The sequence below is a fragment of the Gordonia sp. VNK1 genome (assembly GCF_040049135.1).
Taxonomy (GTDB): domain Bacteria; phylum Actinomycetota; class Actinomycetes; order Mycobacteriales; family Mycobacteriaceae; genus Gordonia; species Gordonia oleivorans.
This window is the reverse complement of sequence record NZ_JBDZDJ010000009.1, coordinates 173015-219539: the sequence shown is the minus strand read 5'-3', so window position 1 is coordinate 219539 and position 46525 is coordinate 173015. Positions and strand designations below refer to the sequence as shown.

Here is a 46525-nt window from a genome sequence, read left to right as displayed (position 1 = left end):
GGCGTGCGGGCCGCACAACCGGATGGTCGGCCCCAACCCCGGCCAGTACACCACCGGCATCTACGAAGACGGACCGCTCGCCGGACGCTGCTGGTGGCAACTCAACGCCGCACCCGGCATGCCGGAAAACCCGAAGATCGTCAACGACCACCCCGACATCACCGCACTCTACGAGCAGAAACTCGACCAGATCCGCGACCAGATCCACCGCGACCACAACGACGCTGATAGTGGTTCCGGCGCAACCGAACCCGCAGACACCGAAGCGGGCGATGCCGACGTGGTCGATGTCGAAGGCGTAAACGCTGACGCTGACGCGGAGGGCGAACTCGAGTCGGTGGATACCGGCATCGATGAACCGGCCGATCCCGACGCCGAAGACACCGCGTCGTCGTTCGTGGATGCCGAAATCTCGTCCGATCGTGGTGTTTCGACTGCCGATCAGGCTCCGACCGCCGACTCCTCGAGCATCGACAGCGTCGACCAGGACAACGACCACGATGCCGACATCTGCGATCAGCCCAAACCAGCCGTCGACGAATACGATTCGGGCGCAGCCCAATCCGATCCGGTCGAACCGCGACCACCCGACGGGCCTGCCGCGACTGGCGACGAGCACCGCGACGAACCTGGTGTCACCGGCACCGGGGAGCTCGAGGACGCCTACGACTCGCCCGACGTCGAGGTCACCGCTGATCCCGACGATCCCGGCACCGCCGGCACGCTGCATGGTGCCTCGAGTACCCGTATCCGCATCCGCGGCACGGTCACCGAAGGACAGGCACGTCAGCACCTCATCCGTATGGGCCGCGTCGAGCCCGAGGTCGAGCGACCCGAGATGGATGCCGCCGGCATGCACCCCAGCAACCGAGGCGCACGTGTCCTCGGCGCCATGCTCCAGGACGTTCTCGACACCTCCTGAAGCAGCCCACGCACCGGAGCGCCTGGGCCGTACTGCCGCAGAAACTGTTGTGGCGGTGGGGAGTTCCAGCCTTGCCTTGCGAGGTCTCGACTCGCGGCTCGCCCTGGGGGCTCGCCACGGCTCGACCGGCGAGATGGGCGGCTCGACCGGCGAGATGGGCGGCTCGACCGGCGAGATGGGCGGCTCGACCGGCGAAATCAGGGACAGCTCGGCCGGCGGATCGGTCCGTCGCTACTGGTGCTGACCCAACTGTTGGGTGATCTGCTGGTTGATCTGCATCAGGCCCGGCTGCGACAGGCCGGGGAGGTGGCCCTGGATGGTGCGGACGATCGACATGTCGTTCATCACCTTCTCGCTGGACTGGATGAGAACCGTTCCGGCGCCGGTGAAGTCGAACTGACGCTCCTCACCGGAGTTGATGCCCATCCGGTGTCCGGCCGCGGCGATGAAGGAGTTCACCCAGGCCTGGTCGTAGTGGTGGCTGGGGGCCGGGCAGTCCGACCAGCCGACCAGGGCCTCCGGGTCCACACGCACCGGCGGCTCCACGAACATCACCGGGCCGTTGGAGGACGCGAGGAACTTACCCGTGCCAATCAGGGTGAGGAATCCCGGGACGATCGACTGCTGCAGTGACAGATTCGGTTCGAAGGCAAGCAGACTCGCGGCCCGGATGGTGAGGTTGCCGTCCTCGAGGTCATAGGAGTTGATGTTGTAGCCGCGATCGCCGATGACCAGTTTGCCGTTGCCCTCGACCACGACGTAGTCACCGAGGTGCAGCGGAGCCGAGAACTGCTGCGCCACCATGTGCAGCAACTGCCCCTGCAGACCGTGCTGCAGCGACGTGAAGTTCATCTGGCCGTAGTAGGCGATCATCGCGCCCTTCGACATGAACCACGGCTTGTTGAGTTCGATGACGTAGGAGTATTCGTTGTCCGGGACGTTGTCGTCGGCGGGCAGCGTCATCGGATTCCAGACGGTGTTGAGCTGACTCACAACTTCTCCTCGGATGCCTGAACGAATACGACGCCGTGCCCGGCGCACTCCAATTGCATTCCCTCACCGCCGGTTCGGCCCATGTTGCGCCAACTGACGGTGGACCGCAGCGTGGTGTTGACCTGCCCGGCAGACGCCACGAAGGCCTGCGGGTCGACGGTCACCACCGGACGATCGGGCGCCACCGGAAGCTCGAACACCCCACCGTGGCCCAGGACCACGACCTGCCCGGGACCCGACAACTGCGTGGTGAACATGCCCTGACCGGTCACCGCACCGGCCGCCGCCGACCGCAGCGATCCGAGTAGACCCCCGCCTCCGCCGCCACCGCCGCCGCCCTGCGACGCGACGGACACCACCGACGCCTGCAGATTCGAGGTGTAGGCCAGTGTCCGGGACGCCTCGACCCGGATCGTCCCGCCGACCTGCCCGACGTCGATGATCTGCACCTCGATACCGCGGAACCCGTAGTGCACCACTCCCTGGCCCTGGGCGATCATCGTCGACTCGTGCTCGCCCGCCATCATCCGGCCGGCCATGCCGGCCATCCCCGACATGCCGAACCCGCCGCCGGCTCCGGCGAGCTGATGCGGTTGGAAGAACACGTTCCCGGTGTAGAAGAGCATCGCGCCCTTGCGCGCCACGATCGGCCCGCTCTGGCTGATGTCGACCGAGACGACCTTGCTGTTGACCTTGGTGAACATGACCCTCCCCTACCGTTCCGCCGGCTGGATCGAGACGACGCCGGAGCCGTCGTAACGCAACGAGAACGCCTCGCCGCCACCCTGCCCCAGGGCGCTGCGCCAGCTGACGTCGGTGACGAAGGACTGACTCAACGCGCCCTTCGCGCACACGAAGGCGTCGGGGTCGACGACGAGCGGGAACTGCGGGCTCACCTCCAGGTGGATGAGCGGACCGCCCTGCGAGAGCAACGCGACCTGACCGTGCCCGGTGACGGTGGTGGTGAACAAGCCCTGCCCCGACGTCGCACCGCGCACACCGGCGAAGGTCACGTTGGTCTGCAGATTCCCGTTCATCACCATCAACTGCTGCGACTCCACCTGCAGGGTCTCCCCGGCCAGTTCGATGATGGTGGTCTCGGCCGCGTTGTGGGCGAAGTACACCACCCCGGTGCCGGACGCCTCCATCAACGACAAGCCCTCACCGGTCGCGCGTTGCTTGATCCCAGCGAGCAGACCGTCGCCGCCACCGAAACCGGCGGACTTGAAGTTGATCTGCCCTTCGTAGGCCACCATCGATCCGGACAATGCCCGGACCGCGGTGTTGTTCAAACGGGCCTCCACGACCCGTTTCGAACGTTGCACAAGTTGCATTCGCGAGCCCTCCTCGGAAGTCGCCGCCCACAGCACGGCGCGTCTGGGAAAGAAGTTAGTCGATAGCATCGACTACGTGCCCAGGAAGTTTGCGCGGAGATGGTTCGGGGGCAGCTCACGCGTGAATGCCGATCTCGGCGAGTACACAACCCGAATGACATCGGCGTTCCTCGCGTCCGAGCAGACCCTCTCGGAGATCGATTCGCCCGTGCGTATCGCGGCCGAACTCGACCCGCGATCGCGGATCCTCGACGAGTGGACGCAATTGCGCGAGTACTACGGCCAGGTGACCGCCGAGTACCTCCGGCTGTCCACGGCGGCCACGGCTTCGGATACCCAGAATCATCCCCGGCCCCGTCTCGACGAGCTCACACGCTGCACCGATGCTCTCGGCGCGGTGAACACCCAGATGGGGGAGTTCGGCCGCGTCCACGCCACCGAACTCGATCGCGCACGGCACACCGCCACCGAACTGCGGGTCCTCGATCAACGCGCCCGGGAGTCCGCCACGCAGGCCGCGAGGTCGCTGGAGGCCGCGCCGCCACACCTGCTCGGCTTGCGCGTGGTGACCACCGCCGCCGACTCCCTGCGGTCGGCGATCGCGGCGTTCGAACGGGCCCAGAGCATCCGCGACCGTCGTGCCGCCGGGACCGCGTTGGTGACCGCCGGCCAGCGGGTGCAGGCCGCGCTGATGGACGCGCCCGGCTTCTCCGAGCGGGCCACTCGGGTCATCCGGTCGGTGGATACCCGGCGCAGCGGCATCCGGACCCGTAGCGAGAAGATCCCCGATCTGCTGTCCGCGTTGCGTCGCGAGTTCAGCGCCGAGTGTTCGACGGACCTGCAGAACTCCGATGTGGTGATCCGTACCCACCTCGAGGCGGCCGACGCACACCTCGCCGACGCCCGCACTCACCTCACCAGCGCGCCTGACCAGTCGATTGCCGATGCCGAGGCGGCCCGTGACGACCTCGATTCCGCCGAAGGTGCCGTCGACGCCGTCGGCGACCGCCTGACCCTGCTGCGTGAGGTCCGATCCGATCCGACCGCGGTGGAACGGCAGGTGCGTTTCCGGCTACGTGACGCCCAACACTTCGCCGTCGACAAGTCCCTGGTTGACGAATGGGGCTCGGTGCTCGATGCTCAGGCCGACCGGATCTCGAGGGCGCGGGGGGCGCTGGAGCGTGTTCACCCCGATTACTGGTCCTACCTGACGCAGTTGCGTGCTGTGGAGCAACGGGTGGCCGAGATCGTCGACCGCATGAGAGGACAGGTGGCGGCACGATGACCGCGGCAGCACCCGAGGACGTGAACGCGTCCGCAGGCCCGTCGAAACCCGATGGGCCCGCACACTTCCATCACCTCACCGCCGAGGTCCACGACCACCTGTTCATGCACCGGCCCGAACCGCTGTCGGATACATGGTCCACCCGCCGGCTCGCGGTCGCGCTGGGAGCGACACTCTATGTACCCGCGACGCGACCCGACCTGGCCGAGGTGATCACCCGCCGATACGCCGGTGGCGTGTTGTCGATGGTGATCGACCTCGAAGATGCCGTTGCCGACCATCAGGAATCGGAGGCGATCGCCTCCGCGGTCCGCGCACTCCATGATCTCGAGGGCACCGCGGCGGGCGCGATGATGCTGTTCGTCCGTGTCCGGACCGCCGCTCAGATCGGCACCCTCACCGCCTTGCTCGGATCGTCGGAGGTGTTGTCGGGCTTCGTCATTCCGAAGTTCGGTGCCGACGACGCCGAGGCCGCGCTCCGAGCGGTCCACGATGCCGGCGTCACGTTGGGCCGACACCTGTGGGCGATGCCGGTGCTCGAGTCCGCCGCACTCGTCCACCGCGAAACCCGCGACGACGAATTGGCGGCGATCGCAACGGCTCTCGATGCACACCGGGACGACGTGCTGGCCGTCCGGATCGGCGCCACCGACATGTGCGGGCTCTTCGGTATCCGTCGCGACCGTGACCTCACCATCTACGATGTCCGCGTTGCCGCCGACGCCATCGCCGGGATCGTCAACATCCTCGGCCGCAGCGACCCCTCGGGTCACATCATCACCGGACCGGTGTGGGAGTACTTCGCCGATCACGAACGCCGATTCGCTCCGACGTTGCGGCACACACCCTTCCGTGATCACGACGCGGTGTGGTTCCGTCAGCAGTTGGTCAGCCGCGACATCGACGGTCTGCTGCGCGAGATCGCCCTGGACCGGGCCAACGGCATGCACGGCAAGACCGTCATCCATCCGGCGCACGTCGCGCCGGTGCACGCCCTGAGCTCGGTGACCCACGAGGAGTACCACGATGCCCTCGACATCCTGGCCGCCGACACCGGTGGCGCACAGGCGTCGTCGTACCGGAACAAGATGAACGAGCTGAAACCGCACCGTCATTGGGCCACCCGGGTGATGGACCGCGCCGCCGCCTTCGGCGTCACCAACTCCGGGATCAGCTTCGTCGATCTCCTGACCGCCCTGGACGCCGCGTGAACACCACCACCACCCCGGCCGGCGCCGTCTCGTGGGTCGGTGAGCAGTTCGGCGTCGAGGTACACGGACACAGCACAGCCCAGAGTCCGTGGGCCATCGATGATCTGATCATCGTCGGCCTGCGGCGTAATCGTCGGCGTGCACATCTGCTGGTGTCGACGGTGCTCGGCAAACACATCCCGACCCCACCGAGGGCGGTTCGGGCCGCGGCCGACGACCTCGGCGACGCCGTGATCGCCGCGGTCGGCGCCGACGCGGCGTCACATGCCACCGTGCTCGGCTTCGCCGAAACCGCAACGGGTTTGGGCCACTGTGTGGCCGCACGGATCTCGGCACGGGCCTACATTCATTCCACCCGGCGGCAGGCCACCGGGGTGCCGTCGTGGGGCACCTTCGAGGAGGGCCACTCGCATGCCACCACGCACCTGCTGCAGCCCGCCGACACCGAGTTGTTGACCACCGATACGGACGCGCCGATGATTCTCGTGGACGACGAGATCTCCACCGGAACCACGGCACTGCGCGCCATCACCGCGCTGCACGACCGCGCACCGCGCACGCACTACGTGGTGGCGTCGCTGGTCGACATGTGCACCGACGCCCATCGCGCCACGATCGCCGCGGCGGCCACCGAGATGGGGGTTCGGATAGATCAGGTCTCGCTCGCCCAGGCACGAATCCTGCTGCCGGACAGCATCGTCGACGAGGTGTGGGCTCTCGAACCGGGCGCGTTGAATCCCGTCGGCGACCACCGTGGCCAGGTGACGACACTGCACCTACCGTGGCCCGATGGCCTTCCCGACGGCGGGCGGCACGGATTCCTGCGCTCCGACGCGGCGACGTTCGACGCGGCGATTTCAGTTGCCGCCGAACGGATTCGCGAGGTGATCGATCCGTCCGGCGACGTCGTCGTGGTCGGGCACGAGGAACTCATGTATCTGCCGCTGTGCCTCGCGGAGGCGCTGGAGGACTCCGGTGTGTCGGCGCGGTACCAGACCACCACCCGCTCTCCCGCCTATGTGCGTGATGTCGACGGCTACCCGCTGCGCCGCGGATTCACTTTCACCGCACCGGAATCCGACCCGGGGACGCCACGGTTCGTCTACAACCTGGTCTCGCCGTTCACCGCGTCCGAGTCGGAGGTGCTGCCGCAGGTGGTGCTGGTCATCGACGCGCCCGCCGACACCGACCTGCTCCGCGAACCGGGTGGCGTCGTCGATGTGCTCACCGCCGCCGGTCACGACGTGATCGTCGCCGTCGTCCCCACCGGCGGTCCGAGAGAATGACCGCACTCACCCCGCCACCCCTCACCCCACCGCTGAACGGCCCGGGCTTCGGTTCCTACGCTCCCGACGAGGTGACGTGGTTGCTCAAGGACCTCTCCCACGTCGCCCTCGAGGGGGATCTCGCCGAGCGGGAACGCCGAATCCAGAGCGGCGCAGCCCATTACGCCGAGTCGCTGCCCGTCGAGTATCAGCCGGGCGCGCAGTACCAGGACCTGTTTCACGAGGCGTTGCGCGGGTCGGCGGACCGGCTGGCCGAGGCGGTCGGCGTGGTCAGTGAGCTGGTTGTCGCCGAACGCGATCGGGTCCCGACACTGGTGTCGTTGGCGCGGGCGGGCACGCCGATCGGCATCCTGATGCGGCGCTGGATCGCTCACACCTACGGCGTCGACGTCCCGCACTACACGATCTCGATCGTTCGGGGCCGCGGAATCGACACCGTCGCACTCGATCACATCACCGGGCGGCATCGGCCGGAGTCGGTGGTGTTCGTCGACGGCTGGACCGGCAAGGGTGCGATCCAGCGGGAACTCACCGAAGCTCTCACCGCGTACGCCGCCGCGGGCGGCGCGCGACTGCACGACGAGTTGGCGGTGTTGGCCGACCCCGGTTCGTGCACCACCACCTTCGGCACCCGGGACGACTTCCTCATCGCGTCGGCCTGCCTCAACTCCACGGTGTCCGGGCTGGTGTCCCGCACGGTGCTCAACGCCGATCACATCGGCCCCGGCGAGTTCCACGGCGCCAAGTTCTACTCGCATCTGGCGGAGTTCGACGTGTCGAATCTGTTCCTGGACACCGTGTCCGAAAGATTCACCGCCGTCGCGCCCCGCGTCCGGGACACGCTGGCGGCGATCCGCGACGGCGATCGCACACCGCAGTGGTCCGGATGGAAGTCGATGGAACGCCTCCGCGACGAGTACGGCGTCTCGTCGGTGAACTTCGTCAAACCCGGTGTGGGAGAGACCACCCGGGTGCTGCTGCGCCGCGTTCCGTGGATGGTGCTGGTACGGGAGGCCGACCTCGACGAACATGCCCACATCCGCGTCCTGGCCGCCGAACGCGGGGTGCCGGTGGAGGTACGTGGTGATCTCGCCTATTCCTGTGTCGGGCTGATCAAGGAGGATGCGTGAACGGCCTGATCGCCACCGATCTCGACCGGACCCTCATCTTCTCGCGTCACGCCATGGGCGAGGAGCAGTTCGCCTCGCTCGATCCGGTCTGCGTGGAGATCTACAACGGCGGACCCCTGTCCTATCTCACGCCGGCGGCCCGGAACCTGCTGGTGGCGTTGGCCTCCCAGGCGCCGGTGGTGCCGGTGACCACCCGGACACCGACACAGTTCACACGTATCGAGCTGCCCGGCAGTCCCTTTCGTCATGCCGTCGTCTCCAGTGGCGGCCGGATCCTGACCGACGGCACCGACGACCCGGCGTGGCGTGCGGAGGTCGACCGGCGGGTCGCGGCGTCGGCGGCCGGTCTCGCCGAGGTGGTGGCCGCGCTCGAGGCCCGCATCGACGAGAGTTGGGTGACCTCGATGCGCACCGCCGACGATCTGTTCTGCTACATCGTCGTCGACCTCGACCGCCAACCGGACGACTTCCTGCCCGACTGGTCGCAGTGGTGTGCCGAGCGGGCGTGGACGGTGTCGCAGCAGGGCCGCAAGATCTACGCCCTCCCGCAGGTCGTCACGAAGTCCGCGGCACTGGCCGAGGTCCGTGCGCGACTCGTCGCCGACGGGACACTGGCCGACGACGCTCCCGTGTACGCGGCCGGTGACGGGCGCCTCGACATCGATCTGCTGGAGTACGCCGACGCCGCCATCCGGCCACGGCACGGTGAACTCGAGCAGATCGGCTGGACACAACCACATCTCACCGTCACCGACACCACCGGTGCACTCGCCGGTGAGGAGATCCTGGAATGGTTCACCGCGCGTATCGCCGACGCCGCGGTGATCGGCAATGCGAAGATCGAGGTATGACCGTACTCACCAAAGGACAGAACGCACCGCTGCCCGCAGGCGACGTGGTGATCTCCATCGACGTCGGGGCGCCCGCCGACCTCTCGGCACTGCTGGTGACCGATGCGATGACGGTACGGACGGATGCCGACTTCGTGTTCTACAACCAGCCCCAGGGACCGGGCGTGGTGCTGGAGAACCCGACGAGCCGCCCGGTGCTGCGGGTGTCCACCGCCGGGCTGCCACCCGACATCCACGCCGTGCGCGCGGTGATCACCCTCGATGACGCATCGTCGAGTTTCGGTCGGATCGCGGCGCCCGTCGCGCACGTCGGTGACGCTTCCGGCCGGGAGTTGTTCACCTACTCGATCGACGGGTTGTCCAGCGAGTCCGTGGTCGTCGCCCTCGAGGTGTACCGCCGCGGCGGTGACTGGAAGGTCCGCGCCGTCGGGCAGGGCTACGCCGGCGGCTTCGCCGACTTGATCCGCGATCACGGCGTGTCGGTGGATGACGCACCCGCGGCGACCCCCGCGCCGGTGGCCGCGCAGCCGCCGACCCCACCCGCGTACACCCCACGACCGGCGGCTCCGGCCTACACCCCACCACCGGCCGCCGCGCCGCCCCCTCCCCCGTACACGCCACCCGCACCCGCGCCACCTGCTCCACCCGCGGCCTCGGCGCCCGGCGAGATCAGTCTCACCAAGAATCGGCGCGTGAACCTGAGCAAGGGACAGAAGGTGTCGCTGCGCAAGGACGGTGGTGTCGCGCTGACCCGCATCCGGATGGGCCTGGGGTGGGACCAGATCAAACGTGGCGGTTTCTTCGGGGGCCGGCAACGCGAGATCGACCTCGATGCGTCGGCGCTGATGTTCAGTCGCGGGCAGCTCGCCGACGTCGTCTACTACGGGCATCTGTCCAGTGACGACAACTCCATCCGGCATTCCGGCGACAACCTGACCGGCGCCGGCGAAGGCGACGACGAGATCATCTACGTCGACCTCACCGCCATCCACCCGGCCATCGACAATCTGGTGTTCACGGTGACGTCGTATCAGGGTCAGACCTTCGAGGAGGTCGACAACGCCTTCTGCCGCCTCGTCGACGAGACCATCGGCACCGAGCTGGCCCGCTTCACCCTGCAGGGCGGCATGCCGTTCACCGGGGTGGTGATGGCGGCCATCAATCGCGAAGGCGCCGAATGGAAGTTGCGGGCCATCGGCGACGGGTTCCAGGGCAAGACACCACGCGACGCGGTGGGTCCGGCGACGCGATACCTCGCCTGAGCCGAGCGAAGTGATGTCGATCGTGGTGCGGCCGGCGTCGGAGTTCGATGACGTCGCCACCATGGTCGGCCCGAAACGTCCCGATGCGAACGTCTGCTGGTGCCTGAGTTATCGCATCCCCAACAACCTCAACCGATCCCTCGAGCGCCGGCAGCGCGGTGAGTATGTGCGGGAACTGTGCGAGAAGACGCCTGCCCCTGGGGTTCTCGCCTACGACGGCGACGAGGTGGTCGGGTGGGCGGCGATCGCGCCGCGCGCCGACACCACCTTCGCGGGCAACCGCAAGATCCCGCATGTCGACGATCTCGATGTCTGGTCACTGTGGTGCATCCGCGTCCGTCCCGGGTATCGCAAACGCGGCATCACCGCGCACTTGATCGGTGGCGCAGTCGATTTCGCCCGGGCCAACGGGGCGCCGGCCGTCGAGGCGTACCCGGTCGACAACGGCGCCGATCGGGTGGACCTGACGATGGCCTACGTCGGCACGCGAATGATGTTCGAGCGCGCCGGCTTTCGGTATGCCGCCGACACCACGTCGGTGCTCAACCGGTTTACGCGGGTGCTGATGCGGCTGGCGTTGGACTGACCTCGCCGCTCTCAGCGCAGGCCGAGTCGGTCCAGCTGCCGGTTGACGGCGCCGACGTCAAAGACCTTGGCGTCCACCGATACCCCGGCCGGAATCCCGGCCCACCGCCGCAGATTCTGGTGTTCGGGGTGCGAGGGTGTGTTCACCGCGGCAAGAAAGTGCTCCCATCCCGGCGGACCGCCGATGTCCTCGAACGGGGCCATGCCGGCACCCTCGACAACGCCCTGCTTCGCGTCGTCGTCCTCGTCCTCGTCGAGGTCGACGACCGTCATCCGGTGAGTCCATCCGTCACCGAAGTCGTACTCGTAGATGGCCTGATCACCCTTGCGCCGCAGAATGTCTCCGACGGCGGTGAGGTCCTCGTTCTCGGTGTTGTCGCGGCTGTCGAGATCATCGGGGAGTTGATGACCGGGTATGTACACCGCATCGCCGGCCGCGAACTGATGAAGGTGCGAATCCTCCCAGTCGAAGATCACCTGCAGCATCTCGTGCAGCTCGCCGAGCATGGTGTCGCTGTGTACCCGGATTGTTCGCCACACCGCCGGTTGTACGTACTCGAGTTCCACACGGAGGGTGAGCATTCCGATCGCCGGCAGGTCGGGCAGGTCGGGCGGTTCCGGAATGGCCGAGACGACGGCCGGCCGCAGTCCTTCCGGGATCACGTATGCGCCGTCGACGTAGTACAGCCAGCCCTCCGCCACGAACGCGGAGAGGTACTCGCGTACGAGGTACCCGAGGTCGGCACCGATCTCGTCGTCGCGCCACCGGTCGATGTCGGCATCGGTCACCGGCGACGACGACATCGCCTGAATCACCACACCGATGACCTGCGCACCCACGTCGGACCTGACAGACGCCAGAGCGTTCGGCTTCGGTAGACGTCCACCGACCCAGGTCGCCAGCGCCGACCGCAGGAAGTCCAGCGACTGATCGGTCCATTCCGGCACCCGGGGACCGGGCGTCGCCCTGGTGCTGCCGACGTCGACGAGGTCCAGCACCTTGAGGTAGTTCCACATCCCGGACAGATACGGGTGGTCACCCATACTGCGGAGGTGCTCATACACCGGGACGTCCAATGCCGTCGCGAGGTCCCGCGCCGCGGCGAGTTTGAGCCACCCGGTCTGGGTCACCGGCTTACCGTCGCCGAGCCAGTCGAGGAACGCGGTGATGCGTTGAAGGACACCGGTGGCCAGGAGTGCGGCCCGCTCCTCGTCCTCGTCGACCGGAGCGATGTCGGCGCCCACATACCGGAGTCCGAAGACCTGCTCGAGCCGCTCTATCGCGTAGGTCGCCACCTCGTCGGTTCCGGCCCACAGATCCGACTCCACAAGGAACTCGAGGAAGCTCGTGACGGGCAGCGTTGTCGCGATGCGGGCTTCGGGTCCGAACTCCTCGCCGATCGACGCGAGCATGCTCTCGAGTCCGTCGACGTCGGCACGTGTCCAGGCGTCCGGCCGGAATCCCGGCCGCTGGTCGGCGAAGTCATCGAGAGCCAGCGATACACGTCGCACGAACATCGCCACCTGGTCGGGATCGTCCGGGATCACCCTCTCGGTGAGCCATTGGGCGAAACGACCCTGCAACGCGGGAGACAGGCTCGAGTCGAAGAGCGGTACCACCCGATTCGGGTTCGACGCCCGTTCGGCCTGCTTGGCTTTCCGCTTGGCGCGGCGTTGCTTCTTCGTCGACATCGGGGTCGACCCTACCGGGAGAGGGCAGTGGATCGGGCGCAGAGCGCTGTCAACGTGGCGGCGGGCGCTGTCAGTGCGGCGGCGGGCGCTGTCAGCCGTCGATGAGGTCGGCGAGCGTGCAGGTGGGCAGGTGAATCCAGCCCTCCCGCGCGGCGACGTCGCGGTCGGCGTCGGCGGGTGGCTCGGTCCGGCCGAGTGCGGCGGCGCGGGCGATGAGTGCGGTGATCACCGCGTCGAAGGCATCGTCGTCGCGTTCCATCACCGCACGGTGGGCGCCGAGATCGAGCCAGGGCGCGGCCGTGCGCAGGTCCACCACCAGTTCGGTGAGTACGGCGCGGTTCGCCGACCGCTTGTATCCGCGGGAGCGCAGACCCCACCGGCGTAACGCGCCGGCCGGATACGCCTCGAGCGCCCAGCCGTCGACACGATCGGCCACACCGAGGTCGGCGAGCAGCCCGGCGCACCGGAACGCGACGTGGGCGATCTGATCCGCCGACACACTCAGCGGGCGTCCCGCTCCGATCTCGATGAGGTGACGGTCATTGCGGCGCAGGGCGAGTGGGCGTCGCCGATCCACGTCGTCGAGTCCGCGTCCGGTCGGTGTGGTGCCGCGGTGATGGGCGCTCACGAAGTCGACGAAGTCGTCGGGCCAGCCGAACGGCGAGTCGATGCCCACGCGGTCGGCACCCGAGATGACCGCACGAATCCGCGCGTCGTCGGCCGGGATGACCAGATCGACCAGGCGGGCCCGTCGAATCCGCCAGTCGATCACCGCCACCGCGGTCTTGGCCGGTGCGGCCGCCAGATCGATTCCGGCGGTGCGCATCACGGCCGGTCTCACATCTTGCCGTCGAGAAACTCCGCGTAGGCCGGCAGATCCAGCTGTCCGTGCCCGGAGAGACCGATGACGATGACCTCGTCCTTGTCGCTGTCGGCGACGTGTGCGGCCGCCGCGGCGATCGCGTGCGTCGACTCGGGTGCGGGCACGATGCCCTGGGTTCGGGCGAACTGCACACCGGCGGCGAACGCGTCGCGCTGGGTGATCGCCACGCCCGAAACCAGTCCCAGCTCCACGGTGTGGCTCAGCGCGGGCGCCATGCCGTGGTAGCGCAGACCGCCGGCGTGGATCGGATCGGGAACGAAATCCATTCCGAGCGTGTGCATCTTGAGCAGCGGGGTGAGTCCGGCGACGTCGCCGTGGTCATACCGGTACTCGCCCTGGGTGATCGACGGGCACGCAGCCGGCTCGGCGGCGACGATGCGCGGGTCGGAGCGGCCGTGGATCTTCTCCCGCAGGAACGGGAACGACAGCCCGGCCAGGTTGGAACCGCCACCGGCACAACCGAAGACGATGTCAGCGCCGCCCGGTTCGACGGCGGCGAGCTGTTCGACGGCCTCCACGCCGATGACACTCTGATGCAGCACAACGTGATTGAGCACACTGCCGAGTGCGTAGCGGGTGTCGTCGTGGGTGGCTGCCACCTCCACGGCCTCACTGACCGCCATCCCCAGACTGCCGGTGGTGTTCGGGTCCTTGGCCAGCATGGCGCGTCCGGCCTCGGTGAGCTCCGACGGGCTCGGGTGCACCGTGCCGCCGTAGGTGCGCATCAGGTAGCCGCGGTACGGCTTGGAATCGTAGGAGGCGCGGACCTGCCACACCTCGACGTCGATACCGAACTGGGCACCGGCGAACGCCAACGCGCTACCCCACTGCCCGGCACCGGTTTCCGTGGTCAGCTTCCGTACGCCGTCGATCGAGTTGTAATACGCCTGCGCCACAGCAGAATTGGTCTTGTGGCTGCCGACCGGGCTGACGCCCTCATACTTCACGTAGATGCGCGCCTTGGTGTTCAGTGCCTTCTCGAACCGACGCGCCCGGAACAACGGCGACGGCCGCCACATCTGATAGATCTCCCGAACCGGTTCGGGGATCTCTATGTACGGCTCGGCCGAGACCTCCTGGGCGATCAGACCCGACGGGAACAACGCGGCCAGATCGTCCGGACCCACCGGCTCCTTGGTGCCCGGATGCAGGTGCGGCGGGATCGGCGTGTCGAGCTCGGCGGCCAGGTTGTACCAGTGCGTCGGGACGTCAACGGTGATCAGTTCGGGGTTGGAGGCATCCACGTGCATCGTCATGGGGTCACTGTAATGGGTGGGTGCGGGGTGGTTGGGCGGGTTGGGGGTGGTGGGCGTCTCCCGCGTCGGTTCACCATGGTCTATCCGTCAGATGTATCCGGCGCTCCACGCGATGAGGGTCTGGCCCGGCCGGCATCCCCGGATGACGGTGAGGTCGCGATCGGTCTCGGCATGGGTTCCGTTGTCGTAGGTGTCGGTGACGGTGATGCCGACGGGCTCCAGGTCGCCCGCGGCGTCGAACTCGGTGCACGGGTCCGCCGACGCCGCGCAGGTCTCGATCCGACGTCCCTCATGCGGACTCGCGTCCGACAGGTCACGCGCGCCGAGGTAACCGTCGACCTCCCCGTCTGGCACCAGGAACGCCAGCGTCGAGCAGAAGCCCTGCCATTCGAACCAATTGGGGGATGCCACAACGATTTCCGCGTCATCGGGAATCGACACCCGCAGTTCGTGCGCCGCGACGCGCGCCCGGCCGAAGGTCGACGCCAGCACACACACGGCGACGATCAGCGTGACCACGACCATCGCCACGAAGGCGATCACGATACTCAGAACCGCTCGGGTGGACATCTGGGCGAGGATATCGAGAGGTCGCGGGGGATGCACGCCCGGCCGGGGTCCGTCGACGTCACGGGATGACATTGCGGGATGACGTTGCGGAATACTGTCGCCGTGATCTGGAAACTCGACGTCCCGGTGCCCTACCCGGCCGTCGGCATCGGGATGGCGCTGGCCGGTGGGCTCGCGCTACTCCTCATCGCGCGGCCGGCGAGGCAGGACACCTCCGCGGCCTTCGACGACGTCTGGACCATGCGAACGCCTCGACGGGCCGTGGTCTCCTACTTCGTGGCGTGCGGCGCGTTCGTCCTCGCCGGGGTGTGGCTGCTCCTGCTGAGCGGCGCCGACGGATTCGCCGACACGACCGCGGGACGCGCCTTCCCGCACACCGCGTTCGTGCTCGGGATTCTCGCGCTGGCGGTGTTCGGGAGCGGCGGTGTCTTCGGCCTGGCGGTGGTGCTGTTCGCGCCGCACCACACGATCGTGGAGGTGATCGTCGATGATGAGCGGTTGACGGTCACCCAGGGTTTTCGCCGGACGGTGTCGGTTCGGTGGGAGGACATCGTCAGCATCCGTCCGACCGGACCGGAACGGCCCGCGGTGGCCAGTGGCGTGACCGTCGTGTACCGCCCGGCGGGTGCCCGCCGACGACGGCGGGGTGCGCAGATCTTTCTTGCCGATGTCGTCACCGGGGTGGAGTCGTCGACGCTTCTCGACATCCTCGAGGTCCGTTGGCGTCCCGACGTTCCCGACTGATCCCGACGTTCCCGACTGATCCCGTCCGATCAGTGGGCCGCGCGTCGATACTCCTGCCGTGGACGACCGGTGCCGCCGTACTGCAGCGTCATCGTCAGCTTCCCGCCCGACACGAGCGTGGCGAGATGCCGGCGGGCGGTCGCCGCGGAGATGCCGATCGCCTCGGCCACGTCGTCGGCGAAGAGTCCGGTGTCCGGCTCGGCGAACAGGGTGAGAATGCGTTGTTCCGTGGGTGATTGGACGGTGCCGCGATCGCTGCGGTGGCCGCCGAATCGCAGCCCCGACAGCGCCGCGTCGACCGCCGATTGATCGACGGTGGCGGCGTCGAGTACCCGTCGATAGTGCGCGTACCCGGCCAGGCGCCGTGCCAGTTCGGTGTCGTCGAAGGGCTTGATCAGATACGCCAGCGCGCCGGCGCGGGTGGCGGCTCGCACGGCGCGCGCGTCGGTCTCGGCGCCGACGATGAAGCAGTCGCAGCGTAATTCGCCGACGAGGTCGATGCCCGAACCGTCCGGGAGGTAGACGTCGAGCAGGACGAGTTCGATCTCGGGATGCTCTGTGAGGGCTTGGCGTGCGGCCGCCAGCGATCCGGCACGCGCCACCACCCGGAAGCCCGCGACTGCGGACACGATCGCCGAATGCATTGCAGCAACCCGGAAGTCGTCGTCGACGATCAGCACGCCGAATCCGTCCGACGAGGACGGGCCGGGTGTATCGGTGTCAGCGTTCACGATTCTCCCGTCGTCATGATGTGATCAGGTTCGATCACCCCGGGCAATCGGGCGACGAACACCGCACCGCGCAGGTCATCGCCGGCCCGGCGCCCGTCGTCGGGCCCGGCGTGCCCGCCCGGATCCACCAGCGTCACATCGCCGCCGATGCGGCGGGCGAGTTGCCTGACGATCGCCAGGCCCATTCCCCGACCGCCCGGCACCGTGGGATCGGTCTTGGTGGTGATACCCTCGATGAAGACGTCGCCGGGAGTGTCCATGGCGATCCCCGGACCCGAATCTGCCACGGTGACAAGGAGTTCGGTGCCGTTGGTGAGGATCTCCACCTCGACCTGCGCATCCGGGCTCCCGGCCGCCGCGTCGATGGCGTTGTCCACGAGGTTGCCGAGCACCGCGGTCACGGTGACGGCATCGGTGAGCGTGCCGGTGACCCAGGTCTGGTGTCCGAGCCGTAGGGTCACACCCCGTTCGCGCGCGTGCGCGGCCTTGGCCTCCAGGAAGGCCTGCAGGTGCGGTTCGTCGACGTTGTCCAGACCGTCGATGGCACCGGCGCCGCCACCGGTCAGCTCGGTCAGGTAGTCGCGGGCCTCCTCGACGTGATCGTGGCGGAGCAGCCCGGCGAGGACGTGCAGGCGGTTCGCGGTTTCGTGACGTTGTGCGCGCAGGGCCACACTCATCGCGTGGACGGCGTCGACCTCCCGGGCCAGGTCCTCGACGGTGGTGCGGTCGACGACGGACAGGACCATGCCGAGGTCGCGGCCGTCGGCGGTCACGCGGTACGAGGACACCAGCACGATTCGGTCTCCGACGGTCGCGGCGAGCGGTTCGGCGGTCGGGGTGGCCAGAACGCCTCGGACGCGCGCGGTAAGGCCCAGGTCGTCGACGGGGGTACCCGGCGGGGCGTCGACCTGCAGTAACTGTCGCGCCTTGTCGTTGGCGACGCGCAGGACGCCGTCGGCGTCGACGGCGAGCACACCGTCGTCCAGGGAATGCAGCACGGCGCCCTGTTCACGGACCAGTTCGGCCAGGTCGTCGGGCTCGAGTCCGAGCGTCAACCGCCGCCAGCGCCGCGCCAGCAGCACCGATCCGACGGTGCCGATCCCGAGGGCGGCCAGGGCGATCAGTCCGGTGGCGACGATGTCACGGCGGGTGTCGCGGGCGAGTTTCTCGGTGGAGACGCCGACGCTGACCAGACCGATGGGTCGTGCGGAAGTGCCCGCGGCGGAGCCGCTTTGATAGATGGGCACCTTGGCGCGCACCGACTCCCCGAGCGTGCCCCGGTCGGTGGTGATGTCGATCTGCCCGGCCAATGCCGTGCTGGGGTCGGTGGACACGTGCACGCCGACCTCGGAGTCCTGCGGGTGGGCGAGGCGGATGCCGTCGGCGTTGGCGATCACCACGAACAGCGCGCCGGTCTGGGCGGCCACCGCCCGGGCCTGCAATTGCAGTGGCGCCGCGGCCAATTCCGTCGCGTCGAGGTCGGTGCCCTGATGGGCCGCCACCTCACCGATGACGTCCGGGTCGGTGGCGACCGTCTGCGCGATGGCGAGGGCACGCTGGGCGTACTCGTCGCGGACGCGGTCGTCGGCGCCGTAGATGACCCAGCCGAATCCGACGCCGAGGCTGACGGCGATGACGACAAGTTGCAGGAGGAGTACCTGCGTTCGCAGTCGCATACTCCCGAGCGTAGGCGCGTGCGCAGGTGCGACTGCGCAGGATCGACGGAATCAGTGGGGAACTCCCGCGGGCGGGCGGCTCGGCCACCAGTTGGCGCGGCCCAGCTTCGCGGCGATCACCGGAACCACGATGGTGCGCACGATGAACGTGTCCAGGAGGAGTCCGGCGCCGATGATGAATCCGGCCTGGACCAGAGAGGCCACCGATCCCGCCATCAGGCCGAACATGCTGCCGGCGAAGATGATTCCGGCCGAGGTGATGACCGATCCGGTGTGGGTGACGGTTCGTAGCACCCCGACCCGGGTGCTCGAGGTGGTCTCCTCCCGCAGCCGCGAGACCAGCAGCATGTTGTAGTCGGCACCCACCGCGACCAGCACGATGAACGCCAGCAGCGGCACCGCCCAGTTGATCTGCTCACCCAGAAGATGCTGGAAGAACAGCACGCCCAGTCCGAGTGCGGCGGCGTAGTTGAGAACGACCGTACCCAGCAGATAGAGCGGTGCCACCACCGCACGCAACAGCAGCATCAGGATGAGGCCCACGATCGCGAGCGTGGCGATGGCCAGCACCCGGAAGTCGGCGGTCAGCAGCCGCTGCAGATCCGAGTTGATGGCGGGAAAGCCGGCCACGAAGACATCGGCCCCGGCCAGTGCCGTGTTCGGCTGCGCACTCACGGCCACGTCGTGCACGGTCGCGGTGAGTCGCATCGCTTCGTCGGTGTACGGGTCATGGGCGGTCTGGACGGCGAATCGCACCGTCTTACCGTCCGGGGACACGAATTGGCGTGCGACGTCGGCGAACTGGCGATTGCCGAAGGTCTCGGCGGGCAGGTAGAACCCGGCCGCCGAGGCGGTGTCGCCGGTCTCGCGCGAGGGTGCTCGCAGTTGGGTGGCCAGTTGCGCCATGTCGCCGAGCATCTGCAGGTTCGAGTCCACCAGGGCATGCACACCGTCGGCGAGCATGCGGGCGCCGTCGGCGAGTTGCCCGACACCCGACCGGAGCTCGGCGAGCCGGCCGGCCAGGTCGTTCGACGACGCCGCGCCCAGGGTGGAGGTCAGGGTGGTGACGGTGCTCTGCAGTTGGGTGATCATCTCCGAGGTCGGGGTATCCGACGAACCGAGTGCGCCGGCGAGGGCGGTGACATCGGTGAACACGCCGGTGCGCTGCGCGGCCACCAGTTCGTGTGCCTGGGTGCGCAGGGCGACGCAGGCTGGTACGCCGTCGCACCACGGCGCGTTGTCGATCGCGGGCAGCAGCGGCGACATCGCGGTGATCGCCTTGTCGGTGCGTTGCGCCGCGGGCCCCAATCCCGTTGCCGCACGGCCGAGTTGGTCCAGGGCGGCCGAGTTCTCGGCGAGTTGGTCGAGCAGCGGCCGGTAGCGGGTGGCCTGCACACCCGCGCGCTGCGCCTGGGTCAGCAGAGAATCCAGGGGCCCGAGATTGTCGGCGATCTGGGAGTTGAGTTCCGACAGCGCGTCGGCCAGCTGGTCGGCACCGGCGGCCAGGGCCGCCAGATCGCCGCGGCGGGCCTCGCCGCCGTCCACCGACTCCTGTACCCGAGCCGCGATCTGGGCGTTCTGCCGAGGCAACTGGGCTTGCCGGAGTCGCTCCCCGGTCGGACGGGTGATGCCGACGACGCGGGTGACACCCGGTATCTGGGCGACGCGCGCGGCCATCTGCTCGAGGTCGGCGAGACCCGCCGCCGTGCGCAGGTCGTCGGGCGAGCGCACCACCAGGAACTCGGTGACCACGATGTCCTTGGGGAAGTGGCGGTCGAGCACGGCGTAGCCGAGGTTGCTGTCGGTGTCGTCGGGTTGGCCGGTGCGATCGTCGTAGGTGAGCTGCATGGTGGTGGCCGCCGCGCCGGCGCCGAGCAGGATGACCATGCTGATCGCGAACAGTCCGGCGGGACGTCGAATCACCAACACCCCCACTCGATTCCAGTACCGTCGCGTGAGCTCGCGACGCGGCATGCCGATGCCGCGTCGGGCCGCCACCGACAGCACCGGCGGAAGCAGGGTGACGGTGGCGGCGAATCCGACGGCCACCGCGATCGCGCACGCCGGACCCACCGAGGCGAAGGCGCTGAGTCGGGCCATCAGCATCGCGAGGAACGCCAGGGCGACGGTGGCGGCGGAGGCCAGGATCACCCGGCCGATGGAGGCGGTGGCGTCGATGATGGCGTCGTCGGGGTCCATGCCTTGCCGCAGCCGTTCGTGGTAGCGGCTGATGAGGAAGACGGAGTAGTCGACGCCGGCGCCGAGCAGCACCACCGTCATGAACGCGATGGTGAACTGGGACAACGGAAATCCCACCTCGCCGAACGCGGAGAGCAGACCACGACCGACGGCGAGACTGATGCCGACGACGATCAGGGGCAGCAACGCGGTGAACACCGAGCGGTAGACGATCAGCAGGATCGCCACGATCAGTCCGACGGTGACCAGGGTGATCACATTGAGATCGGCTTCGGCGGTGGTGATCTGGTCGCTAAAGGTGGCCGGCGGACCGGTCACGTACACCGAGGTGCCGGTGCCGTCGAAGGCGTCGGAGGCGATGTGGCGCACCGATTCGATGGCCAGCGTCGACGTGGTGCCACCGAGGGTGCCGGTGATACCGATCGGGAGATACCAGGCTCGCGTGTCGTCGCTGACGGCCTGGCTGGCGGTGACGGGATCGGCGAGCAGATCACGCACCGCGAGGACGTGTGTGGTGTCGGCGCGGAGGTCGCGCACCATCGCGTCGTAGCGGGCGCGGGTGTCCTCGTCGATCCCGGCGGGATTCTCCATCGCGATGACAACGGTGTTGGTGGAACCCTTTTCGTGGAATGCCTCGCCCATGGTGTCGAGGGACCGGAACGACGCGATGTCACGGGGCAGCGGATCGAGCGATTGATCGCGGACCACCGCCTCCAGTTGCGGGAACGCGACGGCCAGAGAGATCGCCGCCGCGACCCAGGCGAGGACCACCCATGCCCTGTGCCGCAACGTGAATCGGGCGAGCCGTTCGAGCGTGACATTGTATTCGCCCCGCTCCTGCGGGCCCTCGGGATCCACGGCAGGCCGTGGACGTTTCGTAACCTCGATCAGTGTCACCGCACACGCTCCCCGTTTCGGTACAGATTGGAGCGAAACGCTACACCATGTGCCAGAAGTCGGGAAGGGCTGGGCGTTGCCCTAACTCGACGGGGCGGCGTGGGCCGCGAGGAAGTCGTCGACGATCCGCTCCCGGTCGGCCGCGGTCAGCCCGATGGTGCCGGAGAGCCGGGAGAAGACCAGCGGGCCGCCGAGTTGCAGGATCGCCAGGTCGTTGTCGATCTCGCCGAGTTCGGCGCGGGCGATATCGCTGTCGAAGAACCGGTCGAACGGTGCGCGATACTGCTGGACCACCTTCTCGCGCAGCTCGGCGAGCCGCTTCTCCCGCCCCGACGAGGGTTCGGGGGCGTTGGTGCTGATGGCGAGCCACGCCAGGCTGGTGAGGTGGATCGACGACGACTCGATGACCTCGGCGTGCCGGTTCAGCAGGTCGATGAGGCAGTCCCGGGCCGAGCCGTCGAAATCATCGGGTTCCACGGCGTCGGGCAGGAGCCGCTCGAAGGCCGCGGCCAGCAGATCGGTGGTGGTGTCGAAGTGCCGGTACAGGGTCGTGCGCGCCACCTTCGACGCCCGGCTCACCGCGTTCGCGGTGACCGCCTCCACTCCCCCGCTACGCAGCAATGCCACCGCCGCGTCGACCAGTCGGGCACGGGAACGCGCGCGCCGGGGATCGACGTCGTCGTCGATCCCCGGCGCGGAGGGCGGATTGCCGGTGGGCATTGGTCAAGGGTAACCGCGGGGTTCACCCACCAGGGCGGGGCTTTCAGAACGGGATCGCGCCGACCAGGCATCCGACCCCGAGCATCACCAGCGAGACCACCGCGGCCCGCCACAGCACCTTCTTGTGGTGATCGCCGAGGCCGACGCCGGCGAGGGCCACCAGCAGCAGGATCGCGGGGACCAGCGGAGACTGCATGTGGAAGGGCTGGCCGGTGATGGAGGCGCGGGCCATCTCGGTGGGGTCGATGCCGTAGCGGGTCGCGGTCTCCGACAGCACCGGCAGCACACCGAAGTAGAAGGCGTCGTTGCTCATCAGGAAGGTCAGCGGGATGGACAGGACGCCGATGACCACCGCCATGTGCGGGCCCATCCAACTCGGGATGCCGTCGGCGAGCCAGTGGGCGATCGCGTCGACCATCCCCGTTCCGCTGAACACTCCGGTCAGCACGGCGGCGGCGAGCACCATCGCGACCACCGAGACGATGCTGGAACTGTGCCGGGTGATGGCCTCCTGCTGATCCTTGAGATGCGGGAAGTTCACCGCGAGGGCCAGGGCGGCGAAGATCATGAACAGCACCGGGATGGCGACGATGTCGGCGCCCAGGATCGCCAGCAGCGCGATGGTGAGTCCGGCGTTGACCCAGAAGAGCTTGGGCCGCAATGTCTTCCGTTGCGGGTCGAGGATTCCGGTGAAGCTGGTCTCGCCGTCGGCGTCGGTCTCGTTCGGGTCGTAGGCGTGCACCGGGAGGTCGCCGGTGGACGGGGCGTCGGCGTTGGTGTGGCCGGTTGCGCCGGTGCCTGTTCCGGTACTGCCCGTTGCGCCACTGCCGGTGCCCGGGTTGCGGCCGCGTCGGAATCCGCCCCGACGCGGGGTGTCGGTGCCCGTGCCGGCGCCGGTTCCGGTTCCACCGCCGGCGAGGACGAGCTCTTCCTGCGGGGCGAGCAGCGAGTCCCTGATCTCGATGCGGCCGATGCGGCGCCGTTCGAGAACACCGAGGTGGTAGGCGAAGGCGAGCACCACCAGCATGCCGATGGCCAGGGCCGGGACCATCGGGAGGAAGACGTCGTTGGTGTCGATCTTGAGCGCACTCGCGGCGCGGGCGGTCGGGCCGCCCCACGGCAGGATGTTCATGGTGCCGTTGGCCAGGCCGGCGACGACGGTGAGGACGACCGGGGAGACGCCGAGTTTGAGGTAGAGCGGCAGCATCGCGGCGGTGGTGATGATGAACGTGGTCGAGCCGTCACCGTCGAGGGACACGATCGCCGCGAGCACCGCGGTACCGACGACGAGTCGCGCCGGATCGTTGCGGACCATCCGGACGATGAAGCGGACGATCGGGTCGAAGAGTCCGACGTCGATCATGATGCCGAAGAAGATGATCGCGAAGAACAGCATCGCCGCGGTGGGCGCGAGATCCTTGATGCCGTCCTTGATCATGTCGCTGATGCCGAGGCCGGCACCCGCGACCAGTCCGAACGCGACCGGCACGAGGATCAGCGCGACAACGGGTGTCGCGCGTTTGGTGATGATGAGGAACATGAAGGTGGCGACCATGGCCAACCCGAGAGCTACCAACATTTGCCTGACTTTCTGCCGTGGTTTCCGACGGTGACGCGGGGCGTGGCGTCGGCTACACATGAAGTCTGTGGGTAACTCAGGTCACAGTCACCCTTGTGCTCATTAGTCGGGTTTTGCGCATTGTGCGCACGCCGCGCCCAGCGGTGCGGAGGCAATCGTGCCGGGACGAGCATGATGGAGGGGTGCGAGTCCTGGTGGTCGACGACGACCGCAATGTGGCAGAGACCCTACGGCGAATGATGCTCGCCGAAGGCTGGGTCGTGGATGTCGCACATGACGGCCGGGCCGGCTTCGAGAAGGCCGTCGGCGGCGGCTTCGATGTGGCGATCCTCGACATCATGATGCCGGGACTCAACGGGTACGAACTGGTCCGGGACCTCCGTGCCGCCGGGATCTGGACGCCGGTGCTGATGCTGACGGCCAAGGACGGCGAATACGACCAGGCCGATGCGTTCGACTTCGGCGCCGATGACTACCTCACCAAGCCGTTCTCGTTCGTGGTGCTCATCGCCCGGCTGCGCGCACTCGCGCGGCGCGGTGCGCCGCAACGTCCCACTGTGCTCACGGCCGGATCGCTGCGGCTCGACCCGGCCGCACACACCGCGTCCCGGTGCGGCGACGACTTGACCTTGACCCCTCGTGAATTCGCCTTGCTCGAATTTCTGATGCAACACAAGGGCGAGGCGGTCACCAAGGCCGAGATCCTGGACTCCGTGTGGGACATCAACTATCGCGGCGACGAGAACGTGGTCGAGGTCTACATCAGTTATCTTCGGCGGCGCATCGACACCCCGTTCGGCTGCAAGGCGATCCAGACGGTGCGAGGCGTCGGGTATCGCCTCGCCGCCGACGGCGGCGGGTGAGGGCGGTCAGCTGCGGCCCACTCGACCCGGACGCGGGTGTTCGGAGGCGCCGCCGGAATGCCAGGGTTGTACCGGCAGGATGAAACCGACCGTGGCGCCGCCACCCGGGGTGTCGGCGATCCTGACCTCACCGTCATGTGCGCGGATGATCTCGGAGACGATCGCCAGACCCAGTCCCGATCCACCCCAACGACGTTCACGCGTGTTGTCGAGACGGACGAAACGTTCGGTGACACGGTCCTTGTCGGCATCGGGGATTCCGGGTCCGTTGTCGGCGACGGTGACCGACACCCGGGCACCGTCGTCGCTGAGCGTCATCGCCAGCGTCAGCCGATCCCGGGTGTGGCGGGCGGCGTTGTCGGCGAGGTTGCGCAGTGCCCGAGACAGCTTTTCCGCGTCACCACGCACGCGGACAGCGACGATCCGTGCCTCCACATGATGCCGACCGAGCGCCTCGAGACGATTCACTTCCGCGGTGCAGATCTCGTCGAGGTCGACATCGGTGATGCGCAGCGGAACACCGCTTTCGTCGGCCCGCGCGAGCAGCAACAGATCCGAGACCATCGACTGCAGGCGAAGTGCCTCGGGCAGCAGCACCGAGTCGACCGTCTCGGGATCGAGGGGTTGGTGTTTGCTCCGCGAAAGATCCAACAATCCGACCAGCGTCGTCAGCGGACTGTTCAGTTCGTGTGAGGCGTCATTGACGAAACGCATCTGTTGCGCGCGGGCGGTCTCGATGCGGTCGAGCATGTCGTTCATCGTGGTCGCCAGCGTGGCGATCTCGTCGCCGGTGCCCGGTACCGGAACACGTTGGTGCAGGTCGCCTCCCGAGATCTCCTCGACCTGACCGCGGATCAGGTCCACGGGTTTGAGTGCGCGTCCGACGAAGTAGTACGTCATCAGGGCCATGCCGATCACGATGATCGGGAACACGATGCAGCAGACGACAGCCGCGGTCAGGACCAACCAGTCGATCGGCCGCTCGAGAGCGCCGACCTCGACCGTCACCGGGCCGTCCGGTGTGTCCACCCCCAGCAGCGTCGCCCGGTACTCCGACCCCGACGGGCTCGTCGTGGCGTCGTCGACGGTGATCTCGGATCCGGCATCGACCCCGGGCCCGAGTGGCGTCGTGGAGTGGTTCAGACTCGACACCACCACGGTTCCCTCGGCATCCACGACCTGCACCACGTCGACGTTGCGGACCGGACTCAGAAGTGACTCGTCGAGCCCGGCGACGCCCTGCTCTTGCACCACCTCGGCGATCTCATGCGCCCGCGACTGTGTCGCGGCATCGGCTGCGTGCAGCAGCAGGTGACGCAGCACTAGGACGAGGACGACGGCCGCGATCGTAAGCGCGACGGTGACCAGAGTGGTCGCCACCAGGGTCAATCGGATGCGCACACCGCGAGTGCGTTCGGTCAACCAGGTGGGTACCAGGGATCGCACTCGCACATTCCGACAGTAACGGCCGGTGGTCGACGGTGATGCCGACGTCTCCGTACCGCACTCAGCGTCCACTAAGCGTTGCCGCGCCACGCTGGTCACATGTCCGTGCTCAATGGCCGCCGCGTGTCGGCGGGTGTCCTGCTGTTGCTCGTCTGTCTGGTCGGCCTCGTCCTCGCGTTCCGGAGTGGGCCGATCGGCATCGACCGGGCGGTGATGACCTGGTTCGTCGATCATCGCAGCCACGCTGCGGTGCCGGCGGTGTCCGCGTTCTCCGACCTCTTCGGTCCACTCCTGGTTGCGGTGTGGACGCTGGCGATCGCCGTGCTGTTCTTCCTGCGGGATCGCACCGTCGGCCGTTCGACCGCCATCGTGGCGGGTGTCGCATGTGCGGCGGTGGTGACCGAGGTCGTCAAACTCGTTGTCGCACGACCCCGACCACCGATGATCGACCACGTGGGTATCAGCGAGATGACCTACTCCTACCCTTCCGGCCACGTGACCGGCACCACCGCACTCGCCCTGACGACCGCTGTCGTCGCGACCGCCACCTCCGGCCGCCGCGCGAAGGTGTGGGCGGTGTCGGTGGCTGCTCTCGTCGGTGTCATAGGGGCCGCAACGCGCCTGTACCTCGGCGTCCACTGGTTCTCGGACGTCCTCGCGGCGTTCGCGGTGGCTACCGCGTCCGCGCTGGTGGTGCCCGGGGCGACCGACGCCGCGTTGCGTGAGATCCGCCGACGACTTCCGGCCACCCCGCCCGACTGGCTTGCCCCGGCCACCCGGCAGGCGGTCCCCACCCGAGGGCGCTGACCTGCGTCTGCCAGCGGTTCACGGGAAGCACCTGCCTCAGTCCGGCAGCATGGGAGCGTCGTCGCCGTGATGGCGGCCGAGGAGGACGCCACGGGTCAGCGCATCACGACCGAAGCGATCGCGCAGGGCGTCCATGGTGGCGTCGAGGTCGGAGGCGTGGAGTTCACCGGCGGGGACGTCGTCGAACGGGAGGGCCAGTTGCGGGTTGTCGGCGTCGTCGAGGTTGGCCAGGCTGAGCCCGATCAGGGTGCAGCCCCGCTCGGCGATCAGCGGCCGGGCGCCGTCGAAGAGTCCCCGCGCGCAGTCCATCAGCACATCGGTACGGTCGGTGGCCTCGGGCAGGGTGCGCGATCGGGTGACGGCGGTGAAGTCATGAAACCGTAAGCGCAGCACCATGGTCCGGCAGTAGCGGTCGGCGTTGCGCAACCGCTTGCCGAGTCGGTCGACGATGGCGATCAGGGTGGCCTCGATGTCGGCGGCGGACTTGTGCCCACGGCCGAGCGCTCGCTGCGAACCGATCGAACTGCGCCGACGGCCCGTCTCGACCCGCCGCGGATCGTGCGCGAGCGACAGGGCGAACAGGTGCCGTCCGGCACCGCCACCGACGATGCGGCACAACGACTTCTCGCCGATGCGGGCCATGTCGCCGACGGTGGTGATGCCCGCGTCGGCGAGCTTGCCCTCGGTGACCGGGCCGACGCCCCACAACCGCCGGACCGGCAACGGATGCAGGAACTCCAGTTCCCGGCCGGCCTCGACCTCGAGCAGGCCGTCCGGTTTGCCGACCGCACTGGCGACCTTCGCGAGGAACTTGCTGCGCGCCACCCCGACGGTGATGGGCAGTCCCACCTCGACGCGCACGCGTGTTCGCAGGGTTTCGGCGATCTGGACGGGAGTTCCCGCGGTGCGGCGCAGGCCCGCGACGTCGAGGAAGGCCTCGTCCACGGAGATGCCCTCGACCAGCGGCGTCGTGTCCCGGAAGATCTCGAACACCTCGCGGCTGGCCTGCATGTAGTCGTCGAAGCGGGGCCGCACCACCACCGCGTCGGGACACAGGGCGAGGGCGTCGCGGCCGCCCATCGGACTCCGCACGCCGCGGGCCTTGGCCTCGTAACTGGCGGCGAGCACCACGCCACCGCCGACGAGCACCGGACGACCGCGCAACGACGGGTCGTCACGCTGTTCGACCGAGGCGTAGAACGAGTCGAGGTCGGCGTGCAGGATCGACGCGTCCGGCCGGTCGGCGGTATGGATGCGGCCCATCGTGTCACTCCCGTCGAGTCGCCCCAGGGATGGGATCGAACAGATAGGCGAATGATAGCCGGTTCCTCCGACACGATCGGTGCTCAGCCGGCCGCGGACCGCGCCCGCTCCTCGTCGGTCCTCGCGCGCAGTTCGGGAGCATTGGCTACGACGAGCCACGCGGCGAGCGTCGCGAAGAGCACCGGAACGACCAGATTCCATTGCGGCACCACCGCGAGCGCGATGAACAGGCTCACCCAGCCGTTGCGGGTGGCGGCCACCACGATGCCGACCGTGGCGGCGGCCACCGCGTCGACCAGCGGAATGGACGTCCAGATCGTGTGAATACCGAAACCGAGTGCGACGCCGATGAAGACGGCCGGGAAGATCCGGCCGCCACGGAAACCGGCGGCCGCGGCGATCAGCAGGGCGAGGAGTTTGATACCGGCCATCACGAAGAAGCCCAGGGCGGTCGTCGAGCCGAGTTCCCCGGGTAGTTCCTTGGCCTGATCGAGGCCCTTGAACAGGGTGATCTCGCCGCCGAGTGCGCCGAGTGCGCCCAGCGCGAGTCCGGCGAGCGTCAGCAGCAGCACCGGGTTGGCGATCCGGTGCATCAGTCGGTGCAGCGGGTCGAAGACGAACGCGGCGACCACACCGAGCGCGGCCGCCACGACGGCGACGCCAATGGCGACGAGCACGTCGCGCAGACCGTCGAAGGAGTCGTCGGGCAGGCCGATCGACAGGCTCAGATCGGTGAATCGCAACATCACGAACGATCCGGTGGCGGCGGCCACCAGCGGCAGATACAGCCTGTTCCACAACGGGATACGCGAGTCCCCGGCATTGACCTCGGACAGCATCAGCGCCGCGGCCACCGGGGTACCGAACAGCGCGCCGATGGTGGCCGCGGTGGACAGTCCCAGCCAACGCTCGCCGCCCAGTGCGGGCAGCACCCGGACACCGATGGCGACGATGAGCGCGGCGTTGATCGCCATGATCGGGTTCTCCGGGCCCAGACTGACACCTCCGGCGAGGGTGAGCACCGTGGCGACGGTCAATCCGGGTACCGCGGACGGCGGCAGGGGACGCGACACCAGTTCGACGGTGGCCGGATCCTCGCCGGCGTGGCCGGGTGCGTACCGGATGACCAGGCCGACGAGCAGGCCGGTCGCCGTCAGGATCGTCAGCGTCCACCACCAGGTGTCGGCGGTGGCGCCGACCGTCGACGCGAGGTCGTCCCAGATGAGTCGCTGCAGGAACTCGGCCAGCGCCGAGATGCCCCACAGGCCGAGCGCGCAGACGGCGCCGACGGCGAGGGCCACCGGCGTCAGGGCAAGGAGCCGGCCGACTGGTACCCGCACCGACCCCTCAGTGGATGGCTCTGGCGTTTCACTCACAGAGCGATTGTGGTCGATTGGGTAGACGGATTGGGTAGACAGGTGGACATGCACCCGCAATCCTCCCGTCCCGTTGCGCCTCCACTGTCCGAGTTGCGACGCCGGACCAGTGCGAAGTGGCGCACCTATCCCGACGACGTGCTGCCGTTGTTCGTCGCGGAGATGGACTACGGACTCGCGCCGGTGGTCGCCGAGGCGATGGTGGATCTGATCCGGACCTCGGATCTGGGCTACGCCGAGTCCGCGGGCCCGGCCGGTCCGGCGTTCGCCGGGTTCGCGCGACGACGATGGGGCTGGGACGTCGCACCCGAGGACGTGCACCCGACCACCGACGTGAGCGTGGTGATCGTCGAAGCCCTGCGGGTGGCGATCACCCCCGGTGACCCGGTGATCATCACGCCGCCGGTGTATCCGCCGTTCTTCGATCTCATTCCCGAGGCCGGCGGGCAGCCGGTGACGGTGCCGCTGGTACGCGATGACGCCCGGACGACCGGACATCGGCTGGATCTGGACGGGATCTCGGCCGCCTTCGCGTCCGGGGCTCGCGCAATCCTGTTGTGCCATCCGCACAATCCACTCGGGCTGGTCCACCCGCGCGGTGACCTCGAGGCGCTGGCAGAGCTGGCCGCCGAGCACGGGGCGGTGGTGCTCAGCGACGAGATCCACGCGCCGCTGGTGCATCCCGGAACCGAGTTCGTGCCATTCCTGGCGGTGAGCGACACCGCGCGCGACGTCGGGATCGCGGCGGAGTCGGCGAGCAAGGCGTTCAATCTCGCCGGTGCGAAATGTGCGCTGACCGTCGTCGGCGGCAACCCGATGCGGGCCCTGATCGACCGGCAACCCGAGGAGGTCGCGTTCCGCACCAGCATCCTCGGGCGGGCCGCCACCGCGGCGGCCTTCGAGCACGGCGACGACTGGCTCGACGCCACCCTCGTGGTGCTCGGCGAGAGTTTCGACCTGCTGGATCAGCTTGTCGTGCAACACCTTCCGCAGGTCCGGTGGCGGCGCCCACAAGCGTCATACCTGGCCTGGCTGGACTTCCGAGCCACCGGCCTCGGTGACGATCCCGGCATCCCCATCCTCGACGACGGCCGCGTCGCCCTGCACCGCGGACCCGCATTCGGGTTGCAGGGCAACGGCTTTGCCCGACTCAACGTGGCCTGCTCGGCGGAGGTGCTCACCGAGGCGGTCGAGCGGATCGGGCGGGTGGTGGGCGGGTAGGTGGGCGCTGTCACTGCGTGGGAGAGCGCTGTCAGCGTGGGCGCGAGCGCCGTCACTGAACAAGCGAGCGCCGTCAGCTCCGCTGCGCTCGCAGCACCACGTCGTTGATGTGGTGTCCGCCGCCGGCGGGCCGCCCCCGTTCCCGGGTCTCGTGGGTGTGGATCGTCCAGCCGTCGCCCAACATTTTGGCGATGTCTCCGGGTTGGACGTAGTCGTCCGGGTCGAAGCCGTGGGCTCGCACGCCTTCGGGTGCGTGCGCGACGACGAGCAGCGTCCCACCGGGCCCGACGGCGTCGATCAGCTTGCGTGCGACGTGGACGTCGGTGGCCTTGATCGGGAAGTAGTGTGCGGTCACCAGCCCGAAGTCGCGGCCGGGGACGTCGTCGGCGGTCAGGTCGGCACGGACCCAGGTGATGGCCTCGCGCGGATCGATCTCCCGGGCGCGGTCAATGGCGACCTGGGAGATGTCGAGGGCGATCACCTGCCAACCCTGATCGGCCAGCCAGCGGGCGTCGGCGCCCTCACCCGATCCGACCTCCAGCGCGGTGCCCGGTTCGAGGTCCGAAACCTCTACGGGCAGAGCCGGATTGACGTCAGATGTCCAGAGCTTCCCGGCGTCGCGGTACCGCGCATCCCATTCGTCGGCACTGTGCGGATTCTTGTCCGAATGGACGTCTGTGTGGTGGTTCTCGGTGGTCATGACGCCACTGTGACACGGCGACCGGCCGTCGTCGAGGCTCCTTGCGCGCTCGGCAAGAACGGGCAGACTGGTGCTCATGGCCTTCCCCATTCGTATCGGTGTCCAGATCCAGCCCCAGCACGCCCCCGACTACTCACTCATCCGTGATGCGGTCCTGCGCGCCGAAGACGCCGGCGTCGACGTCGTCTTCAACTGGGATCACTTCTATCCGCTCTACGGCGACCCCGACGGCGCCCACTTCGAATGCTGGACGATGCTCGGCGCGTGGGCCGAGCAGACCGAACGCGTCGAGATCGGCGCCTTGGTGACCTGCAACTCCTACCGCAATCCCGAACTGCTCGCCGACATGGCGCGCACCGTCGACCACATCTCCGGCGGTCGGCTCATCCTCGGTATCGGTGCGGGCTGGTTCCAGAAGGACTACGACGAGTACGGCTACGAATTCGGCACGCCCGGAACTCGACTCGCCGATCTCAGCGAGGCCCTGCCACGCATCGATGCCCGGCTGAAGAAACTCAATCCGGCACCGACCCGCCACATCCCGGTCCTCATCGGGGGTAGCGGCGAGAAGAAGACCCTGCGGTATGTCGCCGAATACGGCGATGCCTGGCACGGCTTCAACGACGTGGAGACCTACCGGCACAAGTCGAAGGTGCTCGCCGAGCATTGCGCCGCGGTGGGCCGCGATCCCGAGGACATCGAGCGGTCGGCCGGGGTCCAGTACAAGGGCGACGTCGACGAACTGCTGCGCAGCGCCGACGCGATCAGCGCCGAGGGCGTGACGTTGCTGACCGTCGGGATCACCGGACCCGACTACGACATGACCCCGCTCGAGGCGCTGTGCCGCTGGCGCGGATGATGACTCACTGAACTCAAGAATCATCAGGGAGCGGGGCCCGCAGAGTCCGAGGAGACGACGATGTCGGCGATCTGGGTGGTGGCGATCATCGCGGCCGCGGTCTGCGTGTGTTGCTGGGTGGCGTCGCTGATCACCGGCGACACGTCCTGGGTCGACCGCATCTGGTCGGTCGTGCCGGTCGTCTACCTGTGGGTGTTCTGCGGTGCCGCCGGATTCGACGACCCGCGCCTGCTGGTGATGGCGATCCTGGTGACCCTGTGGGGTGCGCGGTTGACGTTCAACTTCGCGCGCCGCGGCGGGTACTCGGGCATGGAGGACTACCGCTGGCAGATCCTGCGGTCCAAGATGAGCGGCCCGCAGTTCGGGCTGTTCAACCTGTTCTTCATCGTCATCTACCAGAATCTGCTGCTGGTGCTGATCACGCTGCCGGCCAACACCGCCCTGCATCACCAGGGCGGTTTCGGTGTGCTCGACGTCGTCCTGGCGATGCTGTTCCTGGCCTTCCTGGCCGGCGAGACCGTCGCCGACCAGCAGCAGTGGGCGTTCCACGCCCGCAAGGCCGCGGACGTCGCGGCGGGTCGGGAGCCGGCCTCGCGGTTCGTGCGCACCGGGCTGTTCCGCTACTGCCGGCATCCGAACTACTTCTGCGAGCAGGCGCAGTGGTGGGTGATCTATGCGTTCGGGGCGTCGGCGGCGGGTTCGGTACTGCAACCGAGCATCGTCGGCGCGGTGCTGCTGACCGTGTTGTTCATCGGATCGACGAGGTTCACCGAGTCGATCACCGTGTCCAAGTACCCGGAGTACGCCGACTACCAGCGCAGCACCTCCGGATACTTTCCGCTGCCACCGCGCAGACACACGCAGGTTGCCTGACCCACCGATCCGGTCGGGGGTAGTGACTATCTTGTTCCCATGGGTTGCGCACGAGTGTCCGGACCTGTCCGTGCCGCGCTGACTGTGGTGGTGAGCGCTGCCGCGTTGCTGCTGTGCCTGCTCACCGCCGGTTTCGCGGCCGCCGAACCGCCGTCCCGGCTTCCCGAGCCGGTGTCCGACCCGGCCGACGTGCTCACCGAATCCCAACGCGCCGAGGTCGAGCGGGCCGTCGACGAACTCTCCGACAAGCACAACGTGCAGCTGTGGGTGGTCTACGTGAAGACCTTCGACGGTCTGGACACCACCACCTGGGCGCAGCAGACGATCGCGCTCAGCGAGCTCGGCAATCAGGATCTGCTGCTCGCGGTTGCGACCGATGACCGCGCCTACCGGTTCACGGTTCCCGACAACGCATCGACCACCGATCTGACCAACGAGGATCTGGCGTCGATCGCGCAGGACGACATCGTCCCCGCGCTGCGCCGGCAGGACTGGGCCGGGGCGGCCATCGGCGCGGCCAACGGCGTCAGTTCGACCCTCGATCCGTCCTATACCGGCTACCTGGTGGCCGGCGGGGTCGGCGCGGTCGCGGTGGTCGGCGGCGGTGGTGCGTGGGCCTACTCGCGGCGCCGCAAGCGCCAACAGGTCGAGGCCGGCGTGGAGGCCGTCAGGGATCAGGAACTGACCGCCGATCAGCTGGCGGCGCAGCCGCTGGAGGTGCTCGATCCGTGGTCGCGGGAGGTGCTCACCGACACCGACAACGCGATCCGCACCAGCGACGAGGAACTCCGGCTGGCGGTCGGCGAGTTCGGCGAGGGGCAGACGGCGCCGTTCCGGTCGGCGGTCGACGCCGCCAAGGCGGCGCTCGCGTCGTCGTTCGCGCTGCGGCAACGTCTCGACGACAACATCCCCGAGACCCCCGACGAACAGCGCTCGATGCTGGTGCAGATCATCACCACCTGCACCGACGCCGACCGCGCCCTCGACGAGCAGGTCGCCGCGTTCGACGAGATGCGCAATCTGCTGATCAACGCGCCGGCGCGGTTCGACGAGCTCACCCGCCGGGTCGTCGACCTGCATACCCGGGCCGATGCGTCCGAGCAGCAGTTGAGCGGACTCGTCGCCCGGCACGGTGAGCAGACGTGCACCTCGATCCTGCAGAACGTGGTGCTCGCGCGGCAGGAGATCGAGTTCGCCGAGCGCAGCGCCGATCAGGGCCGGTCGGCCATCGCCCGCCCGGCCGGTGAACAGGGACCGGCCGTCGCCGACATCCGCGCCGCCGAGGGCGCGATCGCCCAGGCCGACAAACTCCTCGACGCCATCGACAACGCCGAGGGCAACATCGCCGCCGCGCACAGCCGGATGGGTTCGCTGATCGCCGAGGTGGAGGGCGAGATCGCGGAGGCCGCCGCGCTGACCGCCGACGGCGGGCCCGGCCTGGCGACCGCGGTGACGGCGGCGTCGACGGCATTGTCAGATGCGAAGACCCGGTCGGACAGTGATCTGCTCGGCACCTTCACCGCCCTCGTCGACGCCGACGCCGACCTCGATGACGCACTGGAAGCGGCGCGTGGCGCGGCCGCCGAACGCACCCGCCGCGCCGAAGTGCTGTCGGCGGCACTGACCGCCGCCGAGGCCAAGGTGTCGGCGGCGCGGGACTTCATCGGCACCCGGCGCGGTGCCGTGCAGTCGGTGGCACGCACCCGGCTGTCGGAATCCGAACGGCTCCTGCAGGCCGCCCGCGACGCGTCGGCCACCGATCCGTTCACCGCGACCGACTCGGCGCGACGGGCCGGTGCCCTCGCCGATCAGGCGCTGATGACGGCCCAGGGTGACGTGGTCAGCTGGCAGCAGGGGCAGCAGCGCTCGTCCGGGTCGTCGGCGGCCGGGGCGGTCCTCGGCGGCATCCTCGTGGACAGCTTCCTGCGTGGCAGCATGCGCGGCGGCGGTTTCGGAGGTGGATTCGGCGGTGGTGGCTACACCAGCGGAGGTCGCAGTCCCGGGTCGTTCGGCGGGTCGTCGAGCTCGGGTCGGATCGGGGTCGGCGGGCGGTTCTGATTGTCCGGTTCTCGGGCGGTGCCCGCAGCCGTCCCTACTGCCACGCCCGAGTTCGCGTCGGGCTACGTCGTCGGGCTACGTCGCGAAGTCCGGGGACGACGATGCGGGGTCGGCATCGGCGGGCGGACCATCATCGGCACCGGAAGCCGGTTCGGATCGGAGCTTGGGCGGTGCACTGGGCACCGGCGTGGCCTGCTGCCGTCCCCACATGAAGTAGGCGATCGGGCCGAGGAAGTTGACGAAGCCGGCGGCGACCCACGCCCCCTTGGGTCCGCGCACCAGGTGGTCGGGCCGTAACCACAGGTCGCGCATCGCGGCCACCTGCAGGGCGATCTGTGCTGTCGCGCCACCGATGATCAGCGCTCGCGAACGGGTGGACAGTTCGGTGAACCGCTTCTTTCGGCGTCGCGTCATATATGTCACAGTAGTCCCGACTTTTACTTCGAGTCTCTAAGTATTAGAGTTACGAAGTGTGATGGCGACCAAGGACGACAACGTGGCAGTGGCTCGGCGGCTGCGGCCCGCGGTCACCCGGCTGTATCTGATGATGCGTCGCCACACCCCGATCCCCGAGTACACCGCGGCACAGGCATCCGGCATGGCCACCCTGCTCGACCACGGGCCGATGCGGATGGGCGAGTTCGCCGACCGCGAATCGATCCGGATGCCGACCGCCACCAGCCTCATCGACGGACTCATCCGCGACGGGCTGGTGCAACGCGAACGCGATCCGGCCGACCGCCGTGCGGTTCTGGTGTCGGTGACCGATCACGGTCATGCGGTCCTCGACCGGGTTCGGGCCCAACGCGATGACGCCCTGGCCGTCGCCATCGCAGCGCTCTCCGACGACGACCGCGCCGCGCTGGCCGCCGCCGCACCGGCCCTGCAGGCCCTCCACGAATCACTCGAGGGTGCTGTGCAATCGAAAAACGTCCACCGATAGACACACCGTCAGCGAGGAGAACAATGACCACCACCTCGACGACGCCGGCCCAGAGTTCCGACGCCGCAACACCTTCCGATCAGCCCCACGACGAGCACTCGCTGCTCGCGACCTTTGCCCGGCAACCGAGAACCGTCTGGGTGACCGCCTTCGCCGCGGTCATCGCCTTCATGGGCATCGGCTTGGTCGACCCGATCCTCAACAGCATCGCCGAGGCACTCAACGCCCCGCCGGACAAGCTGACCCTGCTGTTCGGTGTCTACGTCGGGGTGCAGTGCGTGGCCATGCTGATCACCGGATGGTCGGCGTATCGGTTCGGCCCGAAGCGAACCCTGACCGTCGGACTGTCACTGATTGTCGTCGCCGCGGGAATCTCGGCCTTTGCCAACGGAATCGACCAGCTGATCGCCTACCGCGTCATCTGGGGATTGGGTAATGCGCTGTTCATCGCGACCGCGCTGGCCTTCATCGTCAGCTCCGCCAAGGGCAGTCAGCACGGCGCGATCATGCTCTACGAGGCGGCACTCGGCGTCGGCCTGGCCGTCGGCCCGCTATTGGGTGCGATCCTCGGCTCGTGGACCTGGCGTGCACCTTTCGGCGGTACCGCCATCCTGATGCTGATCGGCGCCGTCCTGTGCGCAGTGATGTTGCCCGCCGACGGCCCGCGCACCGAACGCCAGCCCGTGCGGATCATCGATCCGCTCAAGGCACTACGCAACCGCACACTGCTGATCACCTCGATCGGTTCGGCCTTCTACACCGGTGCCCTGTTCACCGTCATCGCGTGGGCCCCGATCGCCATGGGGCTCAAGCCGATCTGGGCCGGACTCATCTTCTTCGGCTGGGGTCTGCTGACCGCGCTGGCCGGTGTGTTCGTGGCTCCTCGCCTCGCCGAGAAGATCGGCCAGCGCGGTGGTGTGATGACGGCGATCGCCACCTACGCCGTCGTCATGGCCCTGGCCGGCATCGGCACCTTTGCCGGCCAGGTGTGGCTGATCGGTCTGGCCGTCGTCCTCTCCGGTATCCCGTCGGGCGTGCTCAACACGCTGTTCACCGGCGTCGCCATGTCCTCGGGTGACGCGAGCACCCCGCGGTCGGTGTCGAGTGCCGGCTACTCGTTCCTGCGCTGGGCCGGCGCCGCGGTCGCCGCGGTGCTCGTCGCCCATCTGGCCGAATGGTTCTCGTCGGTGGCCGCTCCGTGGTGGTTCGCCGCCGGGTACTGCGTCGTCGCCGTCATCGCGGTGAGCTTCGTGACCACCAAGGCCGCCGAAGCGCATGACGTCGACGAGGATGCCGCCCTGATCGGAGCCGAGGAGTACTGAGCCGTACCGCTTCTGATACAACCGGGATGAATAGCAACAGCAACGTCAATTATTGACGCGAGCAGTGCTATTCATCCCGGTTGTATTCGCTTGTCCCGTGAGTGGATCAGTCCAGCCAGTCCAGCACCGACGCAGCCGTCCAGCTCTGCTGCATACTGCCGAGTGGTTCCCCGGTGAACGGTTCGTAGTACTCGGCGAACGCCCCGTCGGTGGCCTGCCGCAAACCCTCGTCGCGTAGCCGGGCCGAGCGTTCCGGCCAGCCACGCCGCGCGAACGCCCAACTGAACAGCCACGTCATCACCGGCCACACCGGGCCACGCCAATACTCCCGTGGCCGGAAGTCGTTGGAGATCGGCGACGTCGACGGCGGTACCGCGTAGCGCAGGTCGGGGTGACCGCAGAACCGAGGACCGTCGAACAGGCGCATCAACGCGCGCTCGGAATCGCGGGACAGTCCACCGCACAGCAACGGCGCGAACTGGGCGATCGTCTCGGTGGTGATCCACCTGTTCGCGCGGAGATCGAAATCCCGTGCCGCACCGTTTCTCTCGTTGGAGGCCGCGACCACGCCGGCCCGGAACCGATCCGCCCAGGCCCGCAGATCGCGGACATCGGCGCGGGGCTTCGAGTAGTCCTCGCCGATCGTCGCGAGGACGTCACAGGCGAGCGCGAAGATCGCGCTGACGAAGACGTCCTCGACGGCGAAGCTCATCACCTTGGGGAGCAGAGCGTCGTCGTAGTTGGCGCGCTTCATCTCCTCGACGAGCCAGATGTAGCGGTCGTACTCGAGATCGGTTGGCCGCATCGACAGGTCGGTGACGTGGTCGAGGTCGGCGCGCTGGAACGGTGGGAGGTCGTCACCCGGCGTGACGCCCGCGTAGGGCTTGTCCCAGCGCGGGGAGTTGTCCATCCCTGATTCCCACCCGTGATAGATGGTGATGCGGCCCCGGCCGTTGGGGTCCCGGGCGTGCGCGAGCCACCGATGCCACCGCACCAGCGAACCCCACCGGCGGTCGATGAACTCGTTGGCCACCTGACGGGTGGTGCGCCCATGACGTCGCGAGTGATCGAGGATGCGCTGCACCGCGATCGCGTGCACCGGCGGCTGGGTGATGCCGGAGGTGTCGGGGTAATCCGGCGAGCAGTCGGCCAGCCGCGCGCACTCCCACCGGCGTGGACCCGGGAAGTAGCCGTCGCGACCGTTGGCGAACACGATGTGCGGGATCATCCCGTTGGTCCACTGCGCCGAGAGCAGCGTGTCCATCTCGATGACGGCGCGCTCCACCGACAACGGGGCCAACCCGACCGTGACGAACGCCGCATCCCAGCTCCACATATGCGGGTAGAGCCGGGGTGCGGCACTGGTCATCGTGCCCAGGTCGTTGCCCCGCAGCAGATACGCGGCACGCGCCGCGAGCTGCGTCGGGGTGAATCCATAGCGCGCCACGCGTCGATTCTGCCCCGCGGACCCCGATGCCGCCGGGCGAGCGCAGTCGCGCGCTCTAGGCTCGACCCCATGCCCACCGCACTGATCACCGGCGCGAGCCGCGGACTCGGCGCCGAGATCGCCCGGCAACTCGCCCCCACCCACGACCTGCTGCTCGGCGGCCGACCGTCGGCCGAGCTGGATACCTTGACCACGCAGCTCGACGGCGCCTCGACCTTTCCGGTGGAGCTGACCGACCACGACGCCGTCGAGGCCGCCGCGGAGGCCATCACCTCCCTCGACGTGCTGGTGCACAACGCCGGGGTGGGCAGCAGCCTGTCACCGGTCGGCGGGACACCCGCCGACGAGTGGCGTCACGTCCTCGAGGTGAACCTGATCGCCGCGGCCGAGCTCACCCGGCTGCTGCTCCCGGCACTGCGAGCGGCGGGCGGGCACGTCGTCTTCATCAACTCCGGTGCCGGTCAACGCGCCAATCCCGGGTGGGCGCCGTACGCGGCGAGCAAGTTCGGGCTGCGCGCGCTGGCCGACGCCCTGCGGGCCGAGGAACCGGACCTGCGAGTCACCTCGGTGTTCCCCGGCCGCATCGACACCGACATGCAACGCGACCTCATCGCCATCGAGGGCAAGGAGTACGACGCGTCGCAGTTCCTCGCCCCGACGACGGTGGCCGCGGCCGTGGTGATGGCGATCCACACGCCTGCCGACGCCCACCCCACCGAGATCGTGCTGCGGCCGACCGGACGTCGGTGACGCTTCAGGGCGTCACAACTGGACCAGGTCGGAGGCCTGCCACACCGCACGCATCGAGGTGATCTTGCCGTCGGCGTCGAACACCATGATGTCGACCGGGGTGATCTCGAAGCGCATCCCGGAGGTGCCGGTGACCAGGGTGAACTCGAAGACCGCGGTGTCGCCGGCGGTCTTCTTCCACTTCAGGGTCGCGGTGCGCTCGTCCATGCCGGTGATCACCGAGTAGAACTCCACCAGTTGCTCGCGGGTGGTGCGGATGTCGGCGCCGATCGGATCCTCGACCGTGGCGCCGGCGGCGTACAGATCGGCGATCTGTTCGGCGGTGCCGCTGGTGAGGTACTCGATGTAGTTCTCGACGACGGCGTTGATCTTGTCGCTGAGTTCGGCTGTGGTGTCCTGCTCGACGGTCATGGGTGCCCTTCCGGTGAAACGAGAACGTGTTCTAGTTTCACCGTAGCAGTGGCAGCCCGCTCAGCCGAGCCGTTCGTAGATCGTCGCGTTGGCCAGACCGCCCGCCTCGCACATCGTCTGCAGCACGTACCGGCCACCGATCTGCTCGAGGGCGTTGACGGCCGTTGTCGCCACGCGCGCGCCGCTGGCGCCGAGGGGGTGGCCGATCGCGATCGCTCCGCCGTGCACGTTGACCCGGTCGAGGTCGACGCCGAGGTCGCGCGCCCAGGCCAGTACGACCGGCGCGAACGCCTCGTTGACCTCGAACAGGTCGATGTCGGCGAGGGACAGGCCGGCCTTCGCGAGGACCTTGCGGGTAGCCGGGATGATCGCCGTGAGCATCACCAGGGGATCGGCGCCGGCGACCGCCATCGTGTGTACCCGCACGCGCGGGCGCAGGCCGAGCGCTGCGGCCCGTTCCTCGCTCATCACGAGCACGGCGGCCGAACCGTCACTGATCTGGCTCGCGTTGGCCGCCGAGATCACCCAGTCGATCTCGGCGAACCGCGCCCCGATCGCCGGGTCGTGGTAGGCCGGTGGCAGCGCCGACAGTTGCCCGAGGGTCGAGCCGACCCGGATTCCCTCGTCGGCGGTGAGCCCGGCCAGGGGCGCGATCTCGTTGTCGAAACGTCCGTCCTTGGTCGCAGCGGCCGCCAACTCGTGTGAGCGCAAAGAGAACTCGTCGATGGCGGACTTGCCGATGCCCCAGCGCGCCGCGATCAGCTCCGCGGAGATGCCTTGTCCCACCAGACCGTCGGGGTAGCGCGCGTCAAAGGCGACTCCATCGAGATCGGTGACGCCTGCCGCGGCCGATCCCATCGGCACCCGCGACATCGATTCCACTCCGGCCGCGACGACGACGTCGTTGACACCGGCCATGATGCTCTGTGCGGCAAAGGCGATTGCCTGTTGACCACTTCCGCATTGCCTGTCCACGGTGACACCCGGAACCGACTCGGGATATCCCGCGGCGAGCAGGCCGCGACGGGCGATGTTGAAGGATTGCTCACCGGCCTGGGTGACCGCCCCGGTGATCACGTCGTCGATGTCGGATGGGTCGATTTCGTTACGCGACAAGATCTCTCGAAGTGAATGCGCGAGCAGGTCGACGGGATGCACGTCGTGCAGGGCTCCGGAGGGCTTACCCTTGCCGACCGGGGTTCGGACGGCGTCGACGATTACAGCAGTGGTCATGATCAATCTCCTTGCATCAGTGGTTATTACATAGGGGGGGTTCACTACATCAGGGGGCTACTGCGCACCGGGGATACTCGGGTCCACGCGATTGCCGGGAACGGGTGTGGCGGCGTTGTGCGGGCCGCGGTCCCGTGTCGTGACGGTGACGCCGGCGTAGGCGGTCAACGCGGCGGCTCCGGCGATGGCCGCGATGATCCACCACGACACGCTGCGCGCCAGCCCTCCGGCGAGAACGGCGACGAGCACACTCGTGCCGATCGTGGTGCCGAACTGTCTGCCCATGGTGACGACGGCGCTCCCGCGCGCCGCCACGGCCGATGACAGTTCCTGCGTTGCGCCCGCCAGCAGGGCGGGAATGGTCAGTCCGACGCCGATCCCACCGAGGAGCCATCCCGGCAAGAAGCATGCTGCGTACGAATCATGCAGCGCGACAACCGACGTGGAGGTACCGATCACGATGCTGCCGGCGGCCCAGATCAGCGATCCGAGTGCGGCGAGCGGCCACGGCGAGATATGTGCCGCCCGACGGCCGACCAGCACCGTCACCACCGGCACCATCAGCGGTCCGGGCGCGATGGCGAGTCCGCTGAGCAGTACCGAATAGCCCCAGTCCTGCTGCAGCAACAGGATGGCGTTGAGCAGTCCGGCGGCGAATGCGACGCTGAAGATCAGCATCGCCATCGCACCGACGGTGAACCGCCGATCGTCGAACAGTTGCCGTGGGATGAGTGCCTCGGTCGCCCGGCGATCGACGACGACGAAGACCGCCGCACAGACCACTGCCGCCACGAGCACCACGATCGATGTCGGCGCTCCCCAGCCCCAACTGTCGCCGTTGATCAGATACAGGACCGCCAGAGCGCTCGCCGTCGCCAACAGCACCGAACACAGCAGCGTTCGCACCACCGGGCCCGGGGCTCGTCGACGTTGTGCGGCTTCCGGATCCGTCGCGAACACACGCAACGCGAGCAGGATGGAGGCGATCCCCAACGGCACGTTGATGACGAACGCCATGCGCCAGCTGATCTCGACGAGGACGCCACCCACCACCGGGCCCAGTGCCGCCGCCATGCCCGACGTAGCCGCCCAGATCCGCATGCCCGCCGCGCGTCGGTGTGCCGGCAGCGAGGTGACCAGCAGCGACATGCTCGCGGGCGTCAGCGCTGCCGCGCCGACCGCCTGCAGCACGCGCGCGCCGATCAGCACACCGAGCGTCGGCGCCGCGGCCGCCAGGGCCGACCCGGCCGTGAAGACGAGCACTCCGGTGATGAATCCGCGGCGGTTGCCCACCCGATCGCTCCACGATCCGAGTGGGATGAGCAGCGCGGCGAAGGCGATCGCGTACGCCGACAGCGTCCAGCTGATCGTCCCCAGGTCGGCACCGGGGAACTCGTGCGCCAACTGATCGAAGGCGACGTTGACGACGAACAAGTCGAGTGCCACCAGAAACGGTGCGCCGCACGCCACCGTCAGCAGCCACTTCTGACTATTAAATTCCATAGCCAGATGTCTACACCCTGACTATTGCTGGGTCAAGTCAGAGTAGGATGGATGCATGGATCTGACCGGACCCCTCGCCGACCGCGACAGGTGGCAGGCTCGGCACTGCTCGATCGACAAGGCCATGGGCGTCGTCGGCACCCGGTCGGCGATGCTGATCCTGCGCGAGGCCTTCTACGGCGCAACCCGATTCGACGAGTTCGCCCGGCGGGTCGGCATCACCGACGCCGTCGCCTCCGCGCGATTGCGAGAACTCACCGACGCCGGCATCTTCGTCAAGGTCCCCTACCGGGAGCCGGGCAGCCGCGCGCGCAACGAGTACCAACTCACCGAGATGGGCCGTGACCTGCTCCCCGTCGTCCTCGGGCTGATGCAGTGGGGCAACCGGTACCTGCAGGACGACGGCGGACCGCTGCGGCTCAACTCGGTCGATGACGGCACTCCCGTCACCGTCGAGATCCGTTCCGCCGACGGGCAGCGGCTCGGCTCCGACGACATTGCCGTCTCCGTCGCGCCCCACGTCATGCGATCAAACGATCGGGACTGACGCCGCGTCGGCAGGCGGGGCAGAGTTGGGTGTTTGATATGTTCGCCGACACGTTGGCGAACGCCGACTGTGCTCGATCGAACCGGGGATCACGTGCGACCCCGACGACCCGCCATGAGGAGCCGCGATGACCTACCCACCAGACGGGTCCACGGGTCCGCAAGGGGGTCCGGTGCAGTGGGATCAGGTGCAGTGGGATCCGGTGCAGTGGGATCAGGTGCAGTGGGATCCGGTGCCGGGAGGTCCGGTGCAGTGGGGATCGGCCATCGGCGGACCGCAACCGCCTCCGGTGTGGCAGCAGCCGACACCCGCGCACAAACCCGGCGTCGTGCCGTTGCGGCCGCTCGACACACGTGACCTCATCGACGCGACGTTCTCGGCGATCCGATTCTTCCCCGGCATCACCTTCGGGATCACGGCCGGTCTCACCGCTGCGCTGACCGTCGTCTCGGCCGTCATCGCCGGAGTGGTCGTCACCGTCGAATCCGGCGGACATCCCGACCTCACGTCGTGGTTGAGCGCGATGGACGCCGACTGGGCGAGTTCGCTGATCGGCGCGGCGGTCGTTGCGCTGGCGGCCGGACCGCTGGCCTACCCACTGAACGCCGCCGCTGCCGGCGTGCGCACCACGTGGGCGGAACTGTGGGCTCAGGTCCGTCCCGTCGTCTGGCGCATCCTGGCGGTGGCGCTGGTGTTGTGCGGGGTGTTCTGCATTCCCGACGTCCTCGTCCTCGCCCTCGATTCGCTGACGGGCGGCGACGACGATCTCGTCGTCGCGGCCACCCTCCTCGTCGGGGTCGCGGCGATCATCCCGACCATCTGGGTCACCGTGCGGATCGCGCTCGCCCCGGCGGCGGTGGTGATCGAACGACTCGGCCCGCTCGCCGCGATCCGCCGATCCGCGACGCTGACGCACCGATCCTTCTGGCGCTACTTCGTTGTGCTGCTCCTCATCTGGATCGTCTCCGGGATCCTCAACGGGGTGCTGGGTATGGCGTCGGAGATGATCTCCGACATCACCGGAAGCGGCGGGGTGGCCGCCCTCGTCTTCGCAGCGGTGCTGGCACCGCTGATCACCGCGCTGGTCTCCCCCGTCGAGGCGATCGCGACGTCGCTGCTGCACGTCGACGCCCGGATCCGGCGCGAGGGCTACGACCACCAACTCGCCCGGATCGCCGCCGCGCGGGGAGGCCCCTGGTGAGCGGCTCGATCATCCTTCTCGCCGACGGACTCTCGCCCGACAACGACCAGGCCCGCCAGTGGGCCCGCGACGAGTTGTCGGGATCGCGCTATCAGCCCCCACAACCCGGTCTGCTCGACCGACTCGCCGACGGGCTCTCGCGCTGGTTCAGCGACCGGGTCGGGGATCTGCTCTGGTCGGATGCGAGTGTCGCCACGATCATCGGGGGCGTGCTGGGGTTGCTCGTCCTCGCGTTGATCGTCTACGCGCTGCTCTTCGTCCGCCGCACGCCACGCTCCGGTTCCGACGCCGAGGTCGGTCCGGTCCTCGGTGGTGACCCGTTGTCGGCCAAGGAGTTTCGTCGCCGCGCCGAGGAGATGCTCGCCGCCGGCGATCACGACGGGTGTGTGCGCGAGGCGATGCGTGCACTGACCCGGCGCTCCGCCGAACGGGGTGTGCTGCGCGACGCCCCGTCGCTGACCGCACACGAGGTGGCGGTACGCCTGCGGACGCCGTTCCCCGACCACGGACGCGAACTCACCTACGCGGCAAATCTGTTCGACGCGGTGGTCTACGGATACCGGCACGCCACCGCCGAGCAGGCTCGCCTCGTCCTCGATCTCGACGAGTCCCTGCGCTCGACCCGGCCGGCGACGTCGACGACACCCGCTGCCGCCAAGGGATTCGCGGTGCCCCGATGACCACCGACGTCTCTGCCGCAAGCACCGCCGCCGCATCGCCGGGCCCGATGCCGGCCCCGCCCCGCCGGAAGCGTCGGCGGGCCCTGTGGATCTGGTTGCCGATCGCCGCGGTCATCCTGGTCATCGTCGCGATCCTGGCGATCGTCGCCGTCGGCGGGTCCGCCGACGACCGCGGCAACTCCGTCCCCGGCGATCCCGGCAATTACAGCGGGAACGGTTCCAGTGCCCTCGCGAACATCATCGGTGACCACGGCGTCGACGTGAAGGTCGTTCGCGGACTTGCCGATCTGACGGTCACCCCGAAACCCGACGGCGACACCACCGTCGTGGTCACCAACACGCCGGCGATGACCGCCGAGACCGCCCGGGCGTTTGCCGAGCGGGTCCGGGGCGCGAGACGGGTGGTGCTCGTCGACGCGAACGATACGGTGCTGGACGCCCTCGGTCTCCCGGTGACCGAGTCGAGCAGTGTGGTTTTCGGCCAGTCGGTCATCCGTGCGGACTGCAGCGTCGCCGGAATCGAACCGACCGATACGGTGACGCCGTCGACCGCCCACTACGTGGCCACCGATGCGTCGTCGACGGTGTCGTGCTTCCCCTCCGGATCGGCGAACGATCCGGCGGCGGGAACACCCGGCGCCGAGGTGGTGGTCGCCGATCCCTCGGCCGACCTGCCCGAGACGATCGTGATGACCGGCGCGATGACCACCAACTCCGATCTGGCCGACGTCGACAATGCCGGGGTCACCGTGCGCACCATGGCCACCGGCGACAACGTGCTCTGGTACGTTCCCCGGCCCTCCGATCGTGTCGAGAGCGAGGACGACGATGAGGAATCCGTCCTCCCGTCGATCGTGTGGCCATTGTTCTTCCTCGCCTTCTTCGTCGCGATCGCCGTCTCGCTGTGGCGTGGACGCCGATTCGGACCACTTGTCGCCGAACCACTTCCGGCCGTCGTCAAGGCCATCGAGACGACCCGGTCACGGGGACGCCTCTACCGCAAGGCCGCCGACGCCGGGCGTGCCGCGGCGATTCTGCGCGTGCACACCACCGCGTCGATCGCCCGCTACCTCGGCCTGGCCTACGACCCGGTCCGGGCCCTCGACGCGATCTCCTCGGACACGCCGATCGAGCACGACCCGGCGCTGGATTCCGTCGTTGCCGCCGTCGCGTCGGCGACCGGACGCGACTCCCGGCAGGTCGCCGCGCTGCTGGC

The 46525-nt window shown here is 68.4% G+C and carries 43 protein-coding genes and 1 pseudogene (1 of these 44 only partly in view); 23 read left to right on the top strand and 21 right to left on the bottom strand.

Annotation, left to right across the window (positions count from 1 at the left end; genetic code table 11):
• A pseudogene (locus ABLE94_RS13880) lies at positions 1 to 922 on the top strand (hypothetical protein); the annotation flags it as partial.
• Positions 923 to 977: 55 nt separating this feature from the next.
• Positions 978 to 1166 (top strand): hypothetical protein, encoded by a 189-nt coding sequence (locus tag ABLE94_RS13875; protein ID WP_348805506.1) that lies wholly within the window; start codon positions 978 to 980, stop codon positions 1164 to 1166.
• Here the strand turns inward: ABLE94_RS13875 and ABLE94_RS13870 are convergent.
• Genes ABLE94_RS13870 through ABLE94_RS13860 form a run of 3 tightly spaced genes read right to left on the bottom strand, consistent with a single transcriptional unit; the run spans position 1154 to position 3249 of the window.
• Positions 1154 to 1915 carry an AIM24 family protein gene (locus ABLE94_RS13870; RefSeq protein ID WP_348809032.1) on the bottom strand — a complete coding sequence of 254 codons (762 nt, stop codon included), beginning with the start codon at positions 1913 to 1915 and terminating at the stop codon, positions 1154 to 1156. The genes ABLE94_RS13875 and ABLE94_RS13870 overlap by 13 nt on opposite strands.
• The gene (locus ABLE94_RS13865; RefSeq protein WP_348809031.1) at positions 1912 to 2619 is read right to left on the bottom strand and encodes an AIM24 family protein; all 708 of its coding nucleotides are present in this window, start codon (positions 2617 to 2619) and stop codon (positions 1912 to 1914) included. The genes ABLE94_RS13870 and ABLE94_RS13865 overlap by 4 nt, the downstream gene beginning before the upstream one ends.
• A gap of 9 nt (positions 2620 to 2628) precedes the next feature.
• Positions 2629 to 3249, bottom strand: coding sequence for an AIM24 family protein (locus tag ABLE94_RS13860; RefSeq protein ID WP_348805503.1), 621 nt, complete (start codon positions 3247 to 3249; stop codon positions 2629 to 2631).
• Positions 3250 to 3403: 154 nt separating this feature from the next.
• On the opposite strand from ABLE94_RS13860, the gene ABLE94_RS13855 reads away from it, so the two are divergent.
• Genes ABLE94_RS13855 through ABLE94_RS13825 form a run of 7 tightly spaced genes read left to right on the top strand, consistent with a single transcriptional unit; the run spans position 3404 to position 10860 of the window.
• Complete coding sequence (locus ABLE94_RS13855; RefSeq protein WP_348805502.1) at positions 3404 to 4534, top strand: hypothetical protein; 1131 nt, start codon at positions 3404 to 3406, stop codon at positions 4532 to 4534.
• Positions 4531 to 5745, top strand: coding sequence for an HpcH/HpaI aldolase/citrate lyase family protein (locus ABLE94_RS13850; protein WP_348805501.1), 1215 nt, complete (start codon positions 4531 to 4533; stop codon positions 5743 to 5745). The genes ABLE94_RS13855 and ABLE94_RS13850 overlap by 4 nt, the downstream gene beginning before the upstream one ends.
• Complete coding sequence (locus ABLE94_RS13845; RefSeq protein WP_425476200.1) at positions 5742 to 7031, top strand: phosphoribosyltransferase family protein; 1290 nt, start codon at positions 5742 to 5744, stop codon at positions 7029 to 7031. The genes ABLE94_RS13850 and ABLE94_RS13845 overlap by 4 nt, the downstream gene beginning before the upstream one ends.
• A complete protein-coding gene (locus tag ABLE94_RS13840) occupies positions 7028 to 8161 on the top strand; it encodes a cysteine protease StiP family protein (protein WP_348805499.1) in 1134 nt (377 codons plus the stop codon). The genes ABLE94_RS13845 and ABLE94_RS13840 overlap by 4 nt, the downstream gene beginning before the upstream one ends.
• Positions 8158 to 9012, top strand: coding sequence for an HAD family hydrolase (locus ABLE94_RS13835; RefSeq protein WP_348805498.1), 855 nt, complete (start codon positions 8158 to 8160; stop codon positions 9010 to 9012). Before ABLE94_RS13840 ends, ABLE94_RS13835 begins: the two co-directional genes overlap by 4 nt.
• Positions 9009 to 10274 (top strand): TerD family protein, encoded by a 1266-nt coding sequence (locus ABLE94_RS13830; RefSeq protein WP_348809030.1) that lies wholly within the window; start codon positions 9009 to 9011, stop codon positions 10272 to 10274. Before ABLE94_RS13835 ends, ABLE94_RS13830 begins: the two co-directional genes overlap by 4 nt.
• Before the next feature lie 13 nt (positions 10275 to 10287).
• Positions 10288 to 10860 (top strand): GNAT family N-acetyltransferase, encoded by a 573-nt coding sequence (locus ABLE94_RS13825; RefSeq protein WP_348805496.1) that lies wholly within the window; start codon positions 10288 to 10290, stop codon positions 10858 to 10860.
• 11 nt (positions 10861 to 10871) lie between these two features.
• Here the strand turns inward: ABLE94_RS13825 and ABLE94_RS13820 are convergent, their stop codons facing one another.
• The 4 genes from ABLE94_RS13820 to ABLE94_RS13805 form a co-directional block, all read right to left on the bottom strand.
• Positions 10872 to 12551: a plasmid pRiA4b ORF-3 family protein gene (locus ABLE94_RS13820; RefSeq protein WP_348809029.1), complete on the bottom strand. Its 1680-nt coding sequence runs from the start codon at positions 12549 to 12551 to the stop codon at positions 10872 to 10874.
• Positions 12552 to 12642: 91 nt separating this feature from the next.
• Positions 12643 to 13377 carry a DUF429 domain-containing protein gene (locus ABLE94_RS13815; RefSeq protein ID WP_348809043.1) on the bottom strand — a complete coding sequence of 245 codons (735 nt, stop codon included), beginning with the start codon at positions 13375 to 13377 and terminating at the stop codon, positions 12643 to 12645.
• 11 nt (positions 13378 to 13388) lie between these two features.
• Positions 13389 to 14690, bottom strand: a complete 1302-nt coding sequence (locus tag ABLE94_RS13810; protein ID WP_348805493.1) for a TrpB-like pyridoxal phosphate-dependent enzyme — start codon at positions 14688 to 14690, stop codon at positions 13389 to 13391.
• An 87-nt stretch (positions 14691 to 14777) separates the two neighbouring features.
• Positions 14778 to 15260: a hypothetical protein gene (locus ABLE94_RS13805; protein ID WP_348809028.1), complete on the bottom strand. Its 483-nt coding sequence runs from the start codon at positions 15258 to 15260 to the stop codon at positions 14778 to 14780.
• Positions 15261 to 15338: 78 nt separating this feature from the next.
• Here ABLE94_RS13805 and ABLE94_RS13800 point away from each other — a divergent pair, with 78 nt between their 5' ends.
• Positions 15339 to 16004 (top strand): PH domain-containing protein, encoded by a 666-nt coding sequence (locus ABLE94_RS13800; RefSeq protein WP_348805491.1) that lies wholly within the window; start codon positions 15339 to 15341, stop codon positions 16002 to 16004.
• A 29-nt stretch (positions 16005 to 16033) separates the two neighbouring features.
• Here ABLE94_RS13800 and ABLE94_RS13795 read toward each other — a convergent pair whose 3' ends face one another.
• From ABLE94_RS13795 to ABLE94_RS13775, 5 genes are all read right to left on the bottom strand, one after another.
• The gene (locus tag ABLE94_RS13795) at positions 16034 to 16735 is read right to left on the bottom strand and encodes a response regulator (protein WP_348809027.1); all 702 of its coding nucleotides are present in this window, start codon (positions 16733 to 16735) and stop codon (positions 16034 to 16036) included.
• Positions 16732 to 18411 carry an ATP-binding protein gene (locus ABLE94_RS13790; RefSeq protein WP_348809026.1) on the bottom strand — a complete coding sequence of 560 codons (1680 nt, stop codon included), beginning with the start codon at positions 18409 to 18411 and terminating at the stop codon, positions 16732 to 16734. The genes ABLE94_RS13795 and ABLE94_RS13790 overlap by 4 nt, the downstream gene beginning before the upstream one ends.
• Before the next feature lie 51 nt (positions 18412 to 18462).
• Positions 18463 to 21498 carry an MMPL/RND family transporter gene (locus tag ABLE94_RS13785; protein ID WP_348809042.1) on the bottom strand — a complete coding sequence of 1012 codons (3036 nt, stop codon included), beginning with the start codon at positions 21496 to 21498 and terminating at the stop codon, positions 18463 to 18465.
• A gap of 90 nt (positions 21499 to 21588) precedes the next feature.
• Positions 21589 to 22227: a TetR/AcrR family transcriptional regulator gene (locus tag ABLE94_RS13780; RefSeq protein ID WP_348809025.1), complete on the bottom strand. Its 639-nt coding sequence runs from the start codon at positions 22225 to 22227 to the stop codon at positions 21589 to 21591.
• A 43-nt stretch (positions 22228 to 22270) separates the two neighbouring features.
• On the bottom strand, positions 22271 to 23806 hold the full coding sequence (locus ABLE94_RS13775; RefSeq protein ID WP_348809024.1) for a CitMHS family transporter: 1536 nt from the start codon (positions 23804 to 23806) through the stop codon (positions 22271 to 22273).
• 182 nt (positions 23807 to 23988) lie between these two features.
• Here ABLE94_RS13775 and ABLE94_RS13770 point away from each other — a divergent pair, with 182 nt between their 5' ends.
• Positions 23989 to 24669: a response regulator transcription factor gene (locus tag ABLE94_RS13770; protein ID WP_348809023.1), complete on the top strand. Its 681-nt coding sequence runs from the start codon at positions 23989 to 23991 to the stop codon at positions 24667 to 24669.
• 6 nt (positions 24670 to 24675) lie between these two features.
• On the opposite strand, the gene ABLE94_RS13765 is transcribed toward ABLE94_RS13770, so the two are convergent.
• Entirely contained in the window at positions 24676 to 26121 is a 1446-nt protein-coding gene (locus ABLE94_RS13765) for a sensor histidine kinase (RefSeq protein WP_348809022.1), read from the bottom strand.
• Positions 26122 to 26214: 93 nt separating this feature from the next.
• On the opposite strand from ABLE94_RS13765, the gene ABLE94_RS13760 reads away from it, so the two are divergent.
• Complete coding sequence (locus tag ABLE94_RS13760; RefSeq protein ID WP_348805484.1) at positions 26215 to 26922, top strand: phosphatase PAP2 family protein; 708 nt, start codon at positions 26215 to 26217, stop codon at positions 26920 to 26922.
• A gap of 36 nt (positions 26923 to 26958) precedes the next feature.
• On the opposite strand, the gene dinB is transcribed toward ABLE94_RS13760, so the two are convergent.
• Both dinB and ABLE94_RS13750 read right to left on the bottom strand, forming a co-directional pair.
• Positions 26959 to 28185, bottom strand: coding sequence for a DNA polymerase IV (dinB, locus tag ABLE94_RS13755; RefSeq protein WP_348809021.1), 1227 nt, complete (start codon positions 28183 to 28185; stop codon positions 26959 to 26961).
• Positions 28186 to 28268: 83 nt separating this feature from the next.
• Positions 28269 to 29561, bottom strand: coding sequence for an ion channel protein (locus tag ABLE94_RS13750; protein ID WP_348809020.1), 1293 nt, complete (start codon positions 29559 to 29561; stop codon positions 28269 to 28271).
• 48 nt (positions 29562 to 29609) lie between these two features.
• Between ABLE94_RS13750 and ABLE94_RS13745 the strand changes: the two genes are divergently transcribed.
• A complete protein-coding gene (locus ABLE94_RS13745; protein ID WP_348809019.1) occupies positions 29610 to 30782 on the top strand; it encodes a MalY/PatB family protein in 1173 nt (390 codons plus the stop codon).
• 73 nt (positions 30783 to 30855) lie between these two features.
• Here the strand turns inward: ABLE94_RS13745 and ABLE94_RS13740 are convergent, their stop codons facing one another.
• Complete coding sequence (locus ABLE94_RS13740) at positions 30856 to 31482, bottom strand: class I SAM-dependent methyltransferase (protein WP_348805480.1); 627 nt, start codon at positions 31480 to 31482, stop codon at positions 30856 to 30858.
• A 76-nt stretch (positions 31483 to 31558) separates the two neighbouring features.
• On the opposite strand from ABLE94_RS13740, the gene ABLE94_RS13735 reads away from it, so the two are divergent.
• The 3 genes from ABLE94_RS13735 to ABLE94_RS13725 are packed head-to-tail and all read left to right on the top strand — an operon-like array spanning position 31559 to position 35272.
• Positions 31559 to 32341, top strand: coding sequence for an LLM class F420-dependent oxidoreductase (locus tag ABLE94_RS13735; protein WP_348805479.1), 783 nt, complete (start codon positions 31559 to 31561; stop codon positions 32339 to 32341).
• Positions 32342 to 32401: 60 nt separating this feature from the next.
• The gene (locus ABLE94_RS13730; protein ID WP_348805478.1) at positions 32402 to 33214 is read left to right on the top strand and encodes a DUF1295 domain-containing protein; all 813 of its coding nucleotides are present in this window, start codon (positions 32402 to 32404) and stop codon (positions 33212 to 33214) included.
• Between the two features lie 39 nt (positions 33215 to 33253).
• Positions 33254 to 35272, top strand: coding sequence for a TPM domain-containing protein (locus tag ABLE94_RS13725; RefSeq protein WP_425476199.1), 2019 nt, complete (start codon positions 33254 to 33256; stop codon positions 35270 to 35272).
• Positions 35273 to 35347: 75 nt separating this feature from the next.
• Here ABLE94_RS13725 and ABLE94_RS13720 read toward each other — a convergent pair whose 3' ends face one another.
• On the bottom strand, positions 35348 to 35686 hold the full coding sequence (locus ABLE94_RS13720; protein ID WP_348809018.1) for a PLD nuclease N-terminal domain-containing protein: 339 nt from the start codon (positions 35684 to 35686) through the stop codon (positions 35348 to 35350).
• Positions 35687 to 35747: 61 nt separating this feature from the next.
• Here ABLE94_RS13720 and ABLE94_RS13715 point away from each other — a divergent pair, with 61 nt between their 5' ends.
• Both ABLE94_RS13715 and ABLE94_RS13710 read left to right on the top strand, forming a co-directional pair.
• The gene (locus ABLE94_RS13715; protein ID WP_348805516.1) at positions 35748 to 36215 is read left to right on the top strand and encodes a MarR family winged helix-turn-helix transcriptional regulator; all 468 of its coding nucleotides are present in this window, start codon (positions 35748 to 35750) and stop codon (positions 36213 to 36215) included.
• A 23-nt stretch (positions 36216 to 36238) separates the two neighbouring features.
• Entirely contained in the window at positions 36239 to 37537 is a 1299-nt protein-coding gene (locus tag ABLE94_RS13710) for an MFS transporter (RefSeq protein ID WP_348809017.1), read from the top strand.
• 106 nt (positions 37538 to 37643) lie between these two features.
• Here ABLE94_RS13710 and ggh read toward each other — a convergent pair whose 3' ends face one another.
• On the bottom strand, positions 37644 to 38984 hold the full coding sequence (ggh, locus tag ABLE94_RS13705; protein ID WP_348805475.1) for a glucosylglycerate hydrolase: 1341 nt from the start codon (positions 38982 to 38984) through the stop codon (positions 37644 to 37646).
• Between the two features lie 69 nt (positions 38985 to 39053).
• Here ggh and ABLE94_RS13700 point away from each other — a divergent pair, with 69 nt between their 5' ends.
• The gene (locus ABLE94_RS13700; protein WP_348805474.1) at positions 39054 to 39734 is read left to right on the top strand and encodes an SDR family oxidoreductase; all 681 of its coding nucleotides are present in this window, start codon (positions 39054 to 39056) and stop codon (positions 39732 to 39734) included.
• A gap of 12 nt (positions 39735 to 39746) precedes the next feature.
• On the opposite strand, the gene ABLE94_RS13695 is transcribed toward ABLE94_RS13700, so the two are convergent.
• From ABLE94_RS13695 to ABLE94_RS13685, 3 genes are read right to left on the bottom strand one after another with little or no spacing between them, the layout of a single operon-like run.
• The gene (locus tag ABLE94_RS13695) at positions 39747 to 40145 is read right to left on the bottom strand and encodes a nuclear transport factor 2 family protein (RefSeq protein WP_348809016.1); all 399 of its coding nucleotides are present in this window, start codon (positions 40143 to 40145) and stop codon (positions 39747 to 39749) included.
• A gap of 60 nt (positions 40146 to 40205) precedes the next feature.
• Positions 40206 to 41378, bottom strand: a complete 1173-nt coding sequence (locus ABLE94_RS13690) for a thiolase family protein (RefSeq protein ID WP_348809015.1) — start codon at positions 41376 to 41378, stop codon at positions 40206 to 40208.
• Positions 41379 to 41435: 57 nt separating this feature from the next.
• Positions 41436 to 42881 carry an MFS transporter gene (locus tag ABLE94_RS13685; protein ID WP_348809014.1) on the bottom strand — a complete coding sequence of 482 codons (1446 nt, stop codon included), beginning with the start codon at positions 42879 to 42881 and terminating at the stop codon, positions 41436 to 41438.
• A 55-nt stretch (positions 42882 to 42936) separates the two neighbouring features.
• Here ABLE94_RS13685 and ABLE94_RS13680 point away from each other — a divergent pair, with 55 nt between their 5' ends.
• The 4 genes from ABLE94_RS13680 to ABLE94_RS13665 all read left to right on the top strand — a co-directional run.
• Positions 42937 to 43428, top strand: a complete 492-nt coding sequence (locus tag ABLE94_RS13680) for a winged helix-turn-helix transcriptional regulator (protein ID WP_348809013.1) — start codon at positions 42937 to 42939, stop codon at positions 43426 to 43428.
• A 127-nt stretch (positions 43429 to 43555) separates the two neighbouring features.
• On the top strand, positions 43556 to 44629 hold the full coding sequence (locus tag ABLE94_RS13675) for a hypothetical protein (protein WP_348809012.1): 1074 nt from the start codon (positions 43556 to 43558) through the stop codon (positions 44627 to 44629).
• Positions 44626 to 45309 (top strand): DUF4129 domain-containing protein, encoded by a 684-nt coding sequence (locus ABLE94_RS13670; protein WP_348809011.1) that lies wholly within the window; start codon positions 44626 to 44628, stop codon positions 45307 to 45309. The genes ABLE94_RS13675 and ABLE94_RS13670 overlap by 4 nt, the downstream gene beginning before the upstream one ends.
• On the top strand, positions 45306 to 46525 hold the 5' portion of the coding sequence (locus ABLE94_RS13665) for a DUF4350 domain-containing protein (protein ID WP_348809010.1). The gene runs 88 nt beyond the window's last position; only the first 1220 of its 1308 coding nucleotides appear in the window; its start codon is at positions 45306 to 45308; its stop codon lies beyond the right edge, outside the window. The genes ABLE94_RS13670 and ABLE94_RS13665 overlap by 4 nt, the downstream gene beginning before the upstream one ends.

Coding starts and splice junctions, on each gene's coding strand:
- ABLE94_RS13740 (WP_348805480.1), bottom strand. CDS start 31,482: ATGACCACCGAGAACCACCACACAGACGTCCATTCGGACAAGAATCCG.
- ABLE94_RS13815 (WP_348809043.1), bottom strand. CDS start 13,377: ATGCGCACCGCCGGAATCGATCTGGCGGCCGCACCGGCCAAGACCGCG.
- ABLE94_RS13840 (WP_348805499.1), top strand. CDS start 7,028: ATGACCGCACTCACCCCGCCACCCCTCACCCCACCGCTGAACGGCCCG.
- ABLE94_RS13805 (WP_348809028.1), bottom strand. CDS start 15,260: ATGTCCACCCGAGCGGTTCTGAGTATCGTGATCGCCTTCGTGGCGATG.
- ABLE94_RS13780 (WP_348809025.1), bottom strand. CDS start 22,227: ATGCCCACCGGCAATCCGCCCTCCGCGCCGGGGATCGACGACGACGTC.
- ABLE94_RS13725 (WP_425476199.1), top strand. CDS start 33,254: ATGGGTTGCGCACGAGTGTCCGGACCTGTCCGTGCCGCGCTGACTGTG.
- ABLE94_RS13735 (WP_348805479.1), top strand. CDS start 31,559: ATGGCCTTCCCCATTCGTATCGGTGTCCAGATCCAGCCCCAGCACGCC.
- ABLE94_RS13865 (WP_348809031.1), bottom strand. CDS start 2,619: ATGTTCACCAAGGTCAACAGCAAGGTCGTCTCGGTCGACATCAGCCAG.
- ABLE94_RS13675 (WP_348809012.1), top strand. CDS start 43,556: ATGACCTACCCACCAGACGGGTCCACGGGTCCGCAAGGGGGTCCGGTG.
- ABLE94_RS13700 (WP_348805474.1), top strand. CDS start 39,054: ATGCCCACCGCACTGATCACCGGCGCGAGCCGCGGACTCGGCGCCGAG.
- ABLE94_RS13775 (WP_348809024.1), bottom strand. CDS start 23,806: ATGTTGGTAGCTCTCGGGTTGGCCATGGTCGCCACCTTCATGTTCCTC.
- ABLE94_RS13720 (WP_348809018.1), bottom strand. CDS start 35,686: ATGACGCGACGCCGAAAGAAGCGGTTCACCGAACTGTCCACCCGTTCG.
- ABLE94_RS13830 (WP_348809030.1), top strand. CDS start 9,009: ATGACCGTACTCACCAAAGGACAGAACGCACCGCTGCCCGCAGGCGAC.
- ABLE94_RS13695 (WP_348809016.1), bottom strand. CDS start 40,145: ATGACCGTCGAGCAGGACACCACAGCCGAACTCAGCGACAAGATCAAC.
- ABLE94_RS13810 (WP_348805493.1), bottom strand. CDS start 14,690: ATGACGATGCACGTGGATGCCTCCAACCCCGAACTGATCACCGTTGAC.
- ABLE94_RS13760 (WP_348805484.1), top strand. CDS start 26,215: ATGTCCGTGCTCAATGGCCGCCGCGTGTCGGCGGGTGTCCTGCTGTTG.
- ABLE94_RS13820 (WP_348809029.1), bottom strand. CDS start 12,551: ATGTCGACGAAGAAGCAACGCCGCGCCAAGCGGAAAGCCAAGCAGGCC.
- ABLE94_RS13680 (WP_348809013.1), top strand. CDS start 42,937: ATGGATCTGACCGGACCCCTCGCCGACCGCGACAGGTGGCAGGCTCGG.
- ABLE94_RS13710 (WP_348809017.1), top strand. CDS start 36,239: ATGACCACCACCTCGACGACGCCGGCCCAGAGTTCCGACGCCGCAACA.
- ABLE94_RS13800 (WP_348805491.1), top strand. CDS start 15,339: ATGACGTTGCGGAATACTGTCGCCGTGATCTGGAAACTCGACGTCCCG.
- dinB (WP_348809021.1), bottom strand. CDS start 28,185: ATGGGCCGCATCCATACCGCCGACCGGCCGGACGCGTCGATCCTGCAC.
- ABLE94_RS13685 (WP_348809014.1), bottom strand. CDS start 42,881: ATGGAATTTAATAGTCAGAAGTGGCTGCTGACGGTGGCGTGCGGCGCA.
- ABLE94_RS13860 (WP_348805503.1), bottom strand. CDS start 3,249: ATGCAACTTGTGCAACGTTCGAAACGGGTCGTGGAGGCCCGTTTGAAC.
- ABLE94_RS13715 (WP_348805516.1), top strand. CDS start 35,748: ATGGCGACCAAGGACGACAACGTGGCAGTGGCTCGGCGGCTGCGGCCC.
- ABLE94_RS13790 (WP_348809026.1), bottom strand. CDS start 18,411: ATGCGACTGCGAACGCAGGTACTCCTCCTGCAACTTGTCGTCATCGCC.
- ABLE94_RS13855 (WP_348805502.1), top strand. CDS start 3,404: ATGACATCGGCGTTCCTCGCGTCCGAGCAGACCCTCTCGGAGATCGAT.
- ABLE94_RS13690 (WP_348809015.1), bottom strand. CDS start 41,378: ATGACCACTGCTGTAATCGTCGACGCCGTCCGAACCCCGGTCGGCAAG.
- ABLE94_RS13730 (WP_348805478.1), top strand. CDS start 32,402: ATGTCGGCGATCTGGGTGGTGGCGATCATCGCGGCCGCGGTCTGCGTG.
- ABLE94_RS13825 (WP_348805496.1), top strand. CDS start 10,288: ATGTCGATCGTGGTGCGGCCGGCGTCGGAGTTCGATGACGTCGCCACC.
- ABLE94_RS13850 (WP_348805501.1), top strand. CDS start 4,531: ATGACCGCGGCAGCACCCGAGGACGTGAACGCGTCCGCAGGCCCGTCG.
- ABLE94_RS13745 (WP_348809019.1), top strand. CDS start 29,610: ATGCACCCGCAATCCTCCCGTCCCGTTGCGCCTCCACTGTCCGAGTTG.